General features: G+C 70.6%; 50 protein-coding genes (1 of these 50 cut by a window edge). 20 read left to right on the plus strand and 30 right to left on the minus strand.

Features of this window, described 5'->3' with window-relative positions; all coding sequences use genetic code 11:
• Positions 1-484, minus strand: partial view of a pentapeptide repeat-containing protein gene (locus tag VI078_15080; GenBank protein HEY6000608.1) — the start only. 914 nt of this gene lie to the left of the window's left edge; 484 of the gene's 1,398 nt are visible here — the first part of the coding sequence; its start codon is at positions 482-484; its stop codon lies beyond the left edge, outside the window.
• Positions 485-718: 234 nt separating this feature from the next.
• Here VI078_15080 and VI078_15085 point away from each other — a divergent pair, with 234 nt between their 5' ends.
• Complete coding sequence (locus VI078_15085; GenBank protein ID HEY6000609.1) at positions 719-1,303, plus strand: outer membrane beta-barrel protein; 585 nt, start codon at positions 719-721, stop codon at positions 1,301-1,303.
• A gap of 22 nt (positions 1,304-1,325) precedes the next feature.
• On the plus strand, positions 1,326-2,957 hold the full coding sequence (locus VI078_15090; GenBank protein HEY6000610.1) for an AMP-binding protein: 1,632 nt from the start codon (positions 1,326-1,328) through the stop codon (positions 2,955-2,957).
• Here the strand turns inward: VI078_15090 and VI078_15095 are convergent.
• Positions 2,954-4,333 (minus strand): AMP-binding protein, encoded by a 1,380-nt coding sequence (locus VI078_15095; GenBank protein ID HEY6000611.1) that lies wholly within the window; start codon positions 4,331-4,333, stop codon positions 2,954-2,956. The two genes, VI078_15090 and VI078_15095, sit on opposite strands and share 4 nt — an antisense overlap.
• Positions 4,334-4,506: 173 nt before the next feature.
• Here VI078_15095 and VI078_15100 point away from each other — a divergent pair, with 173 nt between their 5' ends.
• The 4 genes from VI078_15100 to VI078_15115 are packed head-to-tail and all read left to right on the plus strand — an operon-like array spanning position 4,507 to position 8,047.
• The gene (locus VI078_15100) at positions 4,507-5,463 is read left to right on the plus strand and encodes a dialkylresorcinol condensing enzyme (protein ID HEY6000612.1); all 957 of its coding nucleotides are present in this window, start codon (positions 4,507-4,509) and stop codon (positions 5,461-5,463) included.
• A gap of 8 nt (positions 5,464-5,471) precedes the next feature.
• On the plus strand, positions 5,472-6,623 hold the full coding sequence (locus VI078_15105; GenBank protein HEY6000613.1) for a beta-ketoacyl-ACP synthase III: 1,152 nt from the start codon (positions 5,472-5,474) through the stop codon (positions 6,621-6,623).
• 10 nt (positions 6,624-6,633) lie between these two features.
• On the plus strand, positions 6,634-7,047 hold the full coding sequence (locus VI078_15110; GenBank protein ID HEY6000614.1) for a hypothetical protein: 414 nt from the start codon (positions 6,634-6,636) through the stop codon (positions 7,045-7,047).
• Position 7,048: 1 nt separating this feature from the next.
• Entirely contained in the window at positions 7,049-8,047 is a 999-nt protein-coding gene (locus tag VI078_15115; GenBank protein HEY6000615.1) for a BtrH N-terminal domain-containing protein, read from the plus strand.
• Here VI078_15115 and VI078_15120 read toward each other — a convergent pair.
• From VI078_15120 to VI078_15130, 3 genes are read right to left on the minus strand one after another with little or no spacing between them, the layout of a single operon-like run.
• Positions 8,040-8,321 (minus strand): phosphopantetheine-binding protein, encoded by a 282-nt coding sequence (locus tag VI078_15120; GenBank protein HEY6000616.1) that lies wholly within the window; start codon positions 8,319-8,321, stop codon positions 8,040-8,042. The two genes, VI078_15115 and VI078_15120, sit on opposite strands and share 8 nt — an antisense overlap.
• Before the next feature lie 57 nt (positions 8,322-8,378).
• Positions 8,379-9,575, minus strand: coding sequence for an ABC transporter permease (locus tag VI078_15125; protein ID HEY6000617.1), 1,197 nt, complete (start codon positions 9,573-9,575; stop codon positions 8,379-8,381).
• Positions 9,563-10,504 carry an ABC transporter ATP-binding protein gene (locus VI078_15130; protein ID HEY6000618.1) on the minus strand — a complete coding sequence of 314 codons (942 nt, stop codon included), beginning with the start codon at positions 10,502-10,504 and terminating at the stop codon, positions 9,563-9,565. Before VI078_15130 ends, VI078_15125 begins: the two co-directional genes overlap by 13 nt.
• A 256-nt stretch (positions 10,505-10,760) precedes the next feature.
• On the opposite strand from VI078_15130, the gene VI078_15135 reads away from it, so the two are divergent.
• Positions 10,761-11,837, plus strand: a complete 1,077-nt coding sequence (locus VI078_15135) for a radical SAM protein (protein ID HEY6000619.1) — start codon at positions 10,761-10,763, stop codon at positions 11,835-11,837.
• Here VI078_15135 and VI078_15140 read toward each other — a convergent pair.
• Positions 11,834-12,805, minus strand: coding sequence for a class I SAM-dependent methyltransferase (locus VI078_15140; GenBank protein HEY6000620.1), 972 nt, complete (start codon positions 12,803-12,805; stop codon positions 11,834-11,836). The genes VI078_15135 and VI078_15140 overlap by 4 nt on opposite strands.
• Positions 12,806-12,842: 37 nt before the next feature.
• Here VI078_15140 and VI078_15145 point away from each other — a divergent pair, with 37 nt between their 5' ends.
• Positions 12,843-13,259, plus strand: a complete 417-nt coding sequence (locus VI078_15145; protein HEY6000621.1) for a hypothetical protein — start codon at positions 12,843-12,845, stop codon at positions 13,257-13,259.
• Between the two features lie 169 nt (positions 13,260-13,428).
• The gene (locus VI078_15150; protein HEY6000622.1) at positions 13,429-14,544 is read left to right on the plus strand and encodes a Fic/DOC family N-terminal domain-containing protein; all 1,116 of its coding nucleotides are present in this window, start codon (positions 13,429-13,431) and stop codon (positions 14,542-14,544) included.
• 66 nt (positions 14,545-14,610) lie between these two features.
• On the opposite strand, the gene VI078_15155 is transcribed toward VI078_15150, so the two are convergent.
• The 13 genes from VI078_15155 to VI078_15215 all read right to left on the minus strand — a co-directional run bounded on the left by VI078_15155 (position 14,611) and on the right by VI078_15215 (position 26,535).
• Positions 14,611-14,892 (minus strand): type II toxin-antitoxin system RelE/ParE family toxin, encoded by a 282-nt coding sequence (locus VI078_15155; GenBank protein HEY6000623.1) that lies wholly within the window; start codon positions 14,890-14,892, stop codon positions 14,611-14,613.
• Between the two features lie 12 nt (positions 14,893-14,904).
• Positions 14,905-15,168, minus strand: coding sequence for a type II toxin-antitoxin system Phd/YefM family antitoxin (locus VI078_15160; GenBank protein ID HEY6000624.1), 264 nt, complete (start codon positions 15,166-15,168; stop codon positions 14,905-14,907).
• A gap of 112 nt (positions 15,169-15,280) precedes the next feature.
• Complete coding sequence (locus VI078_15165; GenBank protein HEY6000625.1) at positions 15,281-16,768, minus strand: polyketide synthase dehydratase domain-containing protein; 1,488 nt, start codon at positions 16,766-16,768, stop codon at positions 15,281-15,283.
• 20 nt (positions 16,769-16,788) lie between these two features.
• Positions 16,789-17,274: a YbgC/FadM family acyl-CoA thioesterase gene (locus VI078_15170; GenBank protein ID HEY6000626.1), complete on the minus strand. Its 486-nt coding sequence runs from the start codon at positions 17,272-17,274 to the stop codon at positions 16,789-16,791.
• A 1-nt stretch (position 17,275) separates the two neighbouring features.
• A complete protein-coding gene (locus VI078_15175; GenBank protein ID HEY6000627.1) occupies positions 17,276-18,541 on the minus strand; it encodes a beta-ketoacyl-[acyl-carrier-protein] synthase family protein in 1,266 nt (421 codons plus the stop codon).
• A gap of 34 nt (positions 18,542-18,575) precedes the next feature.
• Positions 18,576-19,826 (minus strand): beta-ketoacyl-[acyl-carrier-protein] synthase family protein, encoded by a 1,251-nt coding sequence (locus VI078_15180; GenBank protein HEY6000628.1) that lies wholly within the window; start codon positions 19,824-19,826, stop codon positions 18,576-18,578.
• A gap of 8 nt (positions 19,827-19,834) precedes the next feature.
• Positions 19,835-20,833, minus strand: a complete 999-nt coding sequence (locus VI078_15185; GenBank protein ID HEY6000629.1) for a radical SAM protein — start codon at positions 20,831-20,833, stop codon at positions 19,835-19,837.
• 14 nt (positions 20,834-20,847) lie between these two features.
• Complete coding sequence (locus VI078_15190) at positions 20,848-21,897, minus strand: radical SAM protein (GenBank protein HEY6000630.1); 1,050 nt, start codon at positions 21,895-21,897, stop codon at positions 20,848-20,850.
• A gap of 8 nt (positions 21,898-21,905) precedes the next feature.
• Entirely contained in the window at positions 21,906-22,178 is a 273-nt protein-coding gene (locus VI078_15195; protein HEY6000631.1) for a phosphopantetheine-binding protein, read from the minus strand.
• A 90-nt stretch (positions 22,179-22,268) separates the two neighbouring features.
• On the minus strand, positions 22,269-22,574 hold the full coding sequence (locus VI078_15200) for a hypothetical protein (protein ID HEY6000632.1): 306 nt from the start codon (positions 22,572-22,574) through the stop codon (positions 22,269-22,271).
• 174 nt (positions 22,575-22,748) lie between these two features.
• Positions 22,749-24,113, minus strand: a complete 1,365-nt coding sequence (locus tag VI078_15205) for a lipid biosynthesis B12-binding/radical SAM protein (GenBank protein ID HEY6000633.1) — start codon at positions 24,111-24,113, stop codon at positions 22,749-22,751.
• Complete coding sequence (locus VI078_15210; protein ID HEY6000634.1) at positions 24,110-26,272, minus strand: beta-ketoacyl synthase N-terminal-like domain-containing protein; 2,163 nt, start codon at positions 26,270-26,272, stop codon at positions 24,110-24,112. Before VI078_15210 ends, VI078_15205 begins: the two co-directional genes overlap by 4 nt.
• Positions 26,269-26,535: a phosphopantetheine-binding protein gene (locus VI078_15215; protein ID HEY6000635.1), complete on the minus strand. Its 267-nt coding sequence runs from the start codon at positions 26,533-26,535 to the stop codon at positions 26,269-26,271. The genes VI078_15210 and VI078_15215 overlap by 4 nt, the downstream gene beginning before the upstream one ends.
• 26 nt (positions 26,536-26,561) lie before the next feature.
• On the opposite strand from VI078_15215, the gene VI078_15220 reads away from it, so the two are divergent.
• Genes VI078_15220 through VI078_15230 form a run of 3 tightly spaced genes read left to right on the plus strand, consistent with a single transcriptional unit; the run spans position 26,562 to position 29,010 of the window.
• Positions 26,562-27,011: a hypothetical protein gene (locus tag VI078_15220; protein HEY6000636.1), complete on the plus strand. Its 450-nt coding sequence runs from the start codon at positions 26,562-26,564 to the stop codon at positions 27,009-27,011.
• The gene (gene fabG / locus VI078_15225) at positions 27,008-27,745 is read left to right on the plus strand and encodes a 3-oxoacyl-ACP reductase FabG (GenBank protein ID HEY6000637.1); all 738 of its coding nucleotides are present in this window, start codon (positions 27,008-27,010) and stop codon (positions 27,743-27,745) included. Before VI078_15220 ends, fabG begins: the two co-directional genes overlap by 4 nt.
• Positions 27,742-29,010, plus strand: a complete 1,269-nt coding sequence (locus VI078_15230) for a cobalamin-dependent protein (GenBank protein HEY6000638.1) — start codon at positions 27,742-27,744, stop codon at positions 29,008-29,010. The genes fabG and VI078_15230 overlap by 4 nt, the downstream gene beginning before the upstream one ends.
• Before the next feature lie 21 nt (positions 29,011-29,031).
• Here VI078_15230 and VI078_15235 read toward each other — a convergent pair whose 3' ends face one another.
• Genes VI078_15235 through VI078_15250 form a run of 4 tightly spaced genes read right to left on the minus strand, consistent with a single transcriptional unit; the run spans position 29,032 to position 32,870 of the window.
• Positions 29,032-30,522, minus strand: a complete 1,491-nt coding sequence (locus VI078_15235; GenBank protein HEY6000639.1) for a radical SAM protein — start codon at positions 30,520-30,522, stop codon at positions 29,032-29,034.
• A 25-nt stretch (positions 30,523-30,547) separates the two neighbouring features.
• The gene (locus VI078_15240) at positions 30,548-31,348 is read right to left on the minus strand and encodes a 1-acyl-sn-glycerol-3-phosphate acyltransferase (protein ID HEY6000640.1); all 801 of its coding nucleotides are present in this window, start codon (positions 31,346-31,348) and stop codon (positions 30,548-30,550) included.
• Positions 31,345-32,583 (minus strand): beta-ketoacyl synthase N-terminal-like domain-containing protein, encoded by a 1,239-nt coding sequence (locus tag VI078_15245; protein HEY6000641.1) that lies wholly within the window; start codon positions 32,581-32,583, stop codon positions 31,345-31,347. The genes VI078_15240 and VI078_15245 overlap by 4 nt, the downstream gene beginning before the upstream one ends.
• 26 nt (positions 32,584-32,609) lie before the next feature.
• Positions 32,610-32,870: a phosphopantetheine-binding protein gene (locus tag VI078_15250; GenBank protein ID HEY6000642.1), complete on the minus strand. Its 261-nt coding sequence runs from the start codon at positions 32,868-32,870 to the stop codon at positions 32,610-32,612.
• 134 nt (positions 32,871-33,004) lie between these two features.
• Here VI078_15250 and VI078_15255 point away from each other — a divergent pair, with 134 nt between their 5' ends.
• Positions 33,005-33,676 (plus strand): class I SAM-dependent methyltransferase, encoded by a 672-nt coding sequence (locus VI078_15255; protein ID HEY6000643.1) that lies wholly within the window; start codon positions 33,005-33,007, stop codon positions 33,674-33,676.
• Here the strand turns inward: VI078_15255 and VI078_15260 are convergent.
• The 3 genes from VI078_15260 to VI078_15270 are packed head-to-tail and all read right to left on the minus strand — an operon-like array spanning position 33,663 to position 37,398.
• Entirely contained in the window at positions 33,663-35,279 is a 1,617-nt protein-coding gene (locus VI078_15260; GenBank protein ID HEY6000644.1) for a glycosyltransferase, read from the minus strand. The two genes, VI078_15255 and VI078_15260, sit on opposite strands and share 14 nt — an antisense overlap.
• Positions 35,276-36,991 (minus strand): DegV family protein, encoded by a 1,716-nt coding sequence (locus VI078_15265; protein ID HEY6000645.1) that lies wholly within the window; start codon positions 36,989-36,991, stop codon positions 35,276-35,278. Before VI078_15265 ends, VI078_15260 begins: the two co-directional genes overlap by 4 nt.
• The gene (locus VI078_15270) at positions 36,991-37,398 is read right to left on the minus strand and encodes a thioesterase family protein (protein HEY6000646.1); all 408 of its coding nucleotides are present in this window, start codon (positions 37,396-37,398) and stop codon (positions 36,991-36,993) included. Before VI078_15270 ends, VI078_15265 begins: the two co-directional genes overlap by 1 nt.
• A 357-nt stretch (positions 37,399-37,755) precedes the next feature.
• Between VI078_15270 and VI078_15275 the strand changes: the two genes are divergently transcribed.
• Positions 37,756-38,343, plus strand: coding sequence for a DUF4410 domain-containing protein (locus VI078_15275; GenBank protein HEY6000647.1), 588 nt, complete (start codon positions 37,756-37,758; stop codon positions 38,341-38,343).
• A gap of 10 nt (positions 38,344-38,353) precedes the next feature.
• On the opposite strand, the gene VI078_15280 is transcribed toward VI078_15275, so the two are convergent.
• From VI078_15280 to VI078_15290, 3 genes are read right to left on the minus strand one after another with little or no spacing between them, the layout of a single operon-like run.
• Positions 38,354-39,841 (minus strand): NAD(P)/FAD-dependent oxidoreductase, encoded by a 1,488-nt coding sequence (locus tag VI078_15280; protein ID HEY6000648.1) that lies wholly within the window; start codon positions 39,839-39,841, stop codon positions 38,354-38,356.
• Positions 39,838-40,647, minus strand: coding sequence for a polysaccharide deacetylase family protein (locus VI078_15285; protein ID HEY6000649.1), 810 nt, complete (start codon positions 40,645-40,647; stop codon positions 39,838-39,840). Before VI078_15285 ends, VI078_15280 begins: the two co-directional genes overlap by 4 nt.
• A gap of 38 nt (positions 40,648-40,685) precedes the next feature.
• Entirely contained in the window at positions 40,686-41,393 is a 708-nt protein-coding gene (locus VI078_15290) for a glycosyltransferase (GenBank protein HEY6000650.1), read from the minus strand.
• Between the two features lie 104 nt (positions 41,394-41,497).
• On the opposite strand from VI078_15290, the gene VI078_15295 reads away from it, so the two are divergent.
• Both VI078_15295 and VI078_15300 read left to right on the plus strand, forming a co-directional pair.
• Entirely contained in the window at positions 41,498-42,916 is a 1,419-nt protein-coding gene (locus VI078_15295; GenBank protein ID HEY6000651.1) for a radical SAM protein, read from the plus strand.
• 95 nt (positions 42,917-43,011) lie between these two features.
• Positions 43,012-43,893 carry a MipA/OmpV family protein gene (locus VI078_15300; GenBank protein HEY6000652.1) on the plus strand — a complete coding sequence of 294 codons (882 nt, stop codon included), beginning with the start codon at positions 43,012-43,014 and terminating at the stop codon, positions 43,891-43,893.
• Between the two features lie 84 nt (positions 43,894-43,977).
• On the opposite strand, the gene VI078_15305 is transcribed toward VI078_15300, so the two are convergent.
• The gene (locus VI078_15305) at positions 43,978-44,583 is read right to left on the minus strand and encodes a hypothetical protein (GenBank protein ID HEY6000653.1); all 606 of its coding nucleotides are present in this window, start codon (positions 44,581-44,583) and stop codon (positions 43,978-43,980) included.
• Between the two features lie 314 nt (positions 44,584-44,897).
• Here VI078_15305 and VI078_15310 point away from each other — a divergent pair, with 314 nt between their 5' ends.
• From VI078_15310 to VI078_15325, 4 genes are all read left to right on the plus strand, one after another.
• Positions 44,898-45,449 carry a hypothetical protein gene (locus VI078_15310; protein HEY6000654.1) on the plus strand — a complete coding sequence of 184 codons (552 nt, stop codon included), beginning with the start codon at positions 44,898-44,900 and terminating at the stop codon, positions 45,447-45,449.
• Between the two features lie 38 nt (positions 45,450-45,487).
• Complete coding sequence (locus VI078_15315) at positions 45,488-45,913, plus strand: DUF4079 family protein (GenBank protein ID HEY6000655.1); 426 nt, start codon at positions 45,488-45,490, stop codon at positions 45,911-45,913.
• 76 nt (positions 45,914-45,989) lie between these two features.
• Positions 45,990-46,622, plus strand: a complete 633-nt coding sequence (locus VI078_15320) for an outer membrane lipoprotein carrier protein LolA (protein ID HEY6000656.1) — start codon at positions 45,990-45,992, stop codon at positions 46,620-46,622.
• The coding region (locus tag VI078_15325) for a hypothetical protein (protein ID HEY6000657.1) at positions 46,609-48,360 on the plus strand (1,752 nt) is incomplete at its 3' end. The genes VI078_15320 and VI078_15325, both read left to right, overlap by 14 nt.

Raw genomic sequence — 48,360 nt, forward strand, 5'->3', positions numbered from 1 at the left:
TGCCGGCGTCGTCGAACCCATTGAGCACGAAGCGCGCCGGGCAGCGAATCCCGGCCACCGTCGCGATGCCGGGGTCGCCCTTGTCTCCCTTCGGGCCGGGAAGACCGGGCACGTCGCTCGTGGCGCTCCACAGGGCGTAGGGGACCACCGGCAGCGCCATGCGCTTCAGGAAGGCCCCGGCCTTCACCTCCACCCAGAGCTGCTGGTTGGCGAATGCCGCCTCGGGGAGGTCATTGAGCGGGTCCACGCTGCCGAGGCGGTGGGCCACGGTCTGGTCGGCGGGAACCTTGTAGGGCTTCGACTCTGCCCACAGGGCGGTCCCGCCCTGCGCCACGTCGAAGAGACGGAACGTGAACGTGTAGGTCCTGCCCGCCGTGAGCGTGGTCTTGACGCTGATGGGCAGCACCGGCTTGACGGGGGCGGCGTGGGCGATCTGGGGAAGGAGCAGGGAACAGACAGTCAGAAACACCGGGAACTTCCGCATGGATCCTCCCTTCCTGCACGCAACGGAACGCCAAGGTACCTGGGAACGACCGATGCTAGGCCGCGAGATACCGCAGTGTCAACGCGAAAAGGTAAGGATTGGCGGTCGACGGCACCGTGCGCCGCGTTCGTCGCTCGCTGCGCGAACTGTGTTGACCTGCCGGGGAGGGGGAGGGTAGATTCACCGCGGGTGCAGTGCCATCCGGCGCGAACTGCCGGGGATAAGGAGCGAGCCATGAAGAAGATGCTGCGTCTCGTTGTCGTTGCGGTGGCGCTGGTCGCGGCTGCCGCCGGACCCTCGGCCGCCCAGGAACTGCGCTTCGGCGCGCAGGCCAGCTATGGGAGCTTCTCGGAGTTCGGCGTCGGCGCGCGCGCGGAGATGGACCTGGGCCACCTGGTCGAGAACCTCAGCGTCTCGACCTCGCTCGATTACTTCTTCGAGAGCGACGGGACCGATCACCACACCGACGCCTTCAGCCGCGTCTACGCCTACGACTACGAGACGAAGCTCTGGGCCCTCAACGTCAACGCGATCTACGACCTGAGGATGCTGGATATCCCGGAGACGTTCCAGGTCTACGTCGGGGGCGGGCTGAACTACACGAACGAGAAATACGACTACCCGTACTCCGGCCTCTACTACGTCGGGTCGTACGAGCGCCGCACCGACAACGACGGCTTCGGGCTCAACGTGCTCGCCGGCTGCCGCTTCAACCTCAACCTGATGGTCGTGCCGTTCGTCGAGGTGCGTTACACGCTGGGCGGTGTCGAGGACCAGTTCATCACGTCGGTGGGCGTGAGCTACTCGCTGCCCCGCTAGCGCGGCGGCGCCCGGTCTGCGGATGAGCCGGCCCTGGCAGGACAAGTACGACCACCCGGTCCCCGAGCCGTTCACGTTCCCGGAGACCACGCTCGACCGGGTCCTCGCCGCCACCGCCGCGGCGCACCCTGACTGGGTCGCGCTCAGCGCGGGCGACGACAATACGACGTACGCCCAGCTCGACGAGCGCGCCACCCGCGTCGCGCACGGGCTGCGGGCGCTCGGGATCGCGAAGGGGGACCGCGTCGCGCTGATGCTCCCCAACGCCGCGGCCTACCCGCTGGCGGCGGCCGCGGCGCACAAGATCGGCGCCGTGATCGTGAATGTCGGCGCGATGACCAAGGGGCCGGAGTTCGCCGCCATCGCCCGCGCGACCGGCGCCCGCGTCCTCGTGACCCTGGACGTGTTCCTGCCGAACGTCCACGGGGCGCTGGCCGCCTCGGGCATCGAGCACCTGGTCCTGCACTCGGTGTCGGGGCTCGAGCGGCAGCTGCCGCCTCCCGGCGTGCCGACGGTGCCCCTCGGCGACCTGCTGCGTTCGCACCCGGCGACGGCGCTGCCCCCGGTGGCGGCGCCGGAGGACCTCGCGCTGCTGCAGATGACGAGCGGCACCAGCGGCAGGCCGAAGGCCGTGAAGCTGACGCACCGGAACATCGTCGCGAACCTGTACCAGATCGAGGCCTTTCGGCCGGTCGCCGGCGCGGCCAACGGCGCGGTGATCTGCCTGCCGCCGTTCTTCCACGTCTTCGGCTTCACGATCGGGCTCCAGCTCTCCGTGCTGCGCGGCTACCGCATGGTGCTCGTGCCGCGCTTCGACCCGCTGGCCATCGTGCCGCTGCTCGCGCTGGTCGAGAAGCACCGGCCGGTGGTCTCGCTGCCCGGCGTCCCGGCGCTCTGGAAGGTGCTGGTGAAGCACCTCGAGGCCAGCCCGGCGGCGCGCGAGATGTTCGCCGCCATCGAGATGCCCTCGTGCGGCGGCGCGCCGCTGCCGCCGGAGCTCAAGGAGCGCTTCCATCAGCTCACCGGCCGCCGGCTCCACGAGGCGTACGGCCTGTCCGAGGCCGCCTCGACGACGCACATGACGCCCGTGTCGCGCCCGTGCCCGGCAGGGTCGATGGGCATCCCGATCCCGGGGATCGACGCGCGGATCGCGGACCTCGACGCCCCCGCGCGGACGGTCCCCACCGGCGAAGTCGGCGAGCTGGCGGTGCGCGGGCCGCAGGTGATGGCGGGGTACTGGCTGGCGCCCGACGCCACGGAGTCGACCTCGCGGCTGAGGGACGGCTGGCTCTTCACCGGGGACCTGGCCCGCATGGACGCGGACGGGTTCTTCTTCATCGTCGACCGCAGGGACGACCTGATCATCACGAGCGGCTTCAACGTCTACCCGAGCGAGGTGGAGGCGGTGCTCAAGGCGCACCCCGGGGTCGCGGATGCCGCGGTGGTCGGCGTCCCGGACCCCTCGCACGGCAAGGTGGTCATCGCGCGGGTCGTGCCGCGGGAGAAGGTCGAGCTGAGCGCCGCCGAGGTGCTCGAGCACTGCCGGCAGCGCCTGCCCGACCACAAGGTGCCGCGCCGCGTGCTCGTCGTCGACGAGATCCCCAAGTCGCCGGTGGGCAAGCCGCTGCGGCGGCAGTTGCGGGCGGAGGGCTAGCTCTTCGCCCGCTGGAAGAGGGCCGCGATGGCCTTGCGGTCGATCTTGCCCGCGGCGGTCACGGGGATCCTGGCGAGCACCTTGACGGCGCGCGGCCGCGCGTGGGGCGGCAGGGAGGCCAGCGCGGCCGGCCCGAGGTCCAGGCTCGCGGGATCGCCTTCGACGACCGCGACGATCTGGTGCTCGCGGCCGTTGCCCACGGGGAGGGCGAGGGCGACCGCGTCGCGGACTCCCGGCAGACCCGAGAGACCCTGGCGCACCGCCTCCAGGTCGACGCGCCTGCCGCCGACCTTGACGACGCCGTCGGCCCGGCCGCGCAGCTCGAAGCGCGCGCCCGGCGTGGCCTGCGCCAGATCGCTCGTGAGATGGAAGCCGTCGTCATCCCGTGGCAGTTCGGGCGAGAGGTACTCGGAGCGCACGGCCAGTCGCCCCTCGTTGAGCCGCACGGCGATCTCGGGGAAGGCCTTGAAGTCCCGCTCGCCGGCGTGACGGACCCGCGCCGCGATGCCGCCGGTCTCGGTCGAGCCGTAGATCTCCGCGACGGGCGCGCCGGTCCGAGCGCTGAAGGCGAGCGCGTCCTCTTCCGCGAGGCTGCCGGCGGAGGAGAACGCCAGGCGCAGCGCCGGCAGGTCGCAGGGCTGGCCGTTGAGCGCCCGGTAGTGGGCAGGCACGCTGACCAGGATCGTCGCCCCGCCCCGGCGGCCGGCGGCCTGGATCTCGGCGGGGAACGTGGGGGTCTCGGCCGCGACCGACGCGGATGCCGCCAGCGGCGTGAGAACGGCGTAGAGCAGCCCGTAGATGTGGTTCGAGTTCACCGTCGCGAGGACGCGGTCCCGGTCGGTGACCCGGTAGCGCCCGACGATGGCGGACGTCTCCGCCAGGAGGTTGCGCACCGTCTTGGTCCACATCTTGGGCGCGCCCGTCGAACCGCCGGTGAACAGCCGCAGCCAGCGATCGCCGGGGGACTTGCGCCCCGGAGCGTCGGCCAACGGCCGCGGGGGCGTGCGGCGCGCGCCCGGGATGCAGATGCGCACGCCGGCCGGGACCGGCCGGGGCACGTCGCTGATCACGGTGCCGCAGCCTGTCGCCTGCCGCACCTCCTCCAGCACCGCCTCGTCGAAGGCGTGGGGCAGCACCAGCGTCGCGGGGCCGGCCAGGGTCGCCAGCAGGGCGGCGGCGACCACGGAGCGGTCCTGCGCGCAGAGGCAGAGTGGCGCCGCCTCGGCCCCGCACTCCGCCGCGATCCCCGCGGCGAGGGCGTGGACCTCCGCGTACGTCGCCCCCCCGATCACGAAGTGCCGCCGGGGGTCGTCGGGGCCGGCGAGCAGGCGGCCGATCAACCCCCGCAGCCGGCTGTCCGAAGCTGAATCGTCCATGGCAGGCATGATCCCGGCGCAAGACTCTATGACCTGGACGCCGCGCCTGTCAACGTGCCGCGTCCGCGGTTGCGCGGCCTGCGCACAGATGCTATACACATCCCCCGAATGGTGACAGGAAAGGGCCGATCCGTCCGCGTCCGACCCGGGATCCACTTCTTGCCCACGCCGAGATGAGGAAGCGGGTCCTCGTCCTCCACTACTCGCAGACCGGCCAGCTCACGTCGGCCATCCGGTCCATGATCGGCCCCCTCGAGCGCGATCCGGAGATCGAGGTCACGTGGGAGGAACTCAAGCCGGTCCGGCCGTACCCCTTTCCCTGGCCGCTGCTGCAGTTCTTCGACGTCTTCCCCGAGTCGGTGTTCCTGGACCCGCCCGCGATGCAGCCGGTCGCCTTCGATCCCGACAGCAGGTTCGACCTCGTCGTCATCGCCTACCAGGTGTGGTTCCTCTCGCCGTCGCTGCCGGTCACCGGCTTCCTCAAGTCGGAGGCCGCGCGCGTCCTCGACGGCGCGCCCGTCGTCACGGTGATCGTCTGCCGGAACATGTGGCTCACGGCCCAGGAAAAGATGAGGGCGCTGATCGAAGCCCGGGGCGGGCGGCTCGTGGACAACGTGGCCCTCGTCGACCGGGGCTCGCCGTGGACCACCTTCGTCACGACGCCGCGCTGGCTGCTCACCGGGCGCAAGGGGCCCTTCTGGGGCATCTTTCCCGGCGCGGGCGTGAGCCGCCAGGACATCGAAGGGGCGGCGCGGTTCGGCAGGGCGCTCGCGGACGGGTTGCGAAAGACGGGAGACGGCCCGGTCCGCGAATCGATGCTCGCGGGCCTCGGCGCCGTGCGGGTGAATCCGGCGTACATCATGAGCGAGCGGATGGGCCAGAGGAGCTTCCGCGCGTGGGGCCGGCTCCTCAGGGCCCTCGGCCCGCCGGCCGCGCCGCTGCGGCGGGTGGCGCTCGTCGTCTACGTCGTGTTCCTCGTGTGCCTGATCCTGACCGTCGTCCCCCTGGGGATCGTGGTGCGGGCGGTTCTCCGGCCGTTTCTCCGACGGAGGCTGGATGCCGAGGTCGCGCGCCTGGAGGGACCCTCCGGCTCCTCCACCGAGCGCGTGCAATCCTTTGGCAGCGCGTGAGCGAGGACATGGCGAACCCGGTCTTCATCACCGACTTCGGCTCCTTCCTGCCGAACGCGCCCGTCGCGAACGACAGGATCGAGGATGTCCTCGGGATGGTCGGCGGCCGCAAGTCGCGCGCCCGCGCGATCGTGCTGCGCAACAACGGCATCAGGACCCGCCACTACGCCGTCGACCCGGCGTCCGGGGCCTTCACCCACACCAACGCCCGGATGACGGCCGAGGCGGTGCGGGCGCTGGTCGCCAGGAGCGGCATCGGGCTCGACGACATCGACTGCCTCTGCTGCGGCACGTCGAGCCCCGACCAGATCCAGCCCTCCCACGGCTGCATGGTCCAGGGGGAGCTTGCCCTGCCGCCGCGGGAGGTGGTGACCACGTCCGGCGTCTGTCTCTGCGGCCTGGCGGCGATGAAGTACGCCTGGATGACCGTCGCCGCCGGGCTCGTCGGGAGGGCCGTCTCGACCGGGTCGGAGTTCGCATCGAGCGTGATGAAGGCGTCCACGTTCTGGTGCGACGAGGGCGCCGGTGTCGACGAGCTGGAAAAGCGGCCTTCCCTGGCGTTCGAGAAGGACTTTCTGCGGTGGATGCTCTCCGACGGGGCCGGGGCCGCGCTGCTGACAAACAGGCGCGCCCCCGACCGGCTGGCCCTCGCCGTGGACTGGATCGAGACCCGATCGTACGCGGGCCGCCTGCCCGTGTGCATGTACGCCGGCGCCGTGAAACGCGAGGACGGCTCGCTGGAGGGGATGCGCTCGGTCGACCAGCCCGCGCGGATCGTGAAGGAGCACTTCCTCGCGCTCAAGCAGGATGCGCGGCTTTTGGATGAGCACATGGTCGCCGTGGCGACGGAGGTCCTGCTGGAGGTGGCCGGGAAGCGGGGGCTCGCGGCGGGCGACGTCACCTGGTTTCTCCCGCACTACTCGTCGGAGTACTTCAGGCCCCGGCTGCACGCCGCGTTCGCGGCGGCCGGCTTCCCGATCGACTTCGCGCGGTGGTTCAGCAACCTTCCCGCCAAGGGCAACGTCGGCTCGGCCGCCATCTACCTGATCCTCGAGGAGCTCTTCTACTCGGGCCGGCTCAAGCGTGGGGACCGCCTGCTCTGCCTCGTCCCGGAGAGCGCCCGGTTCTCGGTCGGCTACATGCTGCTGACCGTGGTGTGAGGGGCCGCCGGTGAAGGCCGAGGACGTCCCGCAGGAGGAATGGATCTCCGGCCACGGCCGGCGCGCCTGCTATGCCGAGGACGAGAGCGGCAGGTATGTGGTCGTCGCGAGCAGCGGCTGGGAGGTCGAGCGGATCGTCAACTCCCAGGCCCACGACCAGATCCGGCGCAGGCTCCGCGAGGTGCGGCGCGAGGTGCGCGAGGGCGCGGCGAGCCCGCTCAAGTACCACATGGAGAGCGCGATGATGGACGCCGGCCTGCTCGCCTCGACGACCGGCCTCTGGAAGTTCCAGGTCAGGCGGCACCTGAAGCCGCGGCACTTCGCCGCCCTGGACCGCGCCACCCTGGAACGGTACGCGGCGGCCCTGCGCATCTCCGTCGAAGAGCTGCGAAGCCTGCCCGACGAGGAAGGGTGCGGCCCCTGAGGTGGCCCGGGCCTTCGATCACCGCCATTCGGGGCACTGCGAGACCGGGGCGCTGTCCGCGCTGTTGAGGGACCGCGGACTCGACCTGAGCGAGCCCATGGTCTTCGGCCTCGGCGGGGGCGTCTTCTTCGTCCACGCGCCATTCGTGCGCGTGGGGGGCGTGCCGCTCACGGCGTACCGCGACGCGCCAGGGGCGATCGTGCGCAGGGTGTGCGCGCGGCTGGGGATCCGCATGCGGACGCACCGCTTCCGGAGCGAGTCGCAGGGCGAAGAGAAGCTCGATGCCCTCCTGGCGGCCGGGAACTCCGTCGGACTGAGGGCGAGCGTCTACTGTCTCCCGTACTTCCCGAGGGAGATGCGCTTTCGCTTCAACGCGCACCACCTGGTGGTCTTCGACAGGGAAGGCGGCGAGTACCTGGTCAGCGACCCCGTGTTCGACCACGTCGAGCGCTGCCCGGCGGCGGACCTCGCGCGGGCGCGCTTTGCGAAGGGACTGTTCGCGCCCAGGGGGCTTCTCTTCTACCCGGAGCGCATTCCGCGGGACTTCGACCTGGACCGCGCCGTCAGGAAGAGCATCCGCTTCACCTGCAGGCGCATGACCGCGACGCTGCCGTTCATCGGCGTGCGCGGCATCAGGTACCTGGCGCGCCGGATGCGGCGGTGGCCGGCGAAGCAGGACTACGCGGATGCGGTCCTGAACGTGGGGACCGTCGTCCGGATGCAGGAGGAGATCGGCACGGGCGGGGCGGGCTTCCGTTTCATGTACGCAGCGTTCCTGCAGGAGGCGGCCGAGGTGACCGGGCTCCCGGCACTCAGGGACGAGGGCAGGGCCATGGCCGAGACGGGGGACCGCTGGCGGGACTTCGCGGTGCAGGGGGCCCGGCTCTGCAAGGGCCACGTGCGGGGGGACGCGGCGTTCGACGAGCTCGCCGCGATGCTCGTGGAGTGCGCGGACCGGGAAGAGGGCCTCTATCGGCGGCTGCTCACGATCGTCAGGTGACGGGGGCGCCGGGCTGGATGACGTCGGCCAGCGCGTTCAGGGATTTCATCACCCGCATGGCCTCCTTCCGGTCGTTGATCTGCACCCCGTAGTCCTTCTTGAGGGCCACCACCAGCTGCAGCGTGTCCAGCGAATCGAGCTCCAGCGTCGATCCCGGCCCGATCAGGGCCAGGTCCTCGGGGATGGATTCCGGCGCAATGTCGAGCCTGCACTCCCTGATGATCAGCGCCTTCAGCCTCGACTTCAGCTCTTCGTCCTCGGAGCCCTTCTTCACACGGCACCTCCGCCCGACACGTCCTTCACGCCCATTCGTCGACGATCCGCCCCGCGCTCAGGAGCGGCTCGCAATCCACCTGAACCGGACCACCGCCACCGACGCGCACACCAGGGAGAACACGGCCAGGGCCGCGACCCTGGGCAGTATCTCCCGGACGCCCCCGTCGCGCACGAAGATGTCGAGGAACGCCTCCAGCCCCCAGGACATCGGCGAGAGCACCGTCGCCTTCTGCAGGTAGCGCGGCATCTCGAACGTCGGCACCATGACACCGCCGAGGGCGCCGAAGATGATCGCCGACGTCCCGCCGAGGGTGGCGGCCTGCTCGACGGACCGGCAGAAGGTCGAGATCATGATGCCGTAGCTGACCGCCGCGAGGCTCGCGCCCGTGGCGACGACCGCCAGGGCCGCCGGCGAGTTGCCCAGGCGCAGCGCATCGCCGCCGAGGAGCGGGACGATGTAGATGCCGGTCAGGAGCATGAGGGCGAGCTGGACCTGGTTGATGACGAAGAAGGGGATTGCCTTGCCCAGCAACATGGTCGAGGCGGACACGGGCATCGACAGGATCCGCACGAGGGTTCCCTCCTGGCGCTCCTTGACGAACGCCACGGAGAGAGGGACGACGACGAAGAACATCGCGAAGAGGGAATAGGCGGGGACGCTCTGCTGGACCGCGGTCGGCAGGGCGACGGACTTCCCCGAGGCGTTCTCCGGCGCCAGCGCCGCGAACAGGCGCGGAGGCGCGGCGCCGATCGCCTCGCCGGCCAGCTTCAGCTCCACGCCGAGGAGCGCCTGGTTCAGGACCGAGGCCACCAGGGCGCGGTGATCCCCCCGCAGCGAGGGGTCGACCAGCAGCCGCAGGGACACGGCGGGCGTCGCGGCTCCGGCCCCGGTCCGGCCCCCCGCGCTCATCGCGGCGCCCGTCGCACCGGGAGGGACGACGATGCCGAAGGAGTAGCGGCCGTCCGCCACTGCCTTCCTGAGGTCCGCCTCGGTGCCGTCCACGGAGCGCGCCTCGATGCCCGGCAGGCCGGAGAACCCCCGCAGGACGGCGGTCCCCACCGCGCCCCCGTCCAGGTCCAGCACCGCGCCCGCGAAGACGGCGCCGCCGCCCTTCTCCTTGAAGACGTCCTCGAGCGCCAGGGACATGATGAGCACGAAGGCCAGCGGCATCAGGAAGAGCACCGCGAGGGCGTCGCGGTCCCGCGCGACGACCCGGGCTTCCTTGACGACGGACGCGATCAGCCGTGCCACGGCGGATGTCCCCCGGTGCCGCTGCGGCCCTGCGTGAGCGAGAGAAAGAGCTCCTCGAGGCTGGCAGTGCCCTGGCGCAGCGACAGCACGCCGATGCCGCGCTCCTCGAGGAGGGCGAGCGCGTTGCGGGTCGTCCTGGCCGGCGAGGCGCTGATCAGCGTCAGCGCGCCGTCCCGCCAGCGCGCCTCCCGGACGGACGGCAGGCCGCCGGCCTCGCGCACGACGGCGTCGGGGACCGGCGCAGCCGTCCTGATCGCGATGACGTCGTGCCCGAAGCGCGCGAGCAGCTCCCTCACCGGTCCGGTGGCGATCAGCCGCCCCCGGTCCAGGATCGCGATCTCCTGGCACAGGTACTCCACCTCTTCCAGGTAGTGGCTCGCGTAGAGGACCGTCATCCCCTCGGCGTTCATGCGCTTGAGGCTGTCGTAGAGAAAGTGCCGGGACGGCGGGTCGATGCCGACGGTGGGCTCGTCCAGAAGGAGCAGCCGCGGGTTGTGGATCAGCCCGACGGCGAGGCTCAGCCTGCGCTTCTGTCCGCCCGAGAGCGTCCGGACCCGCCTGTCCGCGAGGTCGTGGAGGTCCGCTATATCCAGGCAGCGCTCGATCTCCTTCGCCAGCGCCGGCGCCCGCAGTCCCTGCATGGCGCCGAAGAACGCCAGGTTCTCGCGCGCGGACAGGGTGGGGTAGAGCGCGATGTCCTGGGGCACGTATCCCAGCGTGGCCTTGATCGCCGAAGGGCGCTCCGAAAGCGGATGCCCGTCGATCGAGACCGTGCCCGAATCAGGCCGGATCAACGTGCAGAGGATGGAGAGGAGCGTGGTCTTGCCGGCGCCGTTCGGGCCGAGGAGGCCGAAGAAGCTCCCCCGTCCGATGGAAAGGCTCATCCCGTCGAGGGCGGGCCCGTCCGCGCGCCGGTAGGTCTTCGACACGGATGACAGCTCGACGATGGGTCGGGAACCGGGTGTCATGGGGCTGGCGTCGACGGTCGGAGCCACCGGTCGGGCTGGCTCAGAAGGGGGTCACCATTTCGGGCCCGAGTATCGGGAGAGCGCCGGCCGAAGTCAAGTCGGGCCGGCCGTCGGGGACTCGCGAGCGGCACATGCCGCGACGCGCTTGACAGGCGCGGGTGATTCCCCTACTTTCTGGCATTCGTGGCGCCATGTTGACAGGACGAGAAGCACCGCAGTGAGCCGACACCCCCTGCCCACCGGCTCTTCCGAGTTCCCGCCCGACGTCATCGCCGCGGCCGCCCGCGCGGGCCGCCTGCTGACGATGGAGATCGAGTTCAGCCTGCGCTGCAACTTCCGCTGCCCGTACTGCTACGTGCCCGGGAAGGAGCAGGCGCCCGACGAGCTCTCCGTGGAGGAGATCCGCTCGGCCATCCTCCAGGCCAAGGCGCTCGGCGCGAGCAGGATCATCGTGCTCGGCGGCGAGCCGACGATCTACCCCGCCACGCCGGAGCTGATCGCGTTCATGCGGGAGAACGGCCTGGAGGTCGAGCTGTTCACCAACGGCACGGGGATCACCGGGGAGTTCGCCCGCATGCTGCACCGCCACCAGGTGCGGGTGGCCCTGAAGATGAACGCCTTCGACCCGGCGCTGCAGGACCGGCTCTCGGGGCGCGACGGCGCGCACCGCATCATCGGCGCGGCGCTGGAGCGGCTCAAGGCCCTCGGCTATCCCGATGCGGGGCACCAGCTCGCGATCAGCTCCGTGATCTGCCGGCAGAACATCGCCGACCTGCCGCGCCTCTGGCAGTGGGCGCGGGAGCAGGGGATCCTGCCGTACTTCGAGATCATCACGCCCCAGGCCAACGCCCTGGACAACCCGTGGCTGGACGTGCACCCCCCCGAGCTGGAGGCGTTCTTCCGCACGATTGCCGACCTGGACGAGCGCCTCTTCGGCCACCGCTGGGAGATCCAGCCGCCCCTCGTCGGCGGCCAGTGCATGCGCCACCAGTACTCGTGCGTCGTGACCGCCCGGGGCGACGTCATGCCCTGCGTCGGCGTCGCCATCGCGCTCGGGAACATCCGCGAGCAGCCGCTGGCCGAGATCCTCGCCGGCAGCCAGGTGCTCAGGGACCTGAAGAACTACCGCGAGACGATCAAGGGCGGCTGCAGCACCTGCGACCGCGCGGATGTCTGCTACGGCTGCCGGGGCGCTGCCTTCCAGATCACCAGCGACTACCTGGCGTCCGATCCGCTCTGCTGGCGCAACTGGCGGGAGGAGCGTCGAGCCGCCGGCTCACGGGACGCCCGCTAGGCCCGGCGGCGGGCGTACAGCCACAGCATCTCGCCCTTCGTCCCCGAGGGGACGGTGCCCTCCGTCTCGAACCCGTTGGCGGCCAGGATCGCGCGAAGCTGCTCCTCCGGCCGAAACCACGTCCGCAGGCCGCGGAGGTTGTTGATCAGCCGGTCGGCCCACCAGGACCAGGGACAGCTGCGGGTCGGGAGCATCACCGCGCGGATGACCAGCGGCGCGCCCGCGGCCAGGCGCTCGCGGAGCCGCGAGAGCGTGAGCCCGAGCTGCGCGTCGTCCAGGTAGTGCAGCATGTCCAGCATGAAGGCGCCGTCCGCGCCCATCGGAGACGGCGGGAGATCCGGAGCGGCCCCGCGGACGATCGTCCCGCTCTCGCCGAGGGCGCGGGCCGCCACGCGCACTCCTTCGGCCAGGGGGTCGATGCCGTAGAGGTGCACGCCGGGGAAGGTCTCTGCCAGCCAGCAGGCCGGCACGCCGTTGCCGGTGCCGATGTCCAGCAGCACGCGGGGCGGCGCGGCGAAAATCGGCCGGCCCGCCAGTTCGCGGAACAGCGGGTCGAGCTTCAGCTTGAAGCGCACGAACAGCCGGGCGTTCGGTTCCAGGCGCGCATAGCGGGCGCGGATGCGCTCCTCCAGGCTGGCCGCGGGCGGCGGCGTCCGCGGCCGTCCCTCGAGGCTGCGGAGAACGCGCGCGAGCGCCGGGTGCCGGGCCGCGCCGTGGCGCTGGTACGATCGCGCCGCGAGCAGCGACCAGATCGCGCTGGCGCCCAGGACGACCAGCGTCAGGATCTGCCCAGGGAAGTCCATCGCCCGCCCGAGCAGGGCCAGGGCCCCGAGCGTCCCGGCCGTGGCGAGCACGACCGGCACGAGCGCGAGGAGGGTCAGGCGCACATCGAGCAGGAGGACGGACAGCAGAGCGACGCCGATCGAGCCGACGGCCGCCAGCAGCCCGGCGAAGGTCCTGGGCTCCACCTTGATTGTTGGCCGCGGCTCGGCTAGGTTCTAGCCGATGGCCTCCGGGAACTTGAACGTCTCGCGCCCCCTCGGCGGCCGGCTCGTGGCCCGGCTGGCCCGGACGCGCTTCGTGCGCACCGCCATGGAAGGCGAGGCGGCGGATCTCGGCGCCCTGCGGGGCAAGCCCTCTCCCGCGGTGATCCTGGGCGTCGCGCTCATCGGCTTCAGTTATATCATCGGCTGGCCGGCCGTGGCACTGCTCGGGCTGCTCGCCGCCCATTTCCAGCGCATGGCCATCGTCGTGGTGGGCGGCCCGCTCGTGTACGGCCTCTCGCACCTGGTGTTCATGCTGGGGATGTACTTCGCCGGGAATCACTACGCGCCCATCTTCCTGCGCTGCGCCGCCCGGGCCGTGATGCGCAAGCTGCTCGCGCGCTATCCCAGCGCGGCGCCGGGCTTCTCGGAGACGTAGCGGCGCAGACTATCGCAGGCTTCTGCCTGGAGAAGGAAATCCACAAGAATCCTAAGTAGTTGTCTTTGTGTACTGCCCGCTCACCACAAACTCACTTGTGTAAAGCACAGCCAATATCTCTTTACACAAACCATCTTTCGGCTACAATGATTTCCGCAAGGAGGATGGTTTGAAACCGGCGATCCCAAAGAAGCTTCCCCTGGCAAGCCTGGGCTGGGGCGATCTGATCCCCCCAATTGCCGCGGCCAATCGCGCCCTTGCCCTCTACGAAGGCATTCTCCACGGCGTCCCGGAGCCGCAGGTCCTGCTCTCGCCGCTGACGACCAACGAGGCCGTCCTCTCTTCCCGCATCGAGGGGACGCGGGCCACGCTCAACGAAGTGCTCGAGTTCGAGGCCGGGGCCGAAATCGTCGAAGAGTCGAAGCGCCAGGACATTCAGGAGATCATCAATTATCGGCGCGCCCTGCGCCGTGCGGAGGAGGAGCTTGTCGGCCGCCCCTTCAACCTCAATCTGCTCAAGGAGCTGCACGATATTCTCCTCGACAGCGTCAGGGGCCGCAACCGGGAGCCGGGGCGCTTCCGTACGACACAGAACTACATTGGCGCGCGCAACGCACCCATTGAGCAGGCCGCGTTCATTCCGCCCGAGCCGGGGCTGCTGCTGGAATGCCTCGACAACTGGGAGAGGTACTACCACGCCGAGGAACGCGATGCCCTCGTTCAATTGGCGATCGTCCACGCCCAGTTCGAGATAATTCACCCCTTCTCGGACGGCAATGGCAGAATCGGACGCATCCTCGTGCCGCTCTTCCTCTACGAGCGCAAGATTCTCTCCCGCCCGATGTTCTATCTCTCGGGCTACCTTGAAGAGCACCGGGACGAGTACATCGCTCATCTGCGTGCTTTGAACGGCCCGGAAAGCTGGAATCGTTGGGTGCGCTTCTTCCTCGGCGCGCTCGTCGAACAAGCCCGCGAGAACGCCGACAAGGCGCGTGGCATTCTCGCCCTCTATGAGAGGCTCAAGGTCCAGGTGCTCGGCCTCACGCACTCGCAGTACGCGATTCCGCTTCTCGACCGGCTCTTCCGGCAGCCGGTCTTCTCGAGCAGCAGCGTGACAGGCGCCGCAGCCATGCCGAGCAAGCCGATGGTCATGAACCTCCTGCGGAAGCTCCGTGAGGCAGGCATCCTCACGGTGGTGCGGGAGGGGAGCGGGCGACGGCCGCAAATCCTGGCGCTCGCGGAACTCGTGAACCTCTGTGAGGGAAAGCCCGTCTTCCGGATGTAGCCAACGAGAAGAACTCATGGCCAGACGGCTCATCTGGTGGAGCCGACGCAGAACGTGTAGGAGCCGCTAACCGGCAGGGGGTTTGCGAACCTTCCTCCAGGTTTCCTCGTAGATCGTCCGGCGTGGGCCGACGGCGACGATCTCGATCACCGTCCCGGCGACCCGGTAGATGATCCGGAACCGGGCGACGCGACAACTCCGCAGACCCCCAAGCTCATCGCGAAGCGCCTTGCCGATGGTCGGGTCGTCGAGCAGGTCGTCGAGGGCTGACCGGATCTTGCGCTTCAGGTCGGGGTGAAGCCCCCGGATCAGTGCGGCGACGTCATCGGGGATCCTGAGTCGACGCATGAGGATGAAGGGTCAGTCGGCGAATAGTTCGTCCAGTGTGTACAACGTCGCTTTGCCGCGCTTGAGGGCAGAGAGTCCCCGGCGGATTTCGGCGACGAGATCCGCATCTGCCCGGACCGCAGCCGTTTCCTTCCAGCTCTCGAAATCATCCGGGCTCACGAGAACCGCGGCCGCCCGCCCGTTGCGGGTGATGACGATCTCCTCGTCGTGCCCCTCGACCGCGTCGAGCAGGGCGCTGAGCCGAGCCTTGGCCTCGGAGAGCGGGACCGTTTTCATCGCACACGCTCCTGTATGGTCAGAATTATGACCAATGTAGGCTGGGGGGGATGGCTTGTCAACGGGCGGGTCCAGTCTGCCATCACCAAGAAACGTACCTCTCGGTCTCCCGCTAGCCGGCTTCCTCGCCGGGGACGTCCCCCCGGCGCAGCAGCGTGATCACGTGCCCGTCGAGTTCCGCGTGGCGGGCTGCGACCGACGGTCCCGCGCCAAGGGCGACGCGGCTCTCCTCCGGCCCGATCTCCAGCACGCGCACCTGTCCCCAGGCAACGGCGAGGTCGATGCCCAGTACCTTGGCGGCGGCCTCCTTGACGGTCCAGACGCGCGCGGCCGCCGCGATCGCGCCGAGCTGCGACGACGCGACCAGCGTCTGCTCCGCATCGTCGGCGTAGAGCGGGAGGTTCTCGAGAAGACGGTCCTGGAGCGCTTCCACGTCCACGCCGACGGCCGTCTCCGCGGCCACGGCGATGGTGAAGCGCCGGTCGTGCGACACGCTGCAGCGCAGGCCCGTCCCGCCGGCCAGCGGCCTGACGCCGTCCCCGTCCAGCGTGTGGATGGCGGTCGCGGGGGTGCGCTCATCGCCGGTCAGCCGGCGGAAGAGGCGTTTGCACGCGAGGCGTGAAGAACAATACGAGGTCCGGCGCCGCTCGCCCATCCCGGCCGTGCGCAGGCGCTCGGTCTCGGTGAGACACTGCTCCGCAAAGGGCATCAGCGTGGCCTGTTCGATGAGGACCACGGCGGCGCATCCCCGGGCGATCGGTCCGAGGGGATCCTCCTCCGCCCCGGCGCGGACCCACGCCGGCGGCTGCAGCGTCCCGCCGCTCACGTCGCGCATGGTCACCCCGTGGAGCACCTCGCACGGCTGGCCCGCCATGTCCAGGATCCAGATGTCGAAGGTCAGCACGCCCGCGGCGGCCCCCACGGGGAAGATCCGGCTCACGTAGGTGCCGCCCTCCGTGGGCCGCACGATCTCCCGCCGGCGGAAGCCCACGGGAAAGGCCACGATCCCCGCGTGCCGCTGGCTCCAGACGCAGGCGGCGTGCAGCGCGGCGTCGAGCACGAAGGGCGAGCCGAGGGGCGGCTCGGGCGCGTCCTGGCTGCGCGCGGGGGCGTCGATCACCGCGAGCGCCCCCTCGGGCGAGACGAACAGGGGGCGGGCGATCGTCCGGAACGCGGGGCCGAACGGGACGAGGTCCCGGTAGATCGCCTCCGGCTCCACCGTGAGGCAGCGGCCCGCGAGCGCGGCGGCGAGGTCCAGGGCCGCCGGGATCTCCGGCCGCTCTTCGGCGACGAACTCGACCTGCGCATGAACCCGCGTGCGCGTCATGCCGGAGGACCCGGCCGCCGTCCGCGTGAGCAGCGCGGCGCGCAGGGAGCCGTCGTCCAGCGGGCGCAGCTCGCACCAGGCCGCGATCGGGCCTCCGCCGCTTGGCAGCTCGAGGAACTTGTCGAAGGTCGCGTTGCGCAGGCGGCGCACCGGCCGGCCCGGTTCGCGCTCGCGGACCCAGCCCGCCAGCAGCTGCATGGCCTCCACGGCCGGGAGCACGGCCCGCCCCTGGAAGCGGTGGTCGGCCCAGGCGGGCTCGACCGGGATCGTCACGGCCAGGCGGCCGTCGGGACCTAGCGGGGGAAGCGCGCCCACAACTCCAGGGTCTTCTCGTCGATGCCCACCGGGATGCCCCTGGCGTTCACCGCGCAGTGCCGCGTGAAGCCGGTGCACGCCAGGGCGCCGCCCTCGGCGTGGGTGATGACGTAATCGAACTGTGCCTTGACCCGCTCGAGCGTGGACGGACGCGTGTGGATGTACATCGCGTCGTCGTAGGTCAGCGGGCTGAAGTACTCCAGCCCCGTGGCGATGATCGGGTAGACGAAGCCGCTCGCCTCGACGTCCTTGTAGGTGTAGCCGGAGTCGCGCATCAGCGAGGCCCGCCCGAACTCGAAGTAGCGCAGGTAGTTCGAGTGGTAGACCACCTGGGAGCGGTCAGTGTCGGCATACAAGGTGCGCAGCTGGCAGCGGTGCCACACCAGGCCGCTGGTGCGGTCGCGCACGTAGTTCGCGGCGGCATCGCCGTCGAGGGGCTCGGGGCGAAACGGCTTCGGTCGCACGCTACACGCCTCTGAAGACGACGCAGCAGTTGGTGCCGCCGAAGCCGAACGCGTTGGAGAGCAGGAACTCCTGGGCGTGGCGGCGCGCCTGCCTGGGGACGACGTCGATGTCGTCGAAGGCCGGGTCCGGGATGTGGTTGACCGTCGGGAGCACCAGCCCCCGGCGCATGCCCTCTATGCCGAGCGCCGCCTCGACGGCGGCCGCCGCCCCGAGGGTGTGGCCGATCTGGGACTTGTTGGCGGAGATCGGGATCTTCCCCAGGGCTTGCCCGAACACGGCGCGCAGGCAGGCCACCTCCACCGCGTCCCCCTTGGGCGTGGAGGTGCCGTGGGCGTTGACCGCGTCGATGTCGGCCGGCTCGAGCCCGGCGTCGTCGATCGCCTCGCGGATGGCCCGCACGATGGTCTCCTGGTTGGGCATCGTGAAGTGGTGGGCGTCGGAGGTCCAGCCGATCCCGGCCACCTCGGCCAGCGGCTTCAGCCCATGCTCGGCCAGCGCGGTGTCCGCCGCGAGCACCAGGACGCCTCCGCCCTCGGCCATGACGAAGCCCTTGCGGTCGACGCTGAACGGGCGGGAGGCCTGCGTGGGGTCCGCGAACGCCCGGTCGCCCTCCGTGACCTTGATGGTGGCCCACATGTTGGAGAACCCCTGGATGATCTCGGGGATCAGACAGGTCTCCACGCCGCCGGCGAGCACGAAGTCGCAGTCGCCGTCCCGGATCATGCGCGCGCCGATGGCGATCGCGTGGTTGCCCGAGGCGCAGGCGCCCTGCGGCGAGAAGATCGGCCCGGTGAAGCCGAGCAGCATGCCGGCCTTGCCGGCGGGCACGTTCGCGCAGAGGTTCGGGAGCAGGTACGGGCTGACCTTCGTCGGGCCCTCCCGCGCCAGGTTCTCCACGGCGATGCGCATCGCGTCGCTGCCGTTGAGGGCGGAGCCCACGAGGCACGCCGTCCGCGGGCCGGTGCGCCCGTCCATGGCGAGCCCGGCGTGCGCCAGGGCCCGCTTGCAGAGGGCCATCGTCAGGAAGACGAAGTCGGCGTTCCAGCTGCCGGCATCCTTGGCCTTGACGAAGTCCAGGGACTCCGGACGCCAGTCGGGGATCTCCCCCACGACGTTGCTGCGCGAGTCGGTGGCGCAGCGCGTCACCCGCCGGAAGCCGGCCTCGCCGCGCACGGCGCGCTCCCAGGTGCTCTCGAGCGTGGAGCCAAGCGCCGTGGCCACGTCGTAGCCGACGACGTAGACCTTCCGGTTCAGCGGCGGCCTCATCTCGCTCGCTCGCGCTGGCGGGGGTGGCGGGTCGTCATGCGACCCGCTCGAAGACGACGCACGTGTTGCAGCCCCCGAACCCGAAGGCGTTCTTGAGCACGAACGTCTGGTCGACCCGCCGGGCGCCCTCGGCCACGCAGTCGAGCGGCAGCTCCGGGTCGGGCCGATGGTTGATCGTCGGCGGCAGCATGCCCGCGAGCATGCCCTCGAAGGCGAGGACGGACTCGATCGCGCTGGAGGCGCCCATCGCATGGCCCGTGAGCGACTTGTTCGCGGTCACCGGCGGCAGAGCGTCGCCGAAGACCTCCCGCAGCGCGTCGTACTCCACCTTGTCGCCCACGCGCGTCGCCGCGGCGTGCGCGTTGACCGCGTCCACGTCGCCGGGCGCCACCCCGGCCTGGTCCAGGCTCTCGCGGATGCAGCGGCGCACCGTGTCGAGGTGCGGCGCCACGAAGTGGTGGGCGTCCGACGTCATGCCCCAGCCGGCGACCGCGATCCGGTAGTCCAGGCCGTGGGCGCGGGCGAACTCCTCGGCGGCGAGGACGACGCACCCGGCCCCCTCCGACACCACGAACCCGCGCCGGTGCGCGCTGAAGGGCCGGCTGGCGGCCTGCGGCGGCTCCTCGGGCTGCCCCTCCTTCGGGACGTAGGCGCCGTTCATCGTGGCGAAGCCGGCGACGATCGGCTCGACGAGCGCGAAGTCGGCCGCGCCGCAGAGCACCACGTCCGCCCGGTCCTGCGCCAGCAGCAGCGCGCCCACGGTCATGGAGGTCACGCCCGTGGCGCACGCCGTCACGGTGCTCACGATCGGGCCCGTGGCGCCGGTGTGCATCGAGACCTTGCCGCCGACCATGTTGATGCAGGAGTTCGGGTTGACGCAGGGCAGCGGCAGCGTGCCGTCGGCGACGAGCTTGCGGTCGGCGGCGAGCACGGCGTCCAAGCCGCCCACCGCCGAGCTGTAGGTGATCGCCACGCGCGGCGCCAGTTCCGGCGTGATCCGGAGGCCGGAGCGGGCGAGGGCGCGCTCGACGGTGACGAGCGCGTACTTGAAGATCGGCGAGGGCCAGCGGGCCTGCTCGCGCGGCTTGAGGAAGTCGTAGGGCAGGTGGTCGATGTCCGGGGCCTGGCCGGCGATCTTGACGGGGAAGTCGTCGCCGGCCGCAAAGCGGGTCAGCCGCCCGACGCCGCTCTCGCCCCGCAGGGCGCGCTGCCACTGCCCGTCCAGGTCGAGCCCGAGCGGGGAGATCGCGTCGTAGCCGACGACGACGGGACGCCTGCCGAGCAACGCGCCCCCTACCAGGGCAGGAACTTGTAGAGCTTGGCGAACATCTCGTAGACCTCGATCCAGTTCTGGAGGTCCCTGGTCGAGGCCATGTGGGCGCGCTTGTTGACCATCACCCAGCTCATGTGGGCCGCGCCGTCCTTGCACGTGGAGCAGTCGCGCGTCTCCGAGGTGCAGCAGCGGTGCATGGTCTTGAGGTCCGAGGCCCAGCGGATGAAGTTCGTGAGGTGCTTCGGGGCCGGGTCGCGCTTGTCGAGCGGCTGGGTCACCGACGGGCACTCCATCCAGCCGAACGGCCGGCCGAGCATCATCCCGGTGGTGATGACCTCGTGGTAGTACTTGGAGCTGATGACCGTCTCCGGGTAGGCATCGAGCATGGCGTCCATCTCGGCGCGGATGGCGGTCAGCTCCCCGGGCTTCCAGCTGAAACCCGAGACCCCCTCGTCGTTGGAGAGCAGCTGCATGTGCACCTTGAGGCCTGCGTCGCGGATCTTGCGGATGATGCGCTCGGTCCGGCCGATCTGCTTGGGCGTGATGGTGAAGAGGTAGTAGGTGTAGGGGTCGCCCTCGTAGTTCTTGCTGGAGATGGCGAAGGTGTCCCTGCCACGCAGCACGCGCTCGTCCTGCTCGTCGCCCCAGAGGGAGATGCCGACCATCAGGTCCGGGAAGCGGTCGCGGGGCACCTTGATCAGTCCGTTGGACGCGCAGAAGGTGGGGAGCCGCTTGTAGAACGCCTCCACGCGGTCGAGGCAGAGCGTCGGCTCGCCGCCGATGAGGATGGCGAGGTTCACGCCCCGTTCCATCTCCCGGTCGACGAACGCCTCCCACTCGGCGACGTCGGTCTCCTCCGGGGCGGCCTTGTGCTCGTTGGACGAGAAGAAGAAGCACCCCTTGCACCGCAGGTTGCAGCGGTTGGTGACGTCGTAGATGGAGCTGCGGATGTTGAGCCGGGAGATCTTCCGGTAGCGCTCGTGCCAGTGCTCGTCCAGGAGGGAGCTGATTGTCTTCATCGGGAGTGTTGGTGCTAGTCGAGCCCGAAGCCCGGTGGCGCCGTCATCCTTTCGCAGAGATTCCGGCCCTTAGTATAGTCCACGACCCAGACGGCGAGGTAGGTGTCGACGTAATCCAGCCAGGAGCGGAAGGTGTCGGGGTCCGTCGCGTGCCGGAAGAGGCGCGCCGTGACCACCGCGCTGCCGGCCGCGTAGTGGCGGCAGTCGGGGCAGTCGGTGTCGGGGACGCAGCAGGCGGCGTCCCGGTCCCACTCCAGGTCCGTGCGGTACTGGCGAAATGAGCGTCCCAGGCCTAAGTCCGTGGACGGGTTCCGGCGGGGGTACGAGCAGCCGAACAGGTCGTGCAGCCCCAGCCGGTGGGTGTGGGCCACGGCGTTGTAGGGCGAGAAGAGCACGTGGTCGGGGTGGCGCGCCAGCAGCTCGGTCATCGTCCGCCGGGTGCGGGCCAGCGACTCGGGCGTGTGACGCAGGCGGCCGCTGTAGCCGACGGGCGCGGAGAACATGTTGAACGTCACCTTGCAGTCCTCGCGCGCCAGGGTCGCGACCACGTCGCCGGCCTCGTCGATGTTGTGCGGGGTGAAGGTGTAGACGAAGACGGCGCGGGAGTCGCCCTTGTAGTTCTCGATCTGGCGGGCGAGCATGTGCCTGGCGCCGCGGATGCGCGCGCTGGTCTCGTCGTTGCCCCAGACCGAGACGTGGATCCGGTAGCCCACGGCGCGGGGGATGTGCATGATGCCGTTCGAGGCGATGGCGCCCAGCGGCATCTCCTCGTGGCACACCCGGAGCAGTTCGGGCACGAGGGAGGGCTCGGCGCCGGCGAGCACCACGTAGGTGATGCCGCGGTCGCGCTCGGCGCGCATGAGGGCGCGCCACGCGTCGGGGTCGCCGTGCTCCGCCGCGTGCTGCTTGTCCCCCTCGAAGTAGTAGCAGCCCTCGCAGCGGATGTTGCAGCGGCGGGTCATGTCGTAGGTGGACTCGCGGAGGAAGAAATAGCGCCGCACGCGCTCCCACCGGGCCCTGACCTCCGGTTCCGCGGTCAGGGCCGCGAACGTCCACTCCGCCATCGTGCGGGCTAGGCCCCGGCCGCCAGCTTGCCGTGGATGTACTGGGAGATCAGGCGCAGGGTCTTGAGCTTCGGGTAGTCGTCCTCGTCGATGCGTACGCGGTACTGGTCGCGCAGCACCAGCGCCACGGTCGCCAGGTCCATGCTGTCGACGCCCACCTCGTCCACGAGGTCCAGGTCGGGGTCGAAGGTCTCGGGAGTTACGTCCTCGAGCTTCAGCTCCCTGATCATGATCCCGGCGATGTTGAGGATCAACTGGTCCAGTTCCATTGCTACAGCCATATCCCCCCCGTCTTCCTGTCTGCTTCCGTCGGCACCCTGCGCCGGAACGCCCCCCCCGGGCCGTTCGTCCGCCACGCAGCCGTCGTCGCGCTAACGCTCCACGCTCTTGACCACCATCGTCCCGCTGCACACCGGCGTCTCCCCCCTGGTGATCCGGAAGGCGTACGCCCCGTCGCGGCCGGGGCGCGGCTCGGCCGACACCTGCAGCTGCTCGCCCGGCAGGATCATCTGCTTGAAGCGGACGCGGCTGACTTCCGCCACCCGCGCGGGCAGGCCCAGGGCGGACTGGATTAGATCGGCGACCATCGCCAGCTGCGCGATTCCCGGCAGCACCGGCTGACCGGGAAAATGGCCGTCAAACCAGGGAGAATCAGCGGGGACCCACACGTCAACCATTAGAGCGCAATCGCCTCGTCGTATGTCGGCTGCCTTGTACCACAGAGGATTTGTTCCTGCAAATTGTTCGCTCATCGCCGATATCCGCGTGCGCGGATCGAAGGCGCCGGCCTGTCACCGCGCGTCAAACCTGTCATCGCGTCCCCATTGTACCGCCGTACGCGCAGATCGTGGTCATCGCACGAGGTGCTCCCACAGGGGGCCGGACCGGCCGCGCTGGTGCATACGCTGGAGGATGGCCGTCGCGGCGTCCCCGCCGGAGGCCTCGACCCAGTTGTCCCGCCCCCGGGCCCGCTTGGCCAGGGCCTGCGCGATCGCGGGAAGGGTGATCCCCGCCGGCTGGTAGAACACCGGTTCCACGATGTTCGCTCCGGCGGCGATCTGCCCCTCCCGCACGGCCAGTTCGTGCAGGGGCGTGTTCGGGTAGATGCGCATGCCGCCGAAGAGGAAGAGAACGGTCCTCTCGAGCGTCTCGATCTGCGCCAGGGTGTCGGCGAACGTCTCCTCCGTCTCACCGGGGCCGCCGAAGAGGAGGTAGTGGGCCACGTGCAGGCCGGCGGCCCGCGCGGCGCGGTGGGCGGCCAGCACCTCGCTGCGGCGGAAGGGCTTGCCGTAGGCCTTCAGGACGCCGTCCGTCAGGGACTCCGTGCCGAATTCCACGTGCCTGAGCCCGCAGGCGGCCATGGTCTCGAAGTAGCCCTCCGGCAGGGCGACGGGCGCGAAGAAGCCGCCCCAGGGGATCGTGAGGCCGTGCTCCCGGAAGGCGCGGGCGACCTCCAGGCTGTGTCCCACGTCGGCGTTGAACGCCGAGTCGGTGATGAAGAGGTACCGGGCCCCCGCCTCCTGGAGCCGCAGGGCGGTGGCCGCCACCTCGTCGACCGGCGCGTGGCGCAGGCGCCGGCCCTCGATGCGCGGGTAGGTGCAGTAGACGCAGCGGAACGGGCAGCCGCGCTTGGTCTGGAGATTGAGCATGCCGCCGTTGCGCAGGTAGAAGTCCACGTGCCCGGCCCGCGCGTCGAAGCGGCGCCTGACGGACTGCGGCCAGGGCTCCGGCGCGGGCAGCGGCGGCCCCGCGTCCGCCCCGCTCCGGGTCACGACGCCCGGCAGGCCGGCCGGGTCCAGCCCCGCGGCCAGCGCCTCGAGCAGCGCTTCGAGCCGCTCGCCCTCGCCGACTATTCCGTAGTCGGCCTCCAGCAGTTCCATGGCTTCGCCCGGGAAGATCGTGAAGCCGCTGCCCCCCAGCACGATCGGCGCCCCGCTGCAGCGGCGGACGCGAAGGGCGAGCTGGCGATAGTCCCCCATGTAGCTGCGGGGGGCGCGGCTGTCGGTGTTGTCTGCGTTGCGGAGCGAGAGCCCGATGACTTCGGGGCTCCATTCGGCGACGGCGCGCTCCAGCGCCTGGTCCTCGCCCAGACAGTTGAGGTCCAGGCAGCGCACCTCGTGCCGCGCGGAGATGGACCCCGCCACGTAGTCGAGGCCCAGCGGGTAGACCGGGAACGGCTCGCGCACGGTGTTGACGGAGAGCAGGAGCACTCTCATCGCGGCCCGACCATCACGGCGGAGGAGGAGAGGCCGAGGCCCAGCAGCAGGACGCCCCGGCCGCCGAGGGGGACATCGACCCCGCCGGCGAGGGCGGCCGGGACGAGCTGGTCCCGGACCATCCGGTGCGCGAGGACCGCCGCAACCGCCGAGGCCGCGCCGAACTGACCGATGGCGCGGCGATAGTCGATCACGGGCCTATCGAAGCCGCTGGCCGCCACGAAGGCCGCCAGGTCGCGGGAGGCCGCCTCGGCGTGCCCGGCGGGGATGCCGGCGAGGATGGCGCCGACGGTGTTGCGGACGTTCCCGGCCCCACCCGCGGCCTCGAGCAGCGCCTGCATCGCGTCCGCCCCCGAATCGCCGCGATACGCCAGGAGGGCGACCGTGGGCTCGTCGCCGCGCGCCCGCCGCAGCAGCAGCGCCCCGCCCCCGTCGGCCGGCGGGGTGCCGCGCACCGAGTCGTCGAACAGCGGCGCCAGCGACGGATGGCCCTCGTCGACGCCGAGCACGAGGACCGCCTGGCCGGGGTCGCCCGCCAGCAGATCGGCCGCCAGCAGCGCCTGCTCGAAGGAGGCGTCGCCGCCCGTGGTCGTGACGTTGGCCCCCCGGGCGCCGAGGTGCATCGCGATCTGGCCGGCTGGCGCGTTGTGCACCGAGCCGACGAAGTCCGTGGGGGAGGGGAACCGCTGCCGCGTCTCGAAGAGCCGGCGCAGGAAGTCGTGCGTCTCCGAGAGCGCGCCCCAGGCCGTGCCGAGGCAGACGGCCATGGGCCCGGCGCCGGCGGGCGCGCCGTGACAGGCCTCGGTCGCCAGGGCCAGGGCCAGCCGCGACAGACGCTTGAGTCGACGGACGACGCGCGACGGCAGCTCCCCGCAGATCGCCTGCTCGTCGAGGCAGCCGGCGCAACTGCCGCCCGCCGCGAAGCGCTCCCAGGTGGCGCGCGTGCCGCCGGCCCCGGTCAGGCAGGCGGCGGCAGCGATTGCCAGTGCGGGCGGACGCGGTGGCATCGCGCGAGCGGTCCCGGGCCGGGCCCTGCCGATCACCAGCGCCGCGTTGTTCCCGCCGAACCCGAAGGAGTTGGAGAGCACGGTGCCGATGCTCCGCCGGACAGGCGCCGTCACCGGGTCCAGCTTCAGCTGCGGATCGACGTTCTCCAGTCCCGCGTTGGCCGGTGCGAAGCCCTCGTTCACGGCCAGGGCCGAGACCACGGCTTCTATCGCGCCCGCCGCGGCCAGACTGTGTCCGGTCGCCCCCTTGATCGAGGAGAGAGCGGGCGGGTGATCCCCGAAAAGCGAGACGACGGCCCGCGCCTCGGCCAGGTCGTTGTCCTCGGTGCCGGTGCCGTGGAGATTGATGTAGTCGATTTCCTCGGGCGCCACGCCGGCGTCGGCGAGGGCGGCCCGCATCGCGGCGATCGCCCCCAGGCCCTCGGGGTGGGGCGCCGCCGGGTGGTGGGCGTCGCACGACAGGCCGGCCCCCAGTAGCTGCGCGCCCCCGCCGGCGGGCGGATCGCTCGTGAGCAGGAGCAGGGCCGCGCCCTCCGCCACCGACATGCCGTGCCGGTCGCGGTCGAGCGGGCGGCTGCCCCGCGGGTCGATGAGCTGGAGGGAGTGGAATCCGAAGTAGGTCAGGCGGCAGAGGCTGTCGGCGCCGCCGGCCAGCACCCGCCGCGCCAGCCCGCGGCGCAGCATGGCCATCGCGAGGGCGATCGCCACGGCGCCCGACGAGCAGGCGGTGGAGACGGTGATGAGCGGGCCGCGGCAGCCGCAGCGCCGGGCAAGCAGCTCGGCCACGGTGCCGGCGCCGTGATGGCGGTAGGCGGCCGGGTCCTCGCAGCCGCCTTCCAGCAGCGTCTCGGTGCGCAGGATGCCGCCGGTCGTCGTGCCCAGGACGATGGCGTCGACCGGGCCCGGGGCGCCGGCCAGGGCCTGGTCCGCGGCAAGGCAGGCCAGACGGTGTGTGCGGGGGAGGCGTTCGCCTTCGTCCTCCGCGAGGTCCACCGCCCCGACGGGCAGGTCGTTCCCGGATTCGATGGGGAAGATTCGCAGCGGCCCCAGCCCGCGTCGTGCTTCGAGCAGGGCCGACAGCGTCTGGTCCGTGCCGCTCCCGAGGGCGCCGATCACCCCCATCCCGGCGATGGAGACCGGGCCACCGCTCAACTGGTGAGCCTCGGGGACTTCTCCTGGATGTAGCTGGCGAGCGTCCGCAGGGAGGCGAAGACCCTGGCGCCCAGCTCCTTGTTGTCGATGACGACCCCGTAGTCCCGCTCGATCATGACGACCATTTCCAGGGTGTCGATGGAGTCGATCCCCAGGTCGCCGCCGACGAGCCGGCCGTCCAGGGGGATGTCGGCGGGGGTGACGTCCGGGAGGTTGAGGATCTGAACGATCTTGACCCGCAGCGCTTCGATCAGCGTGTCCATGTCCTCCACATGATATCATCTTTCCCATGGGCGCCGAGGGGACGCAGGGCGGTCCGAACGTGGACCTCGAGACGCTCGTACCCCATCGCGGCCGCATGCTGCTGCTCTCGGAGATCGTCTCGTTCGATACGGACGAGGCCACCTGCCGCGCCGTCGTGCGCGAGGGCTGGCCGCTGACCGGGGAAGGCGGCGCCGACCCGCTGGTGCTCATCGAGCTGGTTGCCCAGACGGCGGCGGTCAACAACGGCTGGAACATCATCCAGACGCAGGAGCCGGGGCGGCACCACCGCGGCTGGATCGCGGGCATCAAGAGCGCCCGGCTGGGGGTCGACCGCATCGCCCTCGGCACGGCGCTGACGACCCGGGCGCGGAACCAGTTCGCCTACGAGGAGTTCCGCGAGATCGAGGGCACGGTCAGCATCGGCGCGGAGGTCGTGGCCGAGGTGACGCTGCAACTCGTGCAGGCGGCGCCGTGACGGACGCTCCCGCATCGCCGGCCGCGCTCGTCACGGGCGGCAGCAAGGGCATCGGGCGCGCCATCTGCGTGGAGCTGGCCCGCGTCGGCTACGAGGTGATCGTCAACTACCACTCCGACGCCGACGGCGCCCGCGAGACCGTCGCCCAGATCGAGGCCGTGGGCGGCAAGGGCAGCTGCGCCGGCTTCGACGTCGCCGACGCCGAGGCGACCGGCCGGGCCATGGAGGAGATCTTCGCGGCCCACCCCGCGGTGGACGTGCTCGTCAACAACGCCGGCCGCGTCGCGGACGAACTGTTCGTCATGATGAAGCCGGAGGCCTGGCGCAGCGTGATTGACGTCACCCTCCAGGGCTTCTACAACGTGACGAAACCGGTGCTGGAGAAGATGGTTGTGCACCGCAGGGGCGCGATCGTCTCGATCGCCTCGGTCTCGGGCCTCATGGGCAACCGCGGGCAGGCCAACTACGCCGCCGCCAAGGCCGGCCTCATCGGCGCCAGCCGCTCCGTGGCCGCCGAGGTCGCGCGCCTGGGCATCCGCGTCAACGTCGTGGCACCCGGCCTGATCCAGACCGCGATGATCCAGGAGGCGCCGGTGCAGAAGATCAAGGGCCTCATCCCGATGGCCCGCGTGGGGACGCCCGAGGAGGTGGCGCGGGTGGTGCGGTTCCTCTGCTCCGAGGACGCCAGCTACGTCACCGGCCAGGTTCTGTCGGTGAACGGGGGGATGTTCTGAACCTCAAGCTCATCTATCCGCGCTGGCCGAAGCTCATGAGCCAGACGGAGTTCCACCTGCCGCCGCACGGCCCGGTCGTCATGGCCGCCGCCCTGCCGCCGGATGTCGCCGTCACCTTCGTCGACGAGAACGTGGAGGAGCTGGACCTCGACGATCGCCCCGACGCGGTCGCCATCTCCATGATGCTCACCAGCCAGGTCCGGCGCGGCTGGGAGATCGCCGACGCCTACCGCCGCGCGGGCGTGCCGGTCGTCTGCGGCGGGATCGCCACCATGCTGCACGCCGAGGAGACGCAGACGCACGCCGACGCCGTCTTCCTCGGCGAGGCCGAGGGGCGCATGGAGACGCTCGTCGACGACCTGCGCCGCCGCCGGCTCAAGCCGGTCTATGACTACCTGCGCCAGCCGCCGCCCATCGAGATCGTGGGCACCGCCCGGCGCGACATCCTGCGGCGGGAGCTCTACAACTACCGGGGCGTGCAGATGGTGGATCTCGTGCACGCCTCGCGTGGCTGCCGCTACAACTGCTACCCCTGCTGCGTCTCCTACCTCGGCGGCCGCGTGTTCCGGCCCCGGCCGATCGACCGGACCATCGCCGAGATGGCCGCCATCGACAACAACCGCCTCTTCATCGTGGACAACTCGCTGGCCCAGGACCGGAAGTGGGAGCTGGACCTCTTCCGCGAGATGATCCCCCTGAAGAAGAAGTGGTGCTGCCACCCCATCGAGGACGACCCCGAGGTGCTCGACCTGGCCGCGCAGGCCGGCGCCTGGTACGTCTACCAGGCGGTCTTCGACACCTCCGACTACATCCGCGAGCGCATCCGGCGCTACCACGACCACGGCATCGGCGTGGAGGGCACCATCCTGCTCGGCCTGGACGAGCACACCGAGGACGACATCAAGCGCCTCGTCGACTTCCTGCTGGAGATCGAGCTGGACCTCGCCGAGTTCACGGTCCTCACGCCGTTCCCCCACACCCGCGCCTACGAAGACCTGCAGCGCGACGGGCGCATCCTCTCGCACGACTGGAACGACTACACCGCCGACAAGGTCGTCTTCCAGCCCAAGCAGATGAGCGCGGAGCGGCTCCAGGAGCTGCTGGCGTACGCCTGGGACACCTTCTACCGCGACGAGCCCCAGCCGATGAAGATGTCGAAGCTCTTCACGAGGGTGATCCGCAAGGAGATGGCCGACGGCACCGCCCGCCCCCGCCAGCGGGAGCTGCGCGGCCGGGCGTTCGGGAAGACGGTTGGGGGGATGTGAGGCGGCCGGGAGCCTTCTCCGTCAGCCGTCCAGCTCCTCGAACCGGTTCGCCGCCCTGAGCCGCGCCATCTCGCGCTCGTAGCTCGCGCGCCAGCCGATCTTCCGGCGGCGGCGGCCGAGCACCACCTTGAGCACGGGGCGCACGAGGTAGAGCCAGATGCCGATCCAGAGCGGCCCCTGCATGCGCGCATGGCGGGAAGGCTCCCACCAGCCCAGGACCTGCTGGCGCTGGTACCAGACCAGGTACTGCAGGGCGTCGGCGTCCAGGTGCCGGGTCCGCACGTTCGCCCAGATGCCGTTGTAGGTCGAGAAGTCGTCCGCGTTGGTGACCAGCCCCTCGTCCAGCAGCTGCTGGCGGATGCCGGTCTTGGGGTACGGCGTGAGTATCTGGCAGTAGGGGGAGTCGACGTCGACCTCCTTGAGGAAGCGGTAGTTGTCGATGAAGTCCTGCTCCTCGTCGTCGGGGAAGCCGAAGATCATGCCCCCCACCACCATGATGCCGTACTTGTGGCACAGTTCCACGGCCCTGCGGGAGGCGTCGAGGATGTCCCCCTTCTGGGCGGCCTTGAGGTTCTTGCGGGAGGCGCTCTCGATCCCCAGGAAGATGCTCTTGAAGCCCGCGCGGGCCATCAGGGCAACCATCTCCTCGTTGCGCGACATGGTGACGCAGTCGGCCTGGACGACGAAGTGCATGCCGCGGTAGGCGCGCTCGATGATCGCCTTGCAGATCTCGATGACCCGCGGGGGCGAGAGCACCATGTTGTCGTCGGAGACGAAGACCCAGCGGCAGCGGCGCTTGTGGTAGATATCGTCGATGTCGGCCAGGATGCGCTCGATCGGGAACGGCCGGAAGGACTGGCCGTACATGTGCCGGATGCTGCAGAAGTTGCACGAGCGGTTGCAGCCGCGGGAGGTCTCCATGACCTCCACGCTGCGGTTCATGATGTGGTAGCCCCACGTCAGGCGCCGCTTGTCGCGGATGGGCAGCTTCAGGCGCGCGAGGTCCAGCAGCTCGCCCTTCGGGTTGTGCACGAGCGCGCCGTCCGCCCCGCGGTGCGAGAGAGAAGGGATCGCGGCGACATCGTCCCTGCCGGCCAGCGCGTTGACCAGGCGCCGGAAGCACTCCTCGCCCTCGCCCCGCACGAGGAAGTCGATGTCCCGGGCCCCGGGGTCGCGGCCGATCTCCTCGTACATCAAGGTGGCGTGGTAGCCCCCGACCACGATCCTGGCCTGCGGCAGCCACTGCCTGACCAGGCGCGCGATCTTGAGGCAGGTGCCGAACTGCCAGGTCATCGACGAGAGGCCGACGACGTCGGGGCGCAGCTTGAGCAGGGTCCGCTGGAGGTACCCGCGCACGGTGCCACGCTTGCGGACGAGATCGACGAGGAAGACCTCGTGGTCCTCGTCCAGGTTGGCGCCCAGGCTGGCGATGCCGAGATTCGGCATGTGAAAGGCGGCCTCGTGCATGATGACCGCGGCGACGTCCGGCATGGAAGCGAGCACCACCCTCATTGCGTCCTCCGATCCTCGCGCGGCCTCACCCTTGCGCCGTCGCCCCGCCGGCCGCGGGCTCCAGCAGCGCCCGCACCTGGGCAATCAGCGCCCGGGTCGAGAAGTTCGGCCGGTCGTACGCCGGGGTGAGGCGCGCCAGCAGCCGCACCGTGATCGTGTTGGGCCGGCAGGCGGCGAAGCGGAAGCGTCCCGGCGTGAAGAGCCGCTGGGTGTTCCCGATGGCCGCCACGGCCACGGGCGCCCTGCAGAGCCGGGCGATCTTGAACGCACCGGCCTGGAGCGGGCCGACGGAGCCGTCGCGGCTGCGCGTGCCTTCAGGGAAGACGAAGAGGTTGCCGCCCCCGGCAAGGAAGGTCCGCATCCCCTCGAGGTGCTCCAGCGTGCGCTCCGAATCGGGGCCGCCGGACGCCAGGTAGCCCGACGCGCGCAGCACCCAGCCGAGGAAGGGGTAGCGGAAGAGACGTTCCTTGACGACGGTCGTGTGCCGGGGGAAGAGGGAGATGAAGAGCAGCGGGTCGAGATACGAGAGGTGGTTGCACACGACGACCGAGCCGCTCACGGCGGTCAGCGCCGGGTCGATCTCCCAGCGCTGCCGGGGCATGAGCAGCCGGCAGAGTCGGAAGAAGCCCCGGTAGAAAAGATTGTTGAGGCGCTGCGCCGCCCGGGCGCGGTTGTGCCCCAGCGCCATCGCCAGGAGGCAGAGGGGCGCGAAAAAGAACACGAAGCCGAGTATGAAGTATCCCCAGAGGACGAGCGTGACCGCGACCTCGACCGCCCACGTCAGGAGGCGCGGCAGGCCCGTTCGTGCGTCCGCGCCGCCGCTCACGGCGTCGCCTTCCGGAGGACGAGGCAGGTGTTGACGCCCCCGAAGGCGAAGTTCTGGATGGCCGCGGTCCGCACGGGCTCCTCGACCAACTGTCGGACGTGGCGGACCATGGCGCAGCGCTCGTCGACCTCGTCCAGGTTGAGCGTCGGGGCCACGAAGCCCCCGTGCATCATGTAGAGCGTGAGGATGGTCTCGATGGCGCCGCACGAGCCCATGGTGTGGCCCATGTAGCTCTTGAGGCCCGCCACCCAGGGTCGCCGGCCGTAGATGCCGCCCATGGCCTGGGCCTCCATGACGTCGCCCATCTTGGTGGCCGTGGCGTGCGCGCTCACGAAGTCGATCTCGTCGGCGCTCACCCGCGCCTCCTCCAGCCCGAGGCGGATCGTGCGCTCGATGCCGCGGACGTCGGGCAGGATCAGGTCGCCGCCGTTGTTGGTGCAGGCGAAGCCGAGAAGCTCCGCGAGGATGGGCGCCCCGCGGCGTCTGGCCCGCTCGTACTCCTCGAGCACCACCGCGCCGGCCCCCTCGCCCACGACGAGGCCGTCGCGCCGATTGTCGAAGGGCCGCGGGGTCAGGTGCGGCGTGGCGTTGAACTCCGTGGAGCAGGCCATCAGGTTGTCGAAGACCGCCACGGTCGTGGTGTCGTACTCGTCGGCGCCGCCGCAGAGCATGGCGTCCTGCATGCCGAACTTCACCGCCTCGTAGCCGAAGCCGATGGACTGGCTGCTGGTGGTGCAGGCCGTCGAGGAGGAGATCACCCGGCCGGTGATGCCGAACATCCGCGTGATGTTCACCGCCGTGGTGTGCACCATGGACTTGAGATAGTCCACCGCGCCGATGTTCGACAGCCCGCGGTCGTCCTTGCCGAAGAAGGTCCGGTAGATGTCGCGCTGCACGGTGGGGCTGCCGTGGGTGGAGCCGAAGGCGACGCCCAGGCGCCCGGAGGTGACGAACTCCTCGTCCAGGCCGGAGGCGGCCAGCGCCTCCTTGGCCACCTGGCAGGCGTAGTAGGCCACCGGCCCCATGGTCTTGCGGTGGTGGCGCGAGAAGCCGTACTCGATGGGGTAGTCCACGGTGCCGAAGACGCCGGCGTGGATCTGGGCGGAGAGCAGGTCGTCCCTGCGGATGGCCTTGACCCCCGATATCCCCTCGGTCAGGTGCCGGACGATCCCCTCGCGCGTGTTGCCGATGGGGGTGATGGCGGCGCAGCCGGTGACGACGACCCTGCGGCTCATCGAAGGAGGAGCCTCGTGCGGCGCCCTCAGGCGGCCGTGCGGGCGGCGGCCAGGCGCAGGACGTAGTCCACGATCTGGCCGACGGTCCTGATCTCCATGGCGCTCTTCTTCTCCTCGTAGGTCAGGGGGCTGCCGAGGAGCAGCTCGATCTCGCGCAGCAGCTCGACCGCGTCGATGCTGTCGAACTCGTAGGCCTCGCGCAGGTCCTCGTCCTGGCCCGGGTCCTTGATCTCGAAGCGCTCCGCGAAGACCTTGAGGATGGCGGCACGGGCTTCGTCGCGGGTCATCGGCACCCCGGACGGCATGACACTGGCGATCGCAGCATGGTCACGACTTTCTACTACAAGAGCCGCCGCCTGAAAAGTCAAATCTTCGTCGGCCTCGCTTGTGCTTCATGCCGCGCTCTGGCACCGTTTTCACGATGACAGCGCTTGGACAGAGCAGGGTCCCCGAGACGAACGGCACCACGGCCGGCCGCGCCTACGTCGACGCCTATGACCAGATGCAGGCGGAACACTGGCGGCAGGGCTGGCTTGGGACCGAGGATCTCCTGCTCGAGGGCGTCACGAGCGGATCGGCGCTGGAAGTCGGGTCGGGGCCTGGCTTTCTCGGCCTGGATTGGCTGCTGCGGACGAAGGGCACCGTCCTCGTCGGTCTTGACATCAACCCCGACATGGTCGGGCTCGCCGTGAGACACGCGCGGGAACTGGGACTCGGCGACCGCGTCGGGCACGTCCTCGGCTCCGCGGCGGCGCTGCCGTTCGAAGACAACTCCTATGACGCCGTCTTCACGAACCGCTCGCTGCACGAGTGGCTCGACCCAGGTCTGGTCTTCGCCGAGATGTGGCGGGTCCTGAAACCCGGCGGCAGGATGTTCGTGTCCGATCTCCGCAGGAACCTCTCTCCCAAGGCCCGCTACTTCCTCGAGAGCTGCGTGACCTCCGAGCTGGTCAGGGAAAGTCTCCGTGCCTCGATCGGCGCCGCCTACAACGTCGCGGAGGTGTCGGCCATTCTGGCGGCGGCGGAACTCGGCGACGTGGCGGTCGCCGAGACGATGCTCGGGTTGCGGGTGACGGGGGTCAAGCCGGCCTGATGCGCGCGCCCGGAGGGGGGTCTGCCGGCGGCGCGGCCAGCGGCGGGCCCAGGAAGCGCGAGAAGTGGAACCACTCGAGGGGCCGCGATCGCACCTCGGCTTCCAGCAGGTCGGCGTAGGCCTGCGCGGCCTCCCGCACGACCTCGCGGCGGCGCTCGCGGCTCGCGGCCGGCAGCGGCAGGGGGCCGCGCAGGGCGAAGTGGTACTGTCGCGGTGCGCGCCGCGCCGCGAAGAAGACATACAGCGGCGCCCGCGCGACCAGGGCCAGCATGAACGGCGCCTCCGGCAGGCGCACCTCGTGACCCGCGAAGCGCACGGGCAGCCCCTCCCGGTCCTCGCGCCAGTCCAGGTCGCCGGCCATGGAGACGAAGCCGCCGGAGCGCAGGAAGGCCGCCCCCTCGACGAGATCGAAGGGCGAGCCGCCGTCCTCGCCCACGACCTGCAGGCGGACGCCGCTGGCCGCGAGGTCCTCCTTCTGCAGGCGCTCGATGTCCTCCTTGGCGCGCCGGCCGACGTAGAGCATCAGGCGCAGCTCGGGGAGGGAGCGCCGCAGCAGGCGCGCGCCCATCTCCCAGGCGCCGAGGTGCGACATGAGGAGGATGCCGCCGCGTCCCTCGGCCAGCGACGCGTACAGGTGCTCGCGGCCTTCGAAGGTGAAGCGGATGGCGTCGCCGCTCTCGAGCAGCAGGCGGTCGAGGTAGACCGTGGTGAACGTCTGGAACTGCCGCCAGGCGCACCACCAGGCGTGCCAGCGGCCGCGGCCGGGGAACAGGGCGCGGTAGAACGCGGCGCTCACCGCTGCGCGGCGGGGGAAGAGCACGAAGTAGCCGGCGGCGACCACGCGGGCGGCGACGCCGAAGAGCCAGGCGCCGAAGACCCGCGACGCGGCTGCGAGGAGACGATAGAAGAGACGCGGCACGCCCCGGAAGACGCGGCGCACGATCAGGCGGGCGAAGGTGTCCGAGTTGCGGCAGAAGTCCACGAAGGGCCGGAAGTGCGAGATGCGCTCGGCGCCGAAGTAGCGCACGCTCACCGGCGTCTCGATCGCCGGCAGCCCGGCCCAGGCGGCCTTGACCAGGACCTCGACCTCGAACTGGTAGCGCCGGGCGCGCAGCTCGAGGGCGAGGACCTCGGGGAGGGGGTAGATGCGCAGGCCGCTCTGGCTGTCGAGCACCCGGGGGCCGCCCGCCGCGCGGACCCAGAAATTGGAGAAGCCGCGCCCGAAGCGGCTGGTCCACGGGGCGCCCTCGCTCGCCATCTGCCGGCGCTGGCCGACGACGATCGGCCGTTGCCCGGCCGGGATGGCCGCGATCAGGCGCGGGATGTCCGCCGGGTCGTGCTGGCCGTCGGCGTCGAGCGTGACGGCCCAGTCCGCGTGCTCGGCCGCGGCCCGGAAGCCGGTGAGCAGCGCCGCGCCCTTGCCGCGGTTCACCGGGTGCCGCAGCAGGCGCACCTGCGGCAGGGCCTCGATGCCGTCGACGCCGCCGTCCGTGGAGCCGTCGTCCACCACCCAGACCGGCCAGCCCAGCGCCGCGGCCGCGCGCACGACCTCGCGCGCCGTGCGGCCGTGGTTGTACACCGGCACGACGACCGCGAGTCTCATGTGAAGGCTTCGGGGAGGAAGGCGATCGCCCAGGTGCCCGGTCCCATGTGGGCGCCGGAGGTCAGGGAGAGGGGGCGCACCAGGATCGAGGCGCGCGGCAGCAGCGCGCGCACCTCCCGGGCGGCGACCTCCTCGACCCAGGGCCGGTTGTCGGAGTACTGCAACAGGATCAGCGGCGCGGACCCGGGGGGAAGCGCCGCCTCGAGCCTGCCGCGGGCGAACGCCACCTGGTCCTCGCGCCGGTGGACCACCCCCACCTTGACCGCGCCCTCGGCCAGCGGCGAGACGACCGGCTTCATGCGCAGGAGATCGCCAAAGAAGCCCTGGGTCTTCGAGATCCGCCCGCCGGCGGCCAGGAACTTGAGCTGGTCGAGGAAGATGAACTCCTGGGCGTGCGCGAGCGCCGCGCGGGCGAACTCCCGCACCGCCTCGACGCCGTGGCCCGCGCAGGCGTGGCGGGCGGCGGCCAGCGCGACGATGCCCAGGCGGCCGGCGGCGGTTCCGGTGTCGACGATGCTCAGCCGCCCCTCCGGGTCGTTCGCCGCCTGCCAGGACGTCGCCGCCGCGACGTTGCCCGTGTAGTACGACCCGACGCAGAGGTAGAGCACGTGCCGGTGGCGGCTGACGGCGCTCAGGTAGCTCTGGTGCCTCTGGAACACCGACGCCTGCGCCGTGGAGACCCTCGTCCCGCCGGCCATGGCCTCGTAGAGGGTCTCCGGGGCCACCAGCGTCTCGGGCCAGGACTGGTCGCCCAGCACCAGGTAGCTGTCCAGGACGGTGATGCCGAGGGAGGCGGCGTCCTCCGCGCCGATCGAGCCGGCCGCATCCGTCATGACGTGCACGGCCTGCGATGCGCGCGCGGCTGGGACGGCCGCAGCGGCGATCCGCTCCTCGCGCCAGGAGATCACGGGACCGATCTGGGCCAGCCCGCGCCGCAGCGCGTCCCGGTCGCCGGTGTGCAGGTGGATCTTCACGCCGCCGGTCCCCTCGCTGACCACCACGCTCTCGCCCAACGTGCCCAGCAGCTCCCGCGCTTCGTCCGCGTCCCTGTCGGACCCCACCAGGGTGCTGACGCAGTAGCCGGCCTGCGCCTCCTCCGGGCGCCAACGCTCGGCCACCGCGAGCCCTGTGCTGAAGCGCTCGGTCACCGGACGCGCCTCGCCGCGCCCCGCAAGCTCGTGGAGGAGGGTCTCGACGAAGATGAACATGCCGAGGGCGCCGGCGTCCACCACGCCCGCGCGGGACATCTCGGGGAGGATCGTGGCGGTCGCGGCCACGCTCTTCTCCAGGACCTCGACGATGTCTTCCGCGTCCCAATCCGACGGCGGCACCGACCCGGGCGGCAGGGCGCCGGCGAGGTCGTCGAGCAGCGTGAGCATGGTGCCCGGCTTGGGGTCTGCCACGGCGCGGCGCGCCTCGCCCGCCCCTCGGCGCACGGCCGCGGCCAGGTCTTCGGGGGCCTGTGCCTCGAGAAGGGGCCGGAGGAAGGCGGCCGCGATGTTGCCGGCGTTGCCCGTCGCCGCCCCGAGGATCCGCCGGGCCGCCTCCCCGGGACGGTCCGGCAGCAGGCGCAGCGGCGCGAGGCTGACCCTGAGGTTGCGGCCGGTGTCGGCGTCGGCCACGGGAAAGACGTTGATCGCGTCGAGCAGGTCCGACCAGGCCGCGAGGCGCTCGTACCCCTTGACAAGGGCGCTGCCGAGGCGCCGGTCCATCAGAATCCCAGCGCCTGCCGGATGTCTTCGGGGATCGTGAACTCCATCTCCATCGTCGCGTAGCGCACCGCGAGCTGCTCGCTGGTGCCGCGGGCGCAGAGGATGCCGCCGTCGACCTTGCGGATCTCGAAGGACATGCCGATCTTGTACTGCGCCTCAGTCACGGCGGCCCGGCAGACGAACTCGTCGAAGGCCCGCAGCGGGGCGATGTGCTTGAGGGCCGTGCGCGTCACCGGGAAGGCGTACCCCTTCTCGATCATGTAGGCGTAGAGATCGACGCCGCGCTCCGCGAAGAGGCCGAAGCGCGCCACGTCGAAGTACTTCAGGTAGTTGCCGTGCCACACGATGCGCAGGGGGTCCACATCGTGGAACGGGACCCTCATCCGCAGTTCGTAGACCGCTCCCATGGCCCCAACTCTATCGCATGTCCTCACCGGGGAATGCAATCCTTTGGTGCCGAACTCACTGGAACATCCCCCATCTTCGAGGGACAGGGGATGAGCTCCAGGGTCAGGCACAGGCACACTTGCCTCACGACCGGTGCAATGCCATAATTCAACAGTTCACAAGGCGATAGTTTGCCTCTCCTCGGGTGGACTCGGCAACGGGCCGAGAGTTGCGCGTCGTCCGGCACTGACAGCGCGATCACTGGAAGGAGGGTTCTCGTCGCTGTCCAGGACAGATCAGAGTTGATCCGCCGATCCTGAAGAAGGTCTTTGGAGAGCTCGAATTCTGGTATTCCGCAAGCATCAAAGGAGGCAGTCATGAGAAGTGGCGTGAATTCCGCCTCTCGCTTGTCAGGTCTAGTCATCCTCGGGGCCGTGCTGGTCGGGTGTGCGGGGGGGCAACAGTCAGCACGCCAGGAAACCTCTCCACAGTCGACTGCAGCGAGCACCGTCCAGAAGCTGAGCAGAAAGTACTCTCAGGTTGTCTTCAGCGGTGTTGAGGTCCCTCCCCAGATCGCCAAGGACTATCCGGAAGCTGCCGATCATTGCAGGGACGGCGCAATTGCCGAACTGAGGAAGAAGGGCTTGTTTGACAAGGTTGAAGCGGCTTCCGGGGAGCAGACCTACGGCAGCGATACACTCGTGGTGCGGACGAAGATCGAGGATATGCGATTGGTCAGCCGTTCCGCCCGCTTCTGGGGCGGTGCCTTCGCCGGGAAATCCAGCATGACGTTGAATGTGGAACTGGTGGAGGCGGGAACCGGGAATGCCCTGGGCACGCAAAAACTGTCAAGTTCGAACAATGCCTGGGGTGCATCCTGGACGTTTGGCAGCAGCGACGCCTCCCTGCCCTCCGACATGGGCGCTGTCGTCGCGGAGTATGTTGCCTCCGTCATGCCCAATTGATCTTTCCGCTCTACACGCGGACCTCGCGGCGGAAGCGCTCCGGGCCGACGATGAACTGCACCGTGGCCAGCGACCCCAGGATCGTGCCCAGGATGCCGGGAGCCAGGACGCTCTGGCCGGCCAGGAAGAGGCCGCGCAGGGAGGTGCGGTTGAGCAGGGCGGCCGAGAGCATCTGCCCGGTGGAGCGCATCACGCCGTAGGCCGAGCCGCCGGGGCTCGCGACCCAGTCCCGGATGGTCAGGGGCGTGGAGACATCCAGGAGGCGCGCGTCGCCCAGGGGGCCGATGATCTTCTCCGCCTCGGCGATGACGCGACCGCCGAAGTCCGTCTTGGCCTGCAGGTAATCGTCGCCCCGGCGGCCGCTGAGCGTGTGCTGCCAAGGCTGCCACAACTCCTCGTGGCCGGAGGTGAGCACGGAAAGCAGATTCTGGTCCGGCCGTTCGCTCGGGCGCAATTGCAGGTACATCAGGTCCCGGGCGTCGCCGACGGCGTCGGTCTGGACCGCGTAGAGATTGTGCGCCATGGCCGGCCGCCGCTCGGCCGGCACGAGGGCGTGCACTGCCGCCACGCTCCGCGTGTCCGTGAGGCCCAGGATGCGTTCCCGGTAGGAGCACTGGGTGCTCTCGGGGGCCAGCAGCTCCACCATGGCCTTGGGGTGCAGCGTGCTGACGACGAGGGGCGCGTCGACGCGCTCCCCCGACGCCAGGGTGACGCCCTGCACGCCGCCGCCGCCCGTCCGAATGCGCGCCACCCCATCCCCCGTGCGAACCGTGCCGCCCAGGGCGGCCAGGCGCCGGGCGCAGACGTCGGCCATGTGCGCGCCGTTGCTGCCCAGGCGCCACGACGAGGAGAGATAACTCGCCAGCGTCATCGTGTGATAGAAGTGGGGGCAGTCCGCGGGCGGGACCCCGATCAGGACCGACGGCAGGCCGAACACCGCCCGCAGCCCCGGCCGGCAGCCGAGGCCCTCGAGTATGCCTCCGAGAGGTGCGGTCTGCTCGAGCCAGTGCTGCGTCGGCTCGGAAGAGTAGAGAAAATCCAGGCGGTCGAACTGGACGGCGCTGCGGCGCAGCAGCTCCATCAGGGCGTCGATCTGGCGTCCCTGGTCCGGAAATGCGGCCCCCAGGGCGGCCTCGTAGGCCTCGAAACCGGCCGGCATGTCGAACGTGGCGATGCCGAGGCCCGGGTTGGTGAACAGATAGCGGTCGACGGGCCCCTCCGTGCCCATGCGCACCAGCGGCAGCTCGCCCGTGATGCCCAGGTAGTCGAAGCAGCGCCGCAGGATCTGCCCCTCGTCCAGGGCGCCCAGGTAGTGCACGCCGACGTTGCAGTGCACGCCCTGGCGCACGTAGCTGCGCATCATCCCGCCGGGCTGCCGGTTCTTCTCCAGCACCGTGACGTCGAAGCCCAGCCGCGCCAGGATGATGCCGGCGCTCAGGCCGCCGATGCCGGAGCCGATGACGAGCGCCTTTCCCCCTTCGTGTCGCAGTCTTCTCATGGGGTCGCCATGACGGGGCGCTGTATGAGTTCTCCCAGCGGCAGGACCGCCAGGCCCTGCGCCCGGATGCCCGCGAGGATGCGGTCCACCTCCGAGAGCCAGACGTCGGCGCCGGCAGGGTCCCTGGGCGCGACGTCGTGCAGCATGATGATGTCCTCCGACCGCAGGCGCTCGAGGATGCGCCGGGAGAGGCGGGTGACGCTGCGGTTGCCGCGGTCGGCGGCGCGCCTGCTGAAGTTGACGACGTAGAGGCCCGTGCGCGCCAGGGCGGCGGCCAGCCGCGGGTTGGTGACGCCCACCGGGGGCCGGAAGGCCAGCGGCCGGAAGCCGAGCTGCCGGAAGACCTCCTGCGCGCCTTCGATCTCCCGGACCAGGGCGCCGGTGCTCTTGAACATGATCAGGTTGTCGTGGCTGTACGAGTGGTTGCCGACGGTGTGCCCCGCATCGAGGATGGCGCGGACCAGCCCGGGATGACTCTGCGCCTTCTGCCCGGTGATGAAGAACGTGGCCGGCGCGCCGTGACGGGCCAGGAGATCCAGCAGCCGGGAGGTGGTCTGCGGGTCCGGCCCGTCGTCGAAGGTGAGGGCCACCGCCGGCCGGCCGGAGCACCCGCGGCTGACGATGGGCAGGAAGAAGCTGAACGCCGGGAAGAGCGGCGCCGCCAGGCACAGCACCAGGAACAGCGCGGGCGGGACGAGGGCCACGCGCGCGCTCAAAGGCAGCAGCACGACCGCCAGCGCCAGCGCGGCCAGGCCGGAGCGTTCGGCCAGGGTGAGGCTGCGTCGAGCGCCGCTGGAGGCTTGCATGTCAGGTGGGGCCATTGCACCCGTGGGCGGGCGGGGCGTCAGATCGCCAGGATGAGCACCAGCAGCGCCATGAGGTGCGCGCCGATGATGGCCCAGCGGTTGCGGTGGTAGAAGGCGTCCAGCTTCTGCAGGTTCCGCAGCCCGCCCAGCAGCCGGCGCACGCGGTCCAGGGGAAGGTAGCGCTCGTTGTCGGAGGGCGAATTGCTCTGGAAGGCGAAGGAGGGATAGAGGGCGAACGCGCGTTCGTCCCTCAGGTCCCTCAGGAAGTCATCGTAGGGCACGCCGCGCCAGGGGCGCGCCATGAGGCGCTCGGCGAACCGCCCGCTGATCGCGTAGGCGTGCGTCAGGCTGCGATAGCGTACCCGGATCACGCCCGGGAATGGCGTGCGCCCGCTGGACTTGACCATGCAGCCGAGGAAGAACAGGTGCCAGTCCGGTTCGGCGGCGAGAAACGCGGTGCAGCGCTCCAGGGCCGCGGCGCTGAAGCCATCGAAGAAGATGTCGTCCTCGAAGATCAGCATCCGCCTGGCGCCGGCGGCCAGTCCCCTGGCCATGCACTGCAGGTGCGACTCGTAGCAGCCCTGCTCGCGGTCGGTGGGGTGCCTCGGCACGACGACGAACTCGACCCGGTCGGCCAGGCCGACCCCGGCGAACTGAGCCGCGGCCTCGGCGCGGCGGTCGGGCCGCTCGGCCAGCGAGATGCAGTAGATCTTGTCAAAGAATTCCCAGCCTGCCACCATGCTCACCGATGTCGACACATTCTTCCCTCAGCGCCGCCGCGATTGTATATGAGGTGTTCATGCGGGGATACCACCGCCCAGTCCCTCTCGCACCGTTCGCCGGACCGTAGATGAAGATCGTCCTGGTCCATCCCGCCGGCTCCAACTGGGTCCCCGGCAAGAAGGACGTGGCCGCCGTGGCCAACCGCATGGCGCCGCTGGGCCTGCTCTCCATCGCCGCCTACCTGGAGCGCGAGGGGCACGCCGTCACCGTGATCGATTGCCTGGGGCCGCACCCCGCCGGCGCGCAGGAGACCGCACGGCGCATCCTGGCGTGCGGCCCCGACCTCGTCGGCTTCTCCGCCACCACGTCCGGCTTCCTGGACGGCCACGACCTGGCCGGCCGGCTCAAGGAGGCCCGGCCGGATCTGCCGATCGTCTTCGGCGGGGTGCACATCTCGGCTCTCGGCGCTCCGTTGCTGGACGACTACGCCCACATCGACTATCTCTGCATGGGCGAGGGTGAGCGCACCCTGGCCGAGCTGGCAGGCGGGCGGCCCCCCGCCGAGATCGACGGGCTGGCCTGGCGCGACGGCGGCCGCGCGGTGGCCAACGCGCCCCGGGCGCCGATCGCGGACCTGGACAGCCTGCCGTTCCCGGCCTACGAGAAGCTGGCCGGCTTCCCCGAGGGCTACAACCTGCCCCTGTTCAGCTTCGTCCAGGCCCCCGGGGCCACCATGGTCACCAGCCGCGGCTGCCCCTACCAGTGCTCGTACTGCGACCGCTCGGTCTTCAAGCAGGGTTTCCGCTACAACTCCGCCGACTACGTCTACGCCCACATGCAGCACCTGCGCACGCGCTTCGGCGTGCGCCACGTCAACATCTACGACGACCTCTTCACGCTGAACCGCAAGCGCATTGCGGCGCTCTGCGAACTGCTGAGCGCGCGGCCCCTGGGGATGCAGTTCAACTGCGCCGTGCGCGTGGGCCACGCCGACGACGAGCTGCTGGCGATGCTCAGGCGGGCCGGCTGCCTGATGGTCTCGCTGGGCATCGAGACCGCCGACCCGGACCTGCTGGCGCAGCACAAGCCCGGCGTCTACCTCGAGGAAGTCCGGGAGACGGTCCGGCGCATCCAGGCCGCTGGTCTGCGCGCCAAGGGCCTCTTCATGATGGGACTGCCCGGCGAGACCGTGGCCTCGATACGCACGACCAGCGATTTCGTCATCTCCCTGGGCCTGGACGACATGAACATGGCCAAGTTCACCCCGTTTCACGGCGCGCCGCTGTGGAAGACGATCCGGGAGGAGGGCCGCCTCGACGAGGACTGGCGCCGGATGAACTGCCTCAATTTCGTGTTCGTGCCCAGGAGCATCGACTCGCGCGAGACGCTGGACCAGCTCTACAACACGCACGTGAAGCGCTTCTACTCGGACCGGGCGTGGCGTCGCAGGTTCCGCCGGCGGCTGTGGCAACACCGCCGCAGCCTGTGGCACCTGCTGCGGCACCTGCCGGACTTCCTTTCCGCGATGCGGACCTTCGAACCGTGACGCGCCTGCAAAGACCCCATCTGCGGCGTTGGGCTGCGTCCCTCCTCACTGCGGCGTACGACAACGTACGCCTCATTCGTCGGGACTTGCCCGCCTTGCATCTGGGGCCTCTGCAAGCGCGTCAACGTTTTGCGCGCCCGTGGTGCGCGGGGATCGGGCTCCTGGCGGCCGCCGTCGCTCTCGCCTGGCCGGGCGGCGCCCGCGCCGAGCAGGCCCTGCGCCCGCGCTGGGAGATCGGCGCCGGCGTCGCCGCGTTTTCCATGCCGGCCTATCGCGGCTCGAGCGAGCAGCGGGGCTACCTCCTCCCGGTCCCCTATGCCGTCTACCGGGGGGAGGTGCTGAAGGTCGACCGGGAGAAGGTCGCCGGGATGCTCTTCTCGAGCGAGCACGTCAAGCTGGACATCAGCATGAGCGGGTCGGCCCCGGCTTCGAGCGACGGCCTGGAGGCCCGCCGGGGCATGCCCGACCTCGCGCCGTCGTTCGAGGTGGGACCGCAGCTCGACGTGATCCTGTCGGAGCGCGATCGCTGGCGCCTCGACCTCTACCTGCCGGTGCGCCGGGTGGTGGCGGTCGACGGCTCGGGACTGCACGCCATCGGCTGGGTGGCCAACCCGTCGCTCGGTCTCGCCGTCAAGGACGTGGGGCCGGGAGGGGGCTGGGAGCTCGGGATCTCGGGCGGCCCCCTCTGGGCGGACGCGGAGATGCACGGGTACTACTACGGGGTGTCCCCCGAGTACGCCACCGCTGACCGGCCTGCCTACCGGGCCCGCGGCGGATACAGCGGCACGGCGCTGACCGTCAGCGCGACAAAGCGCTTCGATCGCCTGTGGGTGGGCGCGTTCGTGCGGGTCAATCTCCTGCAGGGCACGGCCTTCGAGGGAAGCCCGCTGGTCGAGGAGCGCACCGGCTATCTCGCGGGCCTGGCGGTCTCCTGGGTGCCGCTGCAGTCCCGCGACCTGGTGCTCTCGGATTATTGACCGGGCCGCGGATCCCCCGGGGAGACGGCGCCGGGCCGCGGGCCGGCCTCGGCGCCGGAGGCCAGCCCGCGATCCTGAAGGCTCCTAGAAATTGTCGTCGAGTCGGAAGAGCAGCACCGCCGCGCCCCGGAACCCGTTCCTGGTGCCGTCGCCGTCGTCGTAGTCCGTCTCCCACGAGTAGCCGCTGAACTCGTACCCCGCCTCGAGTCCCAGCGTCACCACCGGCCCGAGGTTGAAGTTCACGCCGAGCGCCGGCCCGATCCCGATCCCGAAGTCCTGGAAGTCTCCGTTGAAGTCGCTGTCGTACCCGTAGGCGAGACTGATCTGCGGGCCGATCCAGAGCCGGAAGGGCGCGGTCCGCACCACTCCGAAGCCGAAGGTATTGGTCATGACCATCCGGTCGATCTTGAGGTCCCGGTTGCCCTGCCCATCTTCGACGGTCTCCCGCTCGTACCCGAGGGCGAGACGGTAGTTGAAGATCCGATCGGCGGCGACGTTCGTGTCGAGGACGAAGTTCAGGCCCGTGGCCTTGAAGTCGTAATCCTCGTCGGGCTCGTCGAGACTGAGCGTGCCGCCTTTGACATCGACGCCCACCCCGATCCCGACTGCGCGAGCCGCGGTGGGAAGACACAGCGACACCGTCACGAGGGCGAGCAGTGCCAGTACCAAACCCGTCCGACGCACGTTCATGCATCCCTCCTCTGTTGTGTCCCGAGGCCGCGTCACGGGACCACCCCGTCACGCCAGGCCGCGGCACGGCAAGACCGACGATCGTCTTTCTTCAGCGACGCGAAGTCGTCGCGAGCGGGGTTCCTCCGGAGGTCCCCCGAGTCAGGATGGGAGGCATTTTCGGGTCGGGGTCCGGGTCTGTCAAGCAACTCCTGCCCGGAGGCGGTCGAGGGTCGTTCTTGACTTTGGCCCGGGACGTCATAGGTTTGTTCCTGAGGGTGCCTGATGTGCCGCGCACCCTGGCCGCAGCAGACAGCAAGAGAGGAGGACTCAGCATGAAGATCGCCATCCGGTTCGCTCTCGGTGCCGTTGTCGTCGCAGCACTCGCGGGCCCCCTGTCCGCCCAGCAGCCCGCGCAGGAGCCTGCGCCGCCGGCCGCGAAAGAGGCCGCGCAGGCCGCGCAACCGGCCGCCCAACAGCCCGCCGCCCAGCCCGCCCCGGAGGCGAAGCCGGAGGTCAGCCCGGAGGTCAGGAAGCTGATCAAGGGCGAGATCAAGCAGGCGGTCGCCGTGCTCGGCGCCGACGGCATCCAGCGGGTCGAGATCCTCGGGGGCGGCTACTTCTACAACCCGAACTACGTCATCGTGAAGGTCAACGTCCCCGTCGAGATCACCTACAAGCGGGAGCCCGGCTTCGTCCCGCACGACTTCGCGATCAAGGCACCGGATGCCGGCATCAACTTCTCGGAGTCGATGGACACCAAGCCGAAGGTCGTGAAGTTCACCCCGACGAAGACCGGCGTCTATCCCTTCTACTGCACCAAGAAGCTGCTCTTCTTCGCCAGCCACCGCGACAAGGGCATGGAGGGCGCCCTCGAGGTCCGGTAGGGCGTTCCGGGCGGCGCCGCGGAGGGGGGCAGAGACGGATGAAGGAACTCGTTCCCGTTATTCAGGTCCTTCACGCCGTCTTCAACGCGGCGCTCTTCGCGGCGTTCATCGTGCAGGGGACGCTCGGGTGGCGCATCCGGCGCAGGCGCCTCTCCGGGGCGTCCCCGGATTTCGCGGCGGTCAAGAAGCACCGCAGCCGCGGCCCGCTCCTCGCGAAGCTTGCGGTCGCGGGCTATCTCGCCGGCCTCGTCACCGCGTACCTGCATCGCGGCACGCTGGTCACCGCCCCCGCGCACCTCGCCGGAGGGACCATCCTCCTCGCCTGCTGCTGGGTGGCGGTCGTCCTGGGAGGGCGCATCCGCGGCCCGCAGTCGCCGGCGCGCACGCAGCACCTGGCGGCAGGGGGCGCGACGCTCGTCGCGTTCGTCGTCCAGGTCTTCCTCGGCCTCAACGTCCTGCTCTAGCGTGGCCGCTGAAGGAGCCTGATCGGACGAGCGCTCCTTGACTTTGTCCCGGGGCGCCGGGAGAATCCTCGGCGCGATGCGCGCGCACCAACTCCGATCGGCCCGCGGCGCGGGCGCCATGCTCGCCCTGTCCCTGGTGGCCGCGGCGGCGGGGGCGGGCGCCGCGACGACCGACGAGGTGCTGGCGCGGCTGGCCCGCGAGGCCGCGCGCGTCGAGACGCTGCAGGCGGGCATCGTCCAGGAGAAGCGCCTCGAGATGTTCCAGGACACCGTGACCTCGCGGGGGCGCTTCGCCTACCGCCGCCCCGACCGGCTGCGCTGGGAGCTGACCGATCCGGTCGCGACCGGCTTCGTCATCGCCGGCTCGTCCGGGCGGCGCTGGCACGGGCTCACGGGCAGGACGGAGCCGTTCACGCTCGAGAGCGACCCGATGATGAAGGTCGTGGCCGGGCAGCTGCTGGCGTGGGCGCACGCCGACTTCGGCGCGATGCGCCGCGACTTCCGGATCGCCGTCGCCTCCGAGGCGCCGGTCACGCTGCAGCTCGAGCCGCTGGCGGCCAACGCGTTCGTCGCGCGGGTGACGATGGTCTTCGCGGCAAGCGGCGACCACGTCGAGTCGGTCACCGTCGAGGAGAAGGGGGGGGACCGGACGGTCATGCGGTTCACCGACGTCGAGGTCAACCGGCCGCTGCCCGATGGACTCTTCTGAGCCCGCGGTCCCACCCGCGGACTCGCCGCTCGCGAGGCTTTTCGAGCGGCTTCACCGCCGGCTCGCCGGCCGGCGCGCAGTCCTCGCCGCCGCCATGCTGGCCCTGGTTGCGGCGGCCGCCCTGGTCGCGGCGCGCGCGACCATCCGCGAGGACATCGGCGCGATGCTCCCCGACGAGCGCTCCGCCGTCGGGCGGGACTTCGAGCTCTTCTCCGGCACGCCGCTCGCCCGCACCGTGCTCGTGGCGCTCGTCGCGCAACCGGGGACCGCGGCCGGCGCCCTCGACGAGGCGGCGCAGCGCGTCGAGGCCGCGCTCGGGCCGCCGCTGTTCTCGCCCCGTCCGTCCCCGCCCGACCCGGCGCACGTCGCCGCCCTGCTGCCGCGCGCCCTCCAGGTCATGGCCGAGCCCGGCGACCTGGAGCGCCTCGCCGCGCTCGGCCCCCGGGACGTGGCGGGAAAGCTCGCCGCCGCCTACGAAACGCTGCTCTCGCCGCAGGGCATCGGGGCGAAGGCCTTCCTGCGGAACGATCCGCTCGGCGTCGCCGGGCCGATCCTGGCGCGCTTCACGCCGTCCGGGATGTCCCTCGAGGGCGGCGGCCAGCGCCAGCGCGGCCGGGACGGGCGCAGCCTGCTGCTGACCTTCGACTCGCCGGTGCCGATGACCGACTTCGGCAGGGCCCGGGAGGTCGACGCGCTGCTGCGCACGACCGCCGCGGCGCTGCCGCCGGGCGTCGCGATGCACGCGGTCAGCGGCCACCGCTACACGGTCGCGAACGCGGAGGCGATCCGCCGCGACCTGGCCGTGATCATCTCGGTCTCGTCACTTGCGATCCTCGGCATCTACCTCTGGTTCCTGCGCAGCCGCCTGGCGGTCTTCGTCTTCCTCGTGCCGATGACGGTCCTCGTGCTCGCCACGGGCGGCATCTCGCTGCTGCCCGGCGGGGTGTTCGCGATCACGCTCGGCTTCGGCGGCGTCCTGCTCGGCATGACCGACGAGTACGCGAGCTACGTGTTCTTCGCGACCCGGCTCGGAGGCGCGGATCAGGCGCGCGCCGTGGGCGCGGCCGCGCGTCCCGTGGTGATGGGGGGCCTCGCCACGGCCACCTCCTTCGGGGTGATGGCCTTCTCCACCCTCCCGGGACAGCGGCAGCTCGGCATCTTCGGCCTGCTGGGCATCGTGACCTCGGTGCTGATCTCGCTCATCGTGCTTCCGCACTTCGTCGCGCCCGGCACGGCCCCCCTGCCGCCGCTGCCGCGCCCGCTGCCGCTTTCCGCGCGGCTCGTGCTGCCGGTGTGGATCGCGCTGCTCGTCCTGAGCCTCGCCGGCGCGACCCGCGTGCGGTTCGACGGCTCGATGGCCTCGCTCGGCTTCGTCACGCCCGAGCTGCGGGCGGCCGAGCGGGAGATCGGGACGGTCTCGGGCGACCTTGGGGGCAAGGCCGTGGTCTTCGCGCGCGGCGCCACGCTCGCAGAGGCGCTCGAGCGCAACGAGGCGGTGTACCGCCGCCTCGGCGGCACGCTGGCGCCGGCGGAGATCGTCAGCCTCGCCCCCGTGGTTCCCGGCGCCGGGACGCGCGAGCGACGGCAAGCCGATTGGCTGGCCTTCTGGCGCGGGCCGCAGGGAACGCGGCTGCGCGAGACGCTGCGCGCCGAGGCCGCGCAGCTCGGCTTCTCCGCCGAGGCCTTCCGCCCGTTCCTCGACGCGACCGCGCTGGCCCAGCCAGCGCCCGACCCGGAC

The sequence above is a fragment of the bacterium genome, from assembly GCA_036524115.1.
In the GTDB taxonomy this organism is placed as follows: domain Bacteria; phylum JAUVQV01; class JAUVQV01; order JAUVQV01; family DATDCY01; genus DATDCY01.

Coding starts and splice junctions, on each gene's coding strand:
- VI078_15190 (HEY6000630.1), bottom strand. CDS start 21,897: ATGGCGGAGTGGACGTTCGCGGCCCTGACCGCGGAACCGGAGGTCAGG.
- VI078_15200 (HEY6000632.1), bottom strand. CDS start 22,574: ATGGTTGACGTGTGGGTCCCCGCTGATTCTCCCTGGTTTGACGGCCAT.
- VI078_15090 (HEY6000610.1), top strand. CDS start 1,326: ATGAGCCGGCCCTGGCAGGACAAGTACGACCACCCGGTCCCCGAGCCG.
- VI078_15315 (HEY6000655.1), top strand. CDS start 45,488: ATGAAGGAACTCGTTCCCGTTATTCAGGTCCTTCACGCCGTCTTCAAC.
- VI078_15295 (HEY6000651.1), top strand. CDS start 41,498: ATGAAGATCGTCCTGGTCCATCCCGCCGGCTCCAACTGGGTCCCCGGC.
- VI078_15255 (HEY6000643.1), top strand. CDS start 33,005: ATGACAGCGCTTGGACAGAGCAGGGTCCCCGAGACGAACGGCACCACG.
- VI078_15145 (HEY6000621.1), top strand. CDS start 12,843: ATGGCCTCCGGGAACTTGAACGTCTCGCGCCCCCTCGGCGGCCGGCTC.
- VI078_15250 (HEY6000642.1), bottom strand. CDS start 32,870: ATGACCCGCGACGAAGCCCGTGCCGCCATCCTCAAGGTCTTCGCGGAG.
- VI078_15320 (HEY6000656.1), top strand. CDS start 45,990: ATGCGCGCGCACCAACTCCGATCGGCCCGCGGCGCGGGCGCCATGCTC.
- VI078_15310 (HEY6000654.1), top strand. CDS start 44,898: ATGAAGATCGCCATCCGGTTCGCTCTCGGTGCCGTTGTCGTCGCAGCA.
- VI078_15245 (HEY6000641.1), bottom strand. CDS start 32,583: ATGAGCCGCAGGGTCGTCGTCACCGGCTGCGCCGCCATCACCCCCATC.
- VI078_15270 (HEY6000646.1), bottom strand. CDS start 37,398: ATGGGAGCGGTCTACGAACTGCGGATGAGGGTCCCGTTCCACGATGTG.
- VI078_15100 (HEY6000612.1), top strand. CDS start 4,507: ATGAGGAAGCGGGTCCTCGTCCTCCACTACTCGCAGACCGGCCAGCTC.
- VI078_15155 (HEY6000623.1), bottom strand. CDS start 14,892: ATGCGTCGACTCAGGATCCCCGATGACGTCGCCGCACTGATCCGGGGG.
- VI078_15105 (HEY6000613.1), top strand. CDS start 5,472: ATGGCGAACCCGGTCTTCATCACCGACTTCGGCTCCTTCCTGCCGAAC.
- VI078_15205 (HEY6000633.1), bottom strand. CDS start 24,113: ATGAGAGTGCTCCTGCTCTCCGTCAACACCGTGCGCGAGCCGTTCCCG.
- VI078_15305 (HEY6000653.1), bottom strand. CDS start 44,583: ATGAACGTGCGTCGGACGGGTTTGGTACTGGCACTGCTCGCCCTCGTG.
- VI078_15285 (HEY6000649.1), bottom strand. CDS start 40,647: ATGCAAGCCTCCAGCGGCGCTCGACGCAGCCTCACCCTGGCCGAACGC.
- VI078_15275 (HEY6000647.1), top strand. CDS start 37,756: ATGAGAAGTGGCGTGAATTCCGCCTCTCGCTTGTCAGGTCTAGTCATC.
- VI078_15185 (HEY6000629.1), bottom strand. CDS start 20,833: ATGAAGACAATCAGCTCCCTCCTGGACGAGCACTGGCACGAGCGCTAC.
- VI078_15095 (HEY6000611.1), bottom strand. CDS start 4,333: ATGGACGATTCAGCTTCGGACAGCCGGCTGCGGGGGTTGATCGGCCGC.
- VI078_15195 (HEY6000631.1), bottom strand. CDS start 22,178: ATGGCTGTAGCAATGGAACTGGACCAGTTGATCCTCAACATCGCCGGG.
- VI078_15280 (HEY6000648.1), bottom strand. CDS start 39,841: ATGAGAAGACTGCGACACGAAGGGGGAAAGGCGCTCGTCATCGGCTCC.
- VI078_15215 (HEY6000635.1), bottom strand. CDS start 26,535: ATGGACACGCTGATCGAAGCGCTGCGGGTCAAGATCGTTCAGATCCTC.
- VI078_15265 (HEY6000645.1), bottom strand. CDS start 36,991: ATGGACCGGCGCCTCGGCAGCGCCCTTGTCAAGGGGTACGAGCGCCTC.
- VI078_15160 (HEY6000624.1), bottom strand. CDS start 15,168: ATGAAAACGGTCCCGCTCTCCGAGGCCAAGGCTCGGCTCAGCGCCCTG.
- VI078_15085 (HEY6000609.1), top strand. CDS start 719: ATGAAGAAGATGCTGCGTCTCGTTGTCGTTGCGGTGGCGCTGGTCGCG.
- VI078_15260 (HEY6000644.1), bottom strand. CDS start 35,279: ATGAGACTCGCGGTCGTCGTGCCGGTGTACAACCACGGCCGCACGGCG.
- VI078_15220 (HEY6000636.1), top strand. CDS start 26,562: ATGGGCGCCGAGGGGACGCAGGGCGGTCCGAACGTGGACCTCGAGACG.
- VI078_15175 (HEY6000627.1), bottom strand. CDS start 18,541: ATGAGGCCGCCGCTGAACCGGAAGGTCTACGTCGTCGGCTACGACGTG.
- VI078_15235 (HEY6000639.1), bottom strand. CDS start 30,522: ATGAGGGTGGTGCTCGCTTCCATGCCGGACGTCGCCGCGGTCATCATG.